This window comes from uncultured Tenacibaculum sp., from assembly GCF_947498805.1.
Lineage (GTDB): Bacteria > Bacteroidota > Bacteroidia > Flavobacteriales > Flavobacteriaceae > Polaribacter.
In genome coordinates, this window is sequence record NZ_CANMLT010000003.1 from 57672 (window position 1) to 115342 (window position 57671).

Annotated in this window: 53 protein-coding genes and 2 tRNA genes (2 of these 55 cut by a window edge); 31 read left to right on the forward strand and 24 right to left on the reverse strand. The window is 32.8% G+C overall.

What is annotated here, in order from left to right:
* Both Q0873_RS05960 and Q0873_RS05965 read right to left on the reverse strand, forming a co-directional pair.
* Positions 1-735, reverse strand: the 5' portion of a protein-coding gene (locus tag Q0873_RS05960; RefSeq protein WP_299105067.1) for a zinc ABC transporter substrate-binding protein. It extends 177 nt beyond the left edge of the window; the window shows 735 of its 912 coding nt (coding positions 1-735); the start codon lies at positions 733-735; its stop codon lies off the left edge, out of view.
* A gap of 1 nt (position 736) precedes the next feature.
* On the reverse strand, positions 737-1393 hold the full coding sequence (locus Q0873_RS05965; RefSeq protein WP_299105936.1) for a metal-dependent transcriptional regulator: 657 nt from the start codon (positions 1391-1393) through the stop codon (positions 737-739).
* Positions 1394-1554: 161 nt separating this feature from the next.
* On the opposite strand from Q0873_RS05965, the gene Q0873_RS05970 reads away from it, so the two are divergent.
* The 4 genes from Q0873_RS05970 to Q0873_RS05985 all read left to right on the forward strand — a co-directional run bounded on the left by Q0873_RS05970 (position 1555) and on the right by Q0873_RS05985 (position 8746).
* Positions 1555-3909, forward strand: a complete 2355-nt coding sequence (locus Q0873_RS05970; protein WP_299105069.1) for a TonB-dependent receptor — start codon at positions 1555-1557, stop codon at positions 3907-3909.
* Positions 3910-4395, forward strand: a complete 486-nt coding sequence (locus Q0873_RS05975; RefSeq protein ID WP_299105070.1) for a thioredoxin family protein — start codon at positions 3910-3912, stop codon at positions 4393-4395. It begins immediately after the preceding gene.
* 329 nt (positions 4396-4724) lie between these two features.
* Positions 4725-7532 carry a TonB-dependent receptor gene (locus Q0873_RS05980; RefSeq protein ID WP_299105072.1) on the forward strand — a complete coding sequence of 936 codons (2808 nt, stop codon included), beginning with the start codon at positions 4725-4727 and terminating at the stop codon, positions 7530-7532.
* A gap of 35 nt (positions 7533-7567) precedes the next feature.
* Positions 7568-8746: a multidrug transporter gene (locus tag Q0873_RS05985; protein ID WP_299105073.1), complete on the forward strand. Its 1179-nt coding sequence runs from the start codon at positions 7568-7570 to the stop codon at positions 8744-8746.
* Positions 8747-8898: 152 nt separating this feature from the next.
* Here the strand turns inward: Q0873_RS05985 and Q0873_RS05990 are convergent, their stop codons facing one another.
* Positions 8899-10110: a cysteine desulfurase gene (locus tag Q0873_RS05990; RefSeq protein WP_299105074.1), complete on the reverse strand. Its 1212-nt coding sequence runs from the start codon at positions 10108-10110 to the stop codon at positions 8899-8901.
* A 135-nt stretch (positions 10111-10245) separates the two neighbouring features.
* On the opposite strand from Q0873_RS05990, the gene Q0873_RS05995 reads away from it, so the two are divergent.
* Both Q0873_RS05995 and Q0873_RS06000 read left to right on the forward strand, forming a co-directional pair.
* Positions 10246-11583, forward strand: a complete 1338-nt coding sequence (locus Q0873_RS05995) for a serine hydrolase (RefSeq protein ID WP_299105075.1) — start codon at positions 10246-10248, stop codon at positions 11581-11583.
* Between the two features lie 2 nt (positions 11584-11585).
* The gene (locus tag Q0873_RS06000) at positions 11586-11930 is read left to right on the forward strand and encodes an SdpI family protein (protein ID WP_299105077.1); all 345 of its coding nucleotides are present in this window, start codon (positions 11586-11588) and stop codon (positions 11928-11930) included.
* Here the strand turns inward: Q0873_RS06000 and Q0873_RS06005 are convergent, their stop codons facing one another.
* On the reverse strand, positions 11931-12608 hold the full coding sequence (locus Q0873_RS06005; protein WP_299105078.1) for an SCO family protein: 678 nt from the start codon (positions 12606-12608) through the stop codon (positions 11931-11933).
* 163 nt (positions 12609-12771) lie between these two features.
* On the opposite strand from Q0873_RS06005, the gene rseP reads away from it, so the two are divergent.
* A complete protein-coding gene (rseP, locus tag Q0873_RS06010; RefSeq protein WP_299105080.1) occupies positions 12772-14118 on the forward strand; it encodes an RIP metalloprotease RseP in 1347 nt (448 codons plus the stop codon).
* Positions 14119-14180: 62 nt separating this feature from the next.
* Positions 14181-14744 carry a uracil-DNA glycosylase family protein gene (locus Q0873_RS06015; protein ID WP_299105081.1) on the forward strand — a complete coding sequence of 188 codons (564 nt, stop codon included), beginning with the start codon at positions 14181-14183 and terminating at the stop codon, positions 14742-14744.
* Positions 14745-14746: 2 nt separating this feature from the next.
* On the opposite strand, the gene polA is transcribed toward Q0873_RS06015, so the two are convergent.
* On the reverse strand, positions 14747-17569 hold the full coding sequence (polA, locus tag Q0873_RS06020) for a DNA polymerase I (RefSeq protein WP_299105082.1): 2823 nt from the start codon (positions 17567-17569) through the stop codon (positions 14747-14749).
* 106 nt (positions 17570-17675) lie between these two features.
* On the opposite strand from polA, the gene Q0873_RS06025 reads away from it, so the two are divergent.
* Complete coding sequence (locus Q0873_RS06025) at positions 17676-18899, forward strand: metallophosphoesterase (protein ID WP_299105083.1); 1224 nt, start codon at positions 17676-17678, stop codon at positions 18897-18899.
* A gap of 88 nt (positions 18900-18987) precedes the next feature.
* Positions 18988-19281, forward strand: coding sequence for a thioredoxin family protein (locus Q0873_RS06030; RefSeq protein WP_299105084.1), 294 nt, complete (start codon positions 18988-18990; stop codon positions 19279-19281).
* Here the strand turns inward: Q0873_RS06030 and Q0873_RS06035 are convergent.
* Positions 19278-19922, reverse strand: coding sequence for a polysaccharide deacetylase family protein (locus tag Q0873_RS06035; protein WP_299105085.1), 645 nt, complete (start codon positions 19920-19922; stop codon positions 19278-19280). The genes Q0873_RS06030 and Q0873_RS06035 overlap by 4 nt on opposite strands.
* A gap of 4 nt (positions 19923-19926) precedes the next feature.
* On the reverse strand, positions 19927-23046 hold the full coding sequence (locus Q0873_RS06040; RefSeq protein WP_299105086.1) for a DUF2723 domain-containing protein: 3120 nt from the start codon (positions 23044-23046) through the stop codon (positions 19927-19929).
* 184 nt (positions 23047-23230) lie between these two features.
* On the opposite strand from Q0873_RS06040, the gene Q0873_RS06045 reads away from it, so the two are divergent.
* The 3 genes from Q0873_RS06045 to Q0873_RS06055 all read left to right on the forward strand — a co-directional run bounded on the left by Q0873_RS06045 (position 23231) and on the right by Q0873_RS06055 (position 24019).
* Positions 23231-23301 (forward strand) — tRNA-Gln (locus tag Q0873_RS06045).
* 95 nt (positions 23302-23396) lie between these two features.
* Positions 23397-23467: transfer RNA gene (locus tag Q0873_RS06050), tRNA-Gln, on the forward strand.
* An 87-nt stretch (positions 23468-23554) separates the two neighbouring features.
* Positions 23555-24019 carry a DUF4252 domain-containing protein gene (locus Q0873_RS06055; RefSeq protein WP_299105087.1) on the forward strand — a complete coding sequence of 155 codons (465 nt, stop codon included), beginning with the start codon at positions 23555-23557 and terminating at the stop codon, positions 24017-24019.
* A gap of 51 nt (positions 24020-24070) precedes the next feature.
* On the opposite strand, the gene Q0873_RS06060 is transcribed toward Q0873_RS06055, so the two are convergent.
* A complete protein-coding gene (locus Q0873_RS06060; RefSeq protein WP_299105089.1) occupies positions 24071-24418 on the reverse strand; it encodes an ArsC/Spx/MgsR family protein in 348 nt (115 codons plus the stop codon).
* Positions 24419-24458: 40 nt separating this feature from the next.
* Here Q0873_RS06060 and Q0873_RS06065 point away from each other — a divergent pair, with 40 nt between their 5' ends.
* The 5 genes from Q0873_RS06065 to Q0873_RS06085 all read left to right on the forward strand — a co-directional run bounded on the left by Q0873_RS06065 (position 24459) and on the right by Q0873_RS06085 (position 27849).
* Positions 24459-24914, forward strand: a complete 456-nt coding sequence (locus Q0873_RS06065; protein WP_299105090.1) for a DinB family protein — start codon at positions 24459-24461, stop codon at positions 24912-24914.
* Positions 24915-24933: 19 nt separating this feature from the next.
* A complete protein-coding gene (locus tag Q0873_RS06070) occupies positions 24934-26082 on the forward strand; it encodes a cystathionine gamma-synthase (RefSeq protein ID WP_299105091.1) in 1149 nt (382 codons plus the stop codon).
* 100 nt (positions 26083-26182) lie between these two features.
* Positions 26183-26695, forward strand: a complete 513-nt coding sequence (locus Q0873_RS06075; protein WP_299105092.1) for a hypothetical protein — start codon at positions 26183-26185, stop codon at positions 26693-26695.
* Positions 26696-26721: 26 nt separating this feature from the next.
* Positions 26722-27315, forward strand: coding sequence for a TetR/AcrR family transcriptional regulator (locus Q0873_RS06080; protein ID WP_299105093.1), 594 nt, complete (start codon positions 26722-26724; stop codon positions 27313-27315).
* 51 nt (positions 27316-27366) lie between these two features.
* Positions 27367-27849: an acyl-CoA thioesterase gene (locus Q0873_RS06085; RefSeq protein WP_299105094.1), complete on the forward strand. Its 483-nt coding sequence runs from the start codon at positions 27367-27369 to the stop codon at positions 27847-27849.
* 51 nt (positions 27850-27900) lie between these two features.
* On the opposite strand, the gene Q0873_RS06090 is transcribed toward Q0873_RS06085, so the two are convergent.
* Both Q0873_RS06090 and fbp read right to left on the reverse strand, forming a co-directional pair.
* Entirely contained in the window at positions 27901-28509 is a 609-nt protein-coding gene (locus Q0873_RS06090; RefSeq protein ID WP_299105095.1) for a superoxide dismutase, read from the reverse strand.
* A 123-nt stretch (positions 28510-28632) separates the two neighbouring features.
* Complete coding sequence (gene fbp, locus Q0873_RS06095) at positions 28633-29667, reverse strand: class 1 fructose-bisphosphatase (RefSeq protein ID WP_299105096.1); 1035 nt, start codon at positions 29665-29667, stop codon at positions 28633-28635.
* 167 nt (positions 29668-29834) lie between these two features.
* Between fbp and Q0873_RS06100 the strand changes: the two genes are divergently transcribed.
* The 3 genes from Q0873_RS06100 to Q0873_RS06110 all read left to right on the forward strand — a co-directional run bounded on the left by Q0873_RS06100 (position 29835) and on the right by Q0873_RS06110 (position 33430).
* Entirely contained in the window at positions 29835-30320 is a 486-nt protein-coding gene (locus tag Q0873_RS06100; protein WP_299105097.1) for a GNAT family N-acetyltransferase, read from the forward strand.
* A complete protein-coding gene (locus Q0873_RS06105; protein ID WP_299105098.1) occupies positions 30307-31551 on the forward strand; it encodes an aspartate kinase in 1245 nt (414 codons plus the stop codon). The genes Q0873_RS06100 and Q0873_RS06105 overlap by 14 nt, the downstream gene beginning before the upstream one ends.
* A gap of 61 nt (positions 31552-31612) precedes the next feature.
* Positions 31613-33430 carry a GNAT family N-acyltransferase gene (locus Q0873_RS06110; protein WP_299105099.1) on the forward strand — a complete coding sequence of 606 codons (1818 nt, stop codon included), beginning with the start codon at positions 31613-31615 and terminating at the stop codon, positions 33428-33430.
* A 349-nt stretch (positions 33431-33779) separates the two neighbouring features.
* Here the strand turns inward: Q0873_RS06110 and Q0873_RS06115 are convergent, their stop codons facing one another.
* From Q0873_RS06115 to Q0873_RS06155, 9 genes are all read right to left on the reverse strand, one after another.
* Complete coding sequence (locus Q0873_RS06115; protein WP_299105100.1) at positions 33780-34142, reverse strand: Na(+)-translocating NADH-quinone reductase subunit F; 363 nt, start codon at positions 34140-34142, stop codon at positions 33780-33782.
* Positions 34142-35497 (reverse strand): DEAD/DEAH box helicase, encoded by a 1356-nt coding sequence (locus Q0873_RS06120; protein WP_299105938.1) that lies wholly within the window; start codon positions 35495-35497, stop codon positions 34142-34144. The genes Q0873_RS06115 and Q0873_RS06120 overlap by 1 nt, the downstream gene beginning before the upstream one ends.
* 57 nt (positions 35498-35554) lie before the next feature.
* The gene (locus Q0873_RS06125; RefSeq protein WP_299105101.1) at positions 35555-37123 is read right to left on the reverse strand and encodes a DUF11 domain-containing protein; all 1569 of its coding nucleotides are present in this window, start codon (positions 37121-37123) and stop codon (positions 35555-35557) included.
* Between the two features lie 627 nt (positions 37124-37750).
* Positions 37751-39058, reverse strand: a complete 1308-nt coding sequence (nqrF, locus tag Q0873_RS06130) for an NADH:ubiquinone reductase (Na(+)-transporting) subunit F (protein WP_299105940.1) — start codon at positions 39056-39058, stop codon at positions 37751-37753.
* 2 nt (positions 39059-39060) lie between these two features.
* Entirely contained in the window at positions 39061-39819 is a 759-nt protein-coding gene (gene nqrE, locus Q0873_RS06135) for an NADH:ubiquinone reductase (Na(+)-transporting) subunit E (protein ID WP_299105102.1), read from the reverse strand.
* A gap of 53 nt (positions 39820-39872) precedes the next feature.
* Positions 39873-40517, reverse strand: a complete 645-nt coding sequence (locus Q0873_RS06140) for an NADH:ubiquinone reductase (Na(+)-transporting) subunit D (RefSeq protein ID WP_299105104.1) — start codon at positions 40515-40517, stop codon at positions 39873-39875.
* Positions 40518-40519: 2 nt separating this feature from the next.
* Positions 40520-41260, reverse strand: coding sequence for a Na(+)-translocating NADH-quinone reductase subunit C (locus Q0873_RS06145; protein ID WP_299105105.1), 741 nt, complete (start codon positions 41258-41260; stop codon positions 40520-40522).
* A 2-nt stretch (positions 41261-41262) separates the two neighbouring features.
* Positions 41263-42468 (reverse strand): NADH:ubiquinone reductase (Na(+)-transporting) subunit B, encoded by a 1206-nt coding sequence (locus tag Q0873_RS06150; protein ID WP_299105106.1) that lies wholly within the window; start codon positions 42466-42468, stop codon positions 41263-41265.
* Positions 42469-42471: 3 nt separating this feature from the next.
* Complete coding sequence (locus Q0873_RS06155) at positions 42472-43824, reverse strand: Na(+)-translocating NADH-quinone reductase subunit A (protein ID WP_299105107.1); 1353 nt, start codon at positions 43822-43824, stop codon at positions 42472-42474.
* Between the two features lie 160 nt (positions 43825-43984).
* On the opposite strand from Q0873_RS06155, the gene Q0873_RS06160 reads away from it, so the two are divergent.
* Genes Q0873_RS06160 through Q0873_RS06170 form a run of 3 tightly spaced genes read left to right on the forward strand, consistent with a single transcriptional unit; the run spans position 43985 to position 46747 of the window.
* Positions 43985-45202 (forward strand): DUF5103 domain-containing protein, encoded by a 1218-nt coding sequence (locus Q0873_RS06160; RefSeq protein ID WP_299105108.1) that lies wholly within the window; start codon positions 43985-43987, stop codon positions 45200-45202.
* Between the two features lie 43 nt (positions 45203-45245).
* Positions 45246-45632, forward strand: coding sequence for a Co2+/Mg2+ efflux protein ApaG (gene apaG, locus Q0873_RS06165; RefSeq protein ID WP_299105109.1), 387 nt, complete (start codon positions 45246-45248; stop codon positions 45630-45632).
* A 5-nt stretch (positions 45633-45637) separates the two neighbouring features.
* On the forward strand, positions 45638-46747 hold the full coding sequence (locus Q0873_RS06170; RefSeq protein WP_299105110.1) for a DUF3667 domain-containing protein: 1110 nt from the start codon (positions 45638-45640) through the stop codon (positions 46745-46747).
* Positions 46748-46749: 2 nt separating this feature from the next.
* Here Q0873_RS06170 and Q0873_RS06175 read toward each other — a convergent pair whose 3' ends face one another.
* Positions 46750-47433, reverse strand: coding sequence for an NRDE family protein (locus Q0873_RS06175; protein ID WP_299105111.1), 684 nt, complete (start codon positions 47431-47433; stop codon positions 46750-46752).
* 111 nt (positions 47434-47544) lie between these two features.
* Between Q0873_RS06175 and pruA the strand changes: the two genes are divergently transcribed.
* On the forward strand, positions 47545-49170 hold the full coding sequence (pruA, locus tag Q0873_RS06180; protein ID WP_299105112.1) for an L-glutamate gamma-semialdehyde dehydrogenase: 1626 nt from the start codon (positions 47545-47547) through the stop codon (positions 49168-49170).
* Positions 49171-49228: 58 nt separating this feature from the next.
* Here pruA and Q0873_RS06185 read toward each other — a convergent pair whose 3' ends face one another.
* Positions 49229-49855, reverse strand: coding sequence for a YceI family protein (locus tag Q0873_RS06185; RefSeq protein ID WP_299105113.1), 627 nt, complete (start codon positions 49853-49855; stop codon positions 49229-49231).
* Between the two features lie 139 nt (positions 49856-49994).
* Between Q0873_RS06185 and Q0873_RS06190 the strand changes: the two genes are divergently transcribed.
* A complete protein-coding gene (locus Q0873_RS06190) occupies positions 49995-51227 on the forward strand; it encodes a DEAD/DEAH box helicase (protein WP_299105114.1) in 1233 nt (410 codons plus the stop codon).
* Positions 51228-51275: 48 nt separating this feature from the next.
* Positions 51276-52463 carry a glycosyl hydrolase family 18 protein gene (locus Q0873_RS06195; RefSeq protein WP_299105115.1) on the forward strand — a complete coding sequence of 396 codons (1188 nt, stop codon included), beginning with the start codon at positions 51276-51278 and terminating at the stop codon, positions 52461-52463.
* Positions 52464-52472: 9 nt separating this feature from the next.
* Here the strand turns inward: Q0873_RS06195 and rsmG are convergent, their stop codons facing one another.
* Positions 52473-53102, reverse strand: coding sequence for a 16S rRNA (guanine(527)-N(7))-methyltransferase RsmG (rsmG, locus tag Q0873_RS06200; RefSeq protein WP_299105116.1), 630 nt, complete (start codon positions 53100-53102; stop codon positions 52473-52475).
* A gap of 146 nt (positions 53103-53248) precedes the next feature.
* Here rsmG and Q0873_RS06205 point away from each other — a divergent pair, with 146 nt between their 5' ends.
* Positions 53249-54340: an acyl-CoA desaturase gene (locus Q0873_RS06205; RefSeq protein ID WP_299105117.1), complete on the forward strand. Its 1092-nt coding sequence runs from the start codon at positions 53249-53251 to the stop codon at positions 54338-54340.
* A gap of 24 nt (positions 54341-54364) precedes the next feature.
* Positions 54365-55552 carry a pyridoxal phosphate-dependent aminotransferase gene (locus tag Q0873_RS06210; RefSeq protein WP_299105119.1) on the forward strand — a complete coding sequence of 396 codons (1188 nt, stop codon included), beginning with the start codon at positions 54365-54367 and terminating at the stop codon, positions 55550-55552.
* Between the two features lie 63 nt (positions 55553-55615).
* Here the strand turns inward: Q0873_RS06210 and Q0873_RS06215 are convergent, their stop codons facing one another.
* Together Q0873_RS06215 and Q0873_RS06220 are read right to left on the reverse strand one after the other, a co-directional pair.
* The gene (locus tag Q0873_RS06215; protein WP_299105121.1) at positions 55616-55831 is read right to left on the reverse strand and encodes a hypothetical protein; all 216 of its coding nucleotides are present in this window, start codon (positions 55829-55831) and stop codon (positions 55616-55618) included.
* Between the two features lie 214 nt (positions 55832-56045).
* Entirely contained in the window at positions 56046-56528 is a 483-nt protein-coding gene (locus Q0873_RS06220; RefSeq protein ID WP_299105122.1) for a retropepsin-like aspartic protease, read from the reverse strand.
* A 37-nt stretch (positions 56529-56565) separates the two neighbouring features.
* Between Q0873_RS06220 and Q0873_RS06225 the strand changes: the two genes are divergently transcribed.
* Together Q0873_RS06225 and Q0873_RS06230 are read left to right on the forward strand one after the other, a co-directional pair.
* A complete protein-coding gene (locus Q0873_RS06225; protein WP_299105123.1) occupies positions 56566-57330 on the forward strand; it encodes a TatD family hydrolase in 765 nt (254 codons plus the stop codon).
* Positions 57323-57671, forward strand: partial view of a methylated-DNA--[protein]-cysteine S-methyltransferase gene (locus Q0873_RS06230; protein ID WP_299105125.1) — the 5' portion only. The gene runs 143 nt beyond the window's last position; only the first 349 of its 492 coding nucleotides appear in the window; the start codon lies at positions 57323-57325; the stop codon falls past the right edge of the window. Before Q0873_RS06225 ends, Q0873_RS06230 begins: the two co-directional genes overlap by 8 nt.

The window sequence follows — 57671 nt, forward strand, 5'->3', positions numbered from 1 at the left end:
ACTCTCTACAAATATTGCCTTCACATTATTATCTATAATGAACTTTGCTAATTTCTGAACATCTTGAACTCCTGCTTCCGTTGCTGTTGACAGTCCTTGTAAACCAACTACATTAAAATGATGTTGTTCTCCAAAATAGTTAAACGCATCATGTGCAGTAACCAAAATTCTTTTATCCTTAGGAAGTTCGTTTATCTTAGAAGATATTTCTGTACTTAACTTTAACAATTCTTCGATATACTTTTTTGCATTTGCTTTATAAACTCCCGCATTTTCTGCATCTAACTCTCCTAACTTATTGGCAACATAGGTTGCTATTTTCACCCATTTATTTATATCAAACCAAATATGAGGGTCATAATTTGAAGCGAAATTTTCAGAATTGATCAATGTATTTTTATCAAGAACATCAGAAACTACGATTGTTTTTTTATTTTGATGCTTCATTTTTTCAAACACTTCTTCTAACTTTCCTTCTAAATGCAATCCGTTATAAATAACTGCATCTGCTTCAAATAACTTTGATACATCTCCTTCACTAGCTTTATACAAATGAGGATCTACACCAGACCCCATTAATCCTTTAACCTCTAATTTATCTCCTCCTATATTCTTTACTAAATCAGTGATCATCGTGGTGGTGGTAACAACATTTAATTTACCACTTCTTTTCTTTTCCTTTTTATCACATCCAATTACTAATAAAATTGTAATCAGTATTATTACATTCTTCATTCTATTTCTTTTGTATATATATATTGTTTGCTACTTTATTTGAAATAGTTATTTCTTTCCCATTAATTTTTACTAGAAAAGAATCATCAAAAGGTTCCTTATCAAGTACTTCTATATCTTGCCCTAACCCTATTTCTTGTTTATCTAAAAACCGTAAAAACTCAGAAGAGGTATCGTTTACTCCAACACATACTCCTTTTTCATTTTTCTGTAATGTAGCTAATAAGCTTTTCTGTATTTGAGGAAGGTTTCCATCTTTATCTGGAATAGGATCTCCATGTGGATCTCTTTTCGGATACCCTAAAAAAGCGTCTAATTCATCAATTAACTTAGGTGATTTTATATGCTCTAACTGCTCAGCGACTTCATGTACTTCATCCCAAGAAAAATTCAATTCCTCTACCAAAAACACCTCCCATAACCGATGTTTTCTAATAATATTTGCAGCTGTTTTCTTTCCAAAATCTGTCAAGGTAACTCCTTGATACTTCTTATAAACCACTACTTCCTTTTCAGAAAGTTTCTTGATCATATCAGTAACAGAAGAAGCTTTTGTTTCTAATCTTTTTGCAATAGCATTGGTACTAATCCCTTTAGTAACCTCAACCCCTAAATGATAGATTGCTTTTATGTAATTTTCTTCTGACTGACTAAACATCATTTTATTTTTAGACAAGCAAATTTACAAAATTTGTTTTATATAAATAAATTTTTAGGCAAGACTAAAAATTTATTTACCTTTGTAAAAAATTAAAATACTTTATATTTTATTGCAACCCGGTTGCGATAGTGTATATTTGCCAGAAAACATTTAATACAATGAGAAAGCAACTAGCTATTTTCACACTTTTATTTTTACAAATAACATATGCTGCTTTTAGCCAGACTATCTCTGGAAAAATTACTGCAGATCACAAACCTGTTCCTTTTGCTTCTGTATATGTAAAAGGAGGCACTGATGGAGTTACCGCTAATAAAGAGGGATACTATGAACTTACTATTCCAACAGGTAAAGCTATTATCGAAGTAAGTTCTCAAGGCTACAGAAAAACATCTAAAGAAGTTATCTTGAAATCCAATGAAAAAATTGAGATAAACTTTACGTTATATGAAGACGTTTTAGGTTTAGACGAAGTTGTTATTAGCGCAACAAGAAACAGAGTAGAACGTAAGGAAACTCCTGTTATTGTTTCAACTATTAAACCAAGACTATTAACCGCAACACAATCTGCTTCTATGGCAGACGGGTTGAACTACGCTCCTGGTGTACGTGTAGAAACCAATTGTCAAAATTGTGGATTTACACAAGTTCGTTTAAATGGATTAGACGGTGGTTATACTCAAGTTTTATTAAATAGTAGACCTGTTTTCACATCCTTAATTGGCGTATATGGTTTAGAGCAAATTCCAACAAACATTATAGAACGAATTGAAGTTGTTCGTAGTGGAGGTTCTGCTTTATACGGTTCAAGTGCTATAGCAGGTACCGTTAATGTTATTACAAAAGATCCTGTTTTAAACACTTGGGAAATTGGCTCTAACTTCGCATTAATTGATGGTAAAACATTAGATAGAACCTTAACTTTTAACACCTCTCTTGTTGCGGATGATTTAAAGAGTGGAATCTCATTATTTGGAATGAATAGAGATCGTGAAAGTTTTGATGCAAATGGTGATGGTTTTACGGAGTTAGTAAAATTAAAAAACACAACTGTGGGTGCTAAAGCCTTTGTAAAACCAACTGATAAAAGTAGAATTTCGGTAAACTTAAATTCTATTAAAGAATACAGACGTGGTGGAGACAAATTAAATCTTGCTCCTCAATTTACCGATATTACTGAAGAACTAGATCATGATACATTTATTGGTGGTGCAGACTATGAAGTGTATAGCAAAGATGATTCTAGTAAATTTCAGATTTATACTTCTGCTTCGTATACAGATCGAGGTAGCTATTACGGAGGGCTTGGAGGCGGAAGAACTGCGCAAGATAGCATCTTAGCTAACAATGCTTTTGGTACCACTAAAGATTTAGCTTGGGTAAACGGTTTACAATTCACAAAGTCACTAAAAAACAAAGACGTTTTTACCGTTGGTGCAGAATATAACTTTACTTCTACTAAAGATGAAATAGCTGGTTATAATCGTTTGGTAGACCAATCTGTAAAATCATTAGGAGTTTATGGACAATACGAATGGAAACCTTCTGATAAATTTACTGCTTTAGTCGGAGCTCGTTTAGATAATGTTAATGTAGATGGAAGTTACACCATTGCTACAATTGCTAGAAACGCCGATGTAAGTCAAACTACTTTATCCCCAAGATTAACGATTTCTTATCAATTTACAGATGCCTTAAAATTTAGAGGAGGATATGCAAGAGGCTTTAGAGCACCACAAGCATTTAACGAAGATGTTCATATTTCTAGCGTAGGTGGTGAGCCTCAATTTGTAATTCTTTCAGAAAATTTAAAAACAGAGTTTTCTAATGCCTATACAGGTTCTTTAAATTATTCTAAAAACATTAATTTATTACAGTTAGATTTCTTACTTGAAGGTTTCTATACTACATTAGAAAATCCTTTTACATTAGTAAGTACTGGTTCAACATTATCGAATGGTTCTATTGTTGAAGAAGTTAGAAATGGATCTGGCGCTAAAGTATATGGAACTAACTTTGAGTTTGGAGTATCTCCAAATCCGAAATGGCAATTCCAATTAGGAGGAACTTTGCAAACATCTAAATACGACGAACCTCAGGTTTTATTTGAAACTGATGGAACTCCTGGAGAATCTGACGTTATAGTAGATGAATTTGTAAGAAACCCTAATTTTTACGGATACCTAAATACTGCATGGATTCCAAGTGAAAAATTCAATGTTGATCTTACAGGAACCTATACTGGCGGAATGACCGTTCCTAAAGTAATTAGCGATACTGGGTTTCTACAATTAAACGAAGTAGAGAGCTTTTTTGATCTAAATCTAAAATTAGAATCTCATATTGACTTCAATGATAATTTTATGACCACCATTTCTTTGGGTGTAAAAAACATGTTTAATGCTTATCAGGATGATTTCGACACTGGAGCAACAAGAGATTCTGATTATATTTACGGTCCAAATGCACCAAGAACATTTTTTATTGGTATAAAGTTTGGTAAATTTCATTAGATGAAACTTTTTAAAAAGAACATATTATTATTTTTTCTCTTCGGATACTTCACTTTTACTGTAATTGCACAGCAAAAGCAACAAGTTAATTGGATCTCTTTTGAACAATTAGACGATTCTTTAGCAGTAAAACCAAAAAAAGTATTCATTTCATTTTATGCAGATTGGTGTGTTTATTGTAAAAAAATGAATAAAGTAGCCTTTAAAAATCCAGATGTAATCAATGTTTTAAATTCAGAATATTACGCCGTTAAGATGGACTCTGAGACTAAAAACACCATCGAGTTTGAAGGAAGAGTATACACCAATAAAGAAATAGGAAAGAACAGAAACCCAATACACCAAATACCGTTGTTATTGGCTTCTAGAAAAAACAGACCCTTTTCTTTACCTGCAACCATTATTTTAGATAAAACCTTTAAAGTCACACAACGACATTTTGAATATTTATCTACCAAAAAGATTTTGAAAATTTTAAAAAACTAAATATATCCCCCTGCACCTTGGTGTGGGGATTTTTTTAAATTTATTTTCTTTAATTATCAAAATATACGAACTATTTGTAGCGACCTCAACAATAACTTAACACCTTATCTTAACCTCAGCACTCCCCCCCTACAAACCAAGCTTTTAAATCAAACTAAAGCTTATTATTGCTCTATTAGAATTCTTTAAATTAACATTAAAGAAACACTAAACTACTTGCTTAACATTAAAGAAACATTCTAATAATACAAGTATAATTTATCTCTAACATTAGCTTTACACAGTAATTTGAATTTTGCCTCGAATTAAACAGAACTCAAATTATTCTAATGAAAAAAATAATATTTATAACTCTTTTTTGCTTTACAAGCTTAGTGTTTTCGCAAAGTAAAGGAACCGTAGCGGGGACGGTTACTGATAAGGAGTTAAATAACGAACCTTTACCTTTTGCCAATGTTTTTATAAAAGGAACAACAATTGGCGGTACTACTGATATCGATGGTAAATTCACCATGTCAGTGCCTGAAGGAACCCAAACTATTGTTTTTAGTTTTGTTGGTTACCAAACTATAGAAAAACAAATTGTAGTTAAAGCTAACGAAACTTTAACTGTTAACCAATTATTAGGAGCTAGTGAAGGAGTTGCTTTAGACGAAGTAGAAATTAAAGCATCCACTAGTAAAGACAAAGCAAGTGCTTTATTATTAGAACAAAAGAAAGCTACCGTTATTAAAGAAAGTATCGGTGCTGAAGAATTAGCTACCAAAGGTATTTCTGATGCAGCAGGAGCTGTTGCTAAAATCTCTGGAGTTTCTAAACAAGAAGGATCTAGTAATGTATATGTTCGTGGTTTAGGTGATAGATACCTTAATACTACTATGAATGGTTTATCATTACCTTCTAATAATGTTGCTAAGAAAAACATTGATTTAAATCTTTTCCCTTCAGATATCATTCAAAATGTATCAATAAGCAAAGCATATTCTTCAACTTTTTATGGAGACTTTGCTGCTGGTAACATTGATGTTTCATCTAAAGAATACAAAGGAAACGGATTTGTTGAAATTAACTTAGGATCTGGAGTAAATACCAGAGCTATAGGTGAAGACTTCAAGAAAAGTGAAGGAACGGGTAACTTCGGATACTACAACCGTTTTAAGCACAACCCTTTTGCTGTAGTTTTATCTCATGGTGTTGACCCTGTAAATGCAGGAAGTCCAATTAACAACTCTATTGGAATTAATGCTGGAAAATCTTTCGATTTCGAAGACGGATCAAGATTAAGCTTATTCGGTACTGCCTCTTTCAGTAGAGACTTTGAGTATAGAGAAGGACCATTAGTGGACTATACAAATGTATTTAAAAAGCAATTCCCAAATGCTCAAGAGTTCGAATACTCGACTTCAACAACAGCAATGTTGAGTGCTTTATACCGTATTAATAGTGACCACAAACTTAAATACACCTCTTTATTCTTAAATAGCTCAAGCGACCAAGTAGGATACTACGGAAATAAAGGTTTAGGAAAAAACAGAGATGCTTTAATTGATACTGACCAAGGTTTTTATCAAATGAATGTTCAGTACAATCAAGACTTAGTATTTGTGAATCAAATTACAGGTGAACACAAATTTGAAGACAACAAGTACAAACTTACTTGGGGTATCGGATATAATAATGTATTTGCTCATGAGCCAGATAGAAAGAGAATTAGTATTGAAAACTATCATTTAGCGTTAGACAACGATCCTAATACGAACCCTGTTTTCTTTACAAACAACCCTTTTGACAATCAACGTTATTTCCAAAAAATTATCGACGAAGAATTAAACAGTAGGATAAACTTGGCTTACCAAGCCTCTGATAATTTAACATTAAACTTTGGTTACAACGGAAGAACTAAAGAAAGAAGTTTTGAAAACATTCGTTATGGATATGATTTTAAAGCTCCAGGTTTAACTAATCCTATCAGCGGAATTTCTGATGTAAACAATCTTAATCAAATTATAAACTTCCAAAACTTAGGTGCAACCTATAACACAGAAGTTTTCAGAATTTTAAATCCAAATTTAACGAGTACTAATTTACCTGGTTTAAATGAGAACACATACAATGGTGATTTAAATGTGTACGCTGGATATACTTCAGCAGTAATTAAGGTAGGAGAACAATGGACTTTTGCTCCTGGTATTAGAGTAGAATCTTTTAATCAAAAAGTAGCCTACAACGTTATTAACATTAATCCTAGTGATCCTGGATCAAGAAGCGTTTCTGAAACATTCTTCTTACCAAGTCTAAATGTTAAGTATGCTGTTAATGACGACCAGAACTTACGTTTTACGTTTAGTAATACAGTTTCTGTTCCTGAATTTAAAGAAGTTGCTCCCTTTGTTTACGAAGGAGTTGGACAAAGAATTGCAGGTAACCCTAATTTATTAGATAACCCATCTTTTTCAAGAATCTTCAACTTAGACTTAAAATATGAATGGTTCATTACTAGAGACGAATTATTATCAGTTGGTGTATTTGGAAAACAAATCAATGACCCAATCAACTTAGTTGCAGAAAGTAGTGCCGCTGGTAACCAACGTTACTTTAGAACTAGTGATAAAGCAACTGTTATTGGAGTAGAATTAGAAGCTCGTAAGAACTTAATAAAAAATGAAGATGATGAAACGCAACTTTCTGCTGGATTCAACTTTACCTACATGCACACAAAACAAGATTTAATCAGAAACATTTCAGGAGGACAATCTCAATTTACCACTTCTTTTAATAGAGATAGTGATGAATTACAAGGAGCTTCTCCGTTCTTAATCAATGCTAACATTAACTATAGCCCAACTCATTTTAAAAACTATAAGCCAATTGCGTCATTAGTATTCTCTTATTTCTCAGATAGAATTGATGCTTTAGGAGCTGGTCAATTAGGAAACGTAATTGAGAAAGGTGTACCTACCTTAGATTTTATTTGGAAGAATAAAATCGGTGAAAAGTGGGAAATCAACTTAAACGCTAAAAATTTATTAGACCCATCTATTGAAAGAGTTAGAGAAAACACTTCAATAGGAGATGTAACATTATCTAAATACAAAAGAGGTAGAAATCTTGGATTAGGATTAAAATACAAATTTTAAACAACACATTAACAAAATAACTAAATCTTAAAAAAATGAAAATTAAAAATTTATTAGCATTAGCCCTGGCTACTACTTTACTTTCATCATGTGGAGATGATGGAACTCAAGACATTGTAATCAATTATAATGGTGGTAGTGGAAGCAATAACAATGGAAATGCTATAGAATTAAAAGGAAACTATACTTCTAACTTAACATTAGAGAGCAACAAGTCATATTTAATTACTGGTCCTGTTATTATGGAGAGTGGAACTACATTAACAATTCCTGCAGGAATGACTGTTAAAGCTGCTGCAACTGGTGCTGATGTATATTTAGCAATTGCTCAAGGAGCTAAAATAATGGCAGAAGGAACTTCTTCTCAACCAATTGTTTTTACTTCTAACGCTACAACTCCAAATGCTGGAGACTGGGGTGGATTAATCTTATTAGGTAAAGCTCCTATTAACTCTGTAGCTGGTGGTACTGCTACTTCTACTTCAGAAATTGCTAGTTTACCATATGGAGGTAATGTTGCTGATGATAACTCTGGTACATTACGTTATGTAAGAGTAGAATATTCTGGAGGTAAAGCAGATGGACAATCAGAAAACAACGGATTCTCTTTCTACGGTGTAGGAAATAAAACTACCGTTGCATACATTCAAATGTTTGAAGGAAAAGATGACGGAGTTGAATTCTTCGGAGGAACTGTAAACGTAAACAACGTATCTGTTGTAAACGCACAAGATGATTCAATTGACTGGACTGAAGGATATACAGGAACTATTACTGATGCTTATGTAAAGCACGGAACTGACCATGATAAAGGTATTGAAGCTGATGGATACAACACTGACATAGGAAACTTATCAAGTCCAAAATACTTCTCTAAACCAACTGTTACAAACTTAACAATTGTAGGTTTAGGTTCTGGAACTGGAAACGAAGCTATTAGATTAAGAGCAGGTACTCAGGGAATCTTTACCAATGTTTTCATCAAAGGATTTGCAGAAGGTTTTGATTTAGATGGAGATGCTACAGATAACCCAACAGGTGCAGGAGTTACTTCAGGTGACTTAAAAGCTACAAATGTAAAGTTCGACGATGTAACTACAAATCTTAAAAATGATACAGGAGTTACATTTACTACTACAGACTTCTTAACTGAAAACGCTAGTGCTACAGGTACTGAGTATTCTACTTGGGGAGCTGGATGGACTAGACAATAAACAACACACAACACAACTAAATAAAACGACTGAGTATTTGCTCGGTCGTTTTTTTGTATATGATTTTTTTTAAGCGCTTCTTAATTCATGCATACAAAAAACCCCTAAAGAAATTCTTTAGAGGTTTTTTAATATATAATATTCTTTGTGCCTTACGACAACATCATTTTAGCCTTTTTTACAGCAGCAACAAGTGCATCTACCTCCTCTAAGGTATTATAAAATGTAAACGATGCTCTTACCGTTCCAGGAATACAGAAAAAATCCATTATAGGCTGTGCACAATGGTGTCCAGTTCTTACTGCAATTCCTAACTTATCTAAAATAGCACCTATATCATAAGGGTGGATTCCTTCCAAATTAAAAGAGATAACAGACGTTTTACGAGAAGTTCCGTATATTTTTAATCCTTCTATTTTTTCTAACTCATTTGTTGCATACGCTAGTAACTTATCTTCTTGTGTTGCAATAGCATCAAACCCAACTTCATTCATATAATCAACCGCAACTCCAAAAGCAATTCCTCCACAAATATTAGGCGTTCCTGCTTCAAATTTATGAGGCAATCCAGCATACGTTGTCTTTTCAAAAGTAACCGTCTCTATCATTTCACCTCCTCCTTGATACGGTGGTAACATATTTAACAATTCTTCCTTACCATATAGCATACCCACTCCCGTTGGTCCACACATTTTATGAGCAGATGCAACATAAAAATCTACATCCAACTCTTGAACATCTGGCTTAATATGAGGACATGCTTGCGCTCCATCTATCAATACATAAGCTCCAAACTTATGTGCAGCATGAATTATCTCTTCAACAGGATTAATAACACCCAAGGCGTTTGAAACATGATTACAAAAAACAAGTTTTGTTTTATTGTTCAATAACTCATGATACATTCCCATTTGCAATGAACCATCTTCATTCATAGGAATTACTTTTAAAACTGCACCTGTTTTCTCGCAAAGCATTTGCCAAGGAACGATATTAGAATGATGTTCTAATGCAGACACGATGATTTCATCTCCTTCTTTTAGAATAGCTCCAAACCCTGAAGCCACTATATTAATACTATGGGTAGTACCAGAGGTTAAAATGATTTCATACGATTGCTTTGCATTAAAGTGCTTTTGAATCTTAATTCGAGCTTCTTCATATTTATCTGTCGCCTCTTGACTCAACGTATGTACTCCTCTGTGAATATTTGCATTGTAACCTGTATAATAATCTACAATAGCATCAATAACCACTTGTGGTGTTTGAGAAGTGGCACCATTATCAAGATATACCAACGGTTTTCCATGAACTTTTCTGTTCAAAATTGGAAAATCTGTACGAATCTTATTTATATCAAACATACATTCATAATATTTACAGCAAAGGTAGGACTTGTATCTTAAACCAACAATCCCAGAAATACTTAATCCTATTAATTTAATACACTTTTCACATAGTAGTATTCTGATTTTCTTACATTTGTTTAAAAATCCTCCATGAAGCTTTTAAAAAGAATCTTAATTTTACTTTTAGTTGTCGTTATTATTGCTTTTGCTTACAACTATCCCAAACTAAATATTCTAGCTGGTTACTCAGCAAAAAACACAGCCTCTTCTGTATTTTTAGCCGGAAGAAGTTTAAGTTATACAGATGCAAACGACAATAATTTTTCTCCGATTAACTTAACCTCGGATGAAATAAACGCCTCAGAAAAATACGCAACAGGATCTGTATACGGACTTCTTAGCAGAAAGGCTATATATAGAAAAGGTTTAGGAGCTGTATTGGTTACTGCAGACTATGATGTTAATCAAAAATTATTGGTTCCTAAAAGAACTGCTCCTAACAACAACACACCTTTTCCTTATGGGAATGCTCTGCAAAAAGACACAACTTTTACCAATGTAGACTATAACAAACTAAACTCGGTTATAGACACGCTTTTTAATGAAAAAAATAAAACAAGAGCCGCCGTTGTAGTTTATAAAGATCAAATCATTGCTGAAAAATATGCCGACAATCTAAACAAAGACTCAAAACTTTTAGGATGGTCTATGACCAAAAGTATTACAAGTACTTTATTCGGAATCTTACAGTGCCAAGGAAAAATTAACGTTTATGATAAGGCTCCTATAAGTGAATGGAAAAACGACGAACGTAAAAACATCAGTATTCACAACTTATTACAAATGAATTCTGGTTTAGAATGGGTTGAAGATTATAATTCTATTTCTGATGTAACTAAAATGTTGTTTTTAGAAAAAGACATGACTAAGAGTCAAATAGGCAAACCCTTAATTGGAAACCCAAATGAAACTTGGAACTACTCTTCTGGGACAACAAATTTACTTTCAGGAATTCTTCGAGACCAATTTAGCACCCATCAAGAATATCTTGATTTTTGGTATAACGCCTTAATTGATAAAATTGGCATGAACTCTATGCTTATAGAAACCGATATGAGTGGAAATTATGTAGGTTCTTCATATGCTTGGGCTACACCAAGAGATTGGGCTAAATTCGGACTTTTATATTTACATAATGGAGTATGGAATGACGAGAATTTATTTGATAAAGATTGGGTAACTTATGCAACTACTCCTACACCAGGATCGAGTAATTCAGTAGATGGTGGATATGGAGCTCAAATTTGGTTAAACACGGGTGGTAAATATCCCGATGTACCAAAAAACATGTACTCTTTTAATGGTTATAAAGGTCAGAATGTATTTATCTTTCCTGAACACGATTTAGTCGTAGTACGCATGAGTTTAAGTAAGAATGCAGATGTAAATAAATTTTTAAGCGGTATCTTAGCGGCCATTAAAAACTAATTATGGATTCTATCTACTACGTACTTTCTGTTAACGGTGTTCTCTTTTTGTTTAGCCTTATATTTCATTTTTTTCCGCCTAAGAAAATAAATGCTATTTACGGATACCGTACGAATAGAACGATGCAAAATGAAAACATTTGGAAGTTTGCGAATACCTTTTTTATCAAACAGTTTTTAATTTATTCAGCTATTTCATTTGTAGCGGGATTAGCCTTAGCTTACTTCGGAAAAGAAATTACATGGCAACCAATGGCTATTACTATTTTATCTCTTGCTGTTTCAGTTATAAAAACTGAGCAAGAGTTAAATAAAAACTTCGACAGCGAAGGAAATAAATTGAAATAATTATTGAGCGTACTCTTCTTTTAACAAGGTAATATCCTCAATTATTTTTTGCATGTTTTCTTTCTTTGTTCCATCATAAATACCTCTAATACGACGGTCTTTATCGATAAGAACAAAGTTCTCAGTATGCACCCAATCTGCTTCTCCACCATCTCCTTCATCTAAGGTAGCAAAGTAATGCTTACGTGCTAAATTGTAGATGTGTTTTTTGGCTCCAGTAGTCACATTCCATTTACCATCAATCACACCTTTTTCATTGGCATATTTACGCAACTGAGGTACACTATCCATTACAGGAGTTACTGAATGTGATAAAAACATCACCTCATCATCATTTTTATAATGCTCTTGTAATTCAGACATGTTAATAGCCATGATAATACAAATGGTTTGACAACGCGTAAAAAAGAAATCTGCCACGTAAATCTTACCATCATAATTTGCATTTGTAATAGTTTCTCCATTTTGGTTTAGTAAGGAGAAATCTCCAATAGTATGGTTCTTCGTTTTATTTCTTACAGATGCATCCACCAATTTCGGATTGATATCTGCAGGATTATATATAGGTAATTTTGTGTCTACCTTTACCAAATGGTAAAATACAGGAATACCTACTGCAGTAAACACCAATAAAAAGATAATAGTACTTTTAGATTTTTTAAAGAATTTTAAATCCATTCTATTGAAATTTTATGCAAAAATACGACTAAAAAATAGGGCGATATATGTCATTTCTTAAAAAGTTTGTTAAATCCTCTATCTAACCAAACAGGATACTTTTAGAACTCTTTTTAAAAACGTACATTTGTCAGATTTTAAAACATAGACACAAAGAACCTATATGGAGATTTTAATAAAAGCATCACAATTCATCTTAAGTTTATCGTTGTTAATTGTGCTACATGAGTTAGGACACTTTATTCCTGCGAAACTTTTTAAAACCAAAGTAGAAAAGTTCTACTTATTCTTCGACTATAAATTCTCTTTATTTAAAAAGAAAATAGGAGAAACAGTATATGGTATTGGTTGGATTCCTTTAGGAGGATATGTAAAGATTGCAGGTATGATTGACGAAAGCATGGATACCGAACAAATGAAAGAGGAGCCAAAACCATGGGAATTTAGATCGAAGCCAGCATGGCAACGTTTAATTATCATGTTAGGTGGAGTATTTGTAAATTTTGTTTTAGGAATCTTAATTTACATCTGCTTAATGTGGGCATATGGTGAGAAGTTTTTACCTAATGAAAGTTTAAAAGACGGTGTTTGGGTACAGGATCAACTAGGTAAAGATTTAGGTTTACAAACTGGAGATAAAGTTTTAACGATTGACGGAAGTAAAATTGAAAAATTTAGAGAGTTACCTTTAGAATTTATCAATGGTAACACTTATACTATTGAAAGAAATGGTGAAACTCTTACACAAGAAATTCCAAACAATTTTATTTCTAAATTAGTTGATCGTGGTAAAGAAGCAGGAGCTTTTATTACACCAAGATACCCTTTCATTATAGCAAATGTTGAAAAGGATTCTGTAAACGGAAAATCAGATATCCAACCGAAAGATATCATTACAGCTATTAATGGTCAGAAAATCTCTTATTACGATGAAGCTAAACCTGTTTTACAAGCATTAAAAGGACAAGACATTAACCTTACGGTAAAAAGACAAAACCAAGAATTAACGATTCCTGCAAAGGTTTCAAACCATGGAAATCTTGGAGTACGTTGGGGAGCTGTATCTTTAAAAGATTTAGAAAAGCTAGGATATTATCAATTAGCAGAAAAATCATATTCGTTTACTGAAGCAGTTCCAGCTGGAACAAACAAAGCTTGGACTACCTTAACAAGTTATGTTAAGCAAATGAAAAAAATCTTTAACCCAAGCACAGGAGCTTACAAAGGTTTAGGCGGATTTATTTCTATAGGAAGTATCTTCCCTTCAGAGTTTAGCTGGGAAACTTTCTGGAATATCACTGCATTTTTATCAATCATGTTAGGTTTTATGAACCTATTACCAATTCCTGCTTTAGATGGTGGACACGTAATGTTTACTTTATGGGAAATGATTACCGGTAAAAAACCAAGTGATAAATTCTTAGAATATGCACAAGTAACAGGATTTGTATTATTATTAGCGCTATTACTGTTTGCCAATGGTAACGATATATTTAGACTCTTTAAATAAGAAATAGTATATATAATATAAAAGCATCGTTTAAAACGATGCTTTTTTTGTACTTTAACTTTATGGAAAAGTTACTTTCTGAAATTCGTTCGTGTACCATTTGTAAAGACCATATTGAACCTCGTCCAGTAGTGTATGCCAATCCGAATTCAAAAATAATAGTCATTGGTCAGGCTCCAGGAACTAAAGTACATGCCTCTGGGATACCTTGGGACGATGCTAGTGGTAAACAATTAAGAAAATGGCTTAAGGTTACAGATGAGCAATTTTATAACACCAACTTATTCGGAATTATCCCTATGGGGTTTTGTTATCCTGGAAAAGGAAAAAGTGGTGATTTACCTCCTAGAAAAGAATGTGCTCCAGAATGGCACACCAAGTTGTTTAACAAATTAAAAAATGTTGAACTGGTATTACTCATTGGTATGTATGCGCAAAACTATTATTTAAAAGACCAAGCTAAAAGAACATTAACCGAAACGGTTAATAATTACCCTTCATACTTACCTAAATATTTTGTACTACCACACCCTTCTCCAAGAAATAGATTTTGGTTAACAAAAAATCCTTGGTTTGAAAAAGAAGTAATTCCAGAATTACAAAAACGAGTACAACAACTGATTTAAGACTAATGTGCTTCTAACCAGTTTTGCCCAATTCCCATTTCAACATCTAATGGAACACTCATTTTAAATGCATTTTCCATTTCTTGTTTGATAATAGGCTTAATGGTTTCTAATTCGTCTTTATGCGCATCAAACACCAATTCATCATGTACTTGCAATAACATTTTAGATTTAAAGTTTTCTTGCTCAAATCTATTATGAATATTGATCATTGCTAGCTTGATAATATCCGCTGCCGAACCTTGAATAGGTGCATTTACTGCATTTCGTTCTGCTGCTCCACGCACAATAGCATTTCTAGAATTGATATCTTTCAAATATCTACGACGATTTAAAACCGTTTCTACATACCCATTATCGCGAGCAAAATCTACTTGTTTAGACATATAAGCCTTTAACTTTGGATAAGTTTCATAATATGCATCAATCAAAGCTTTCGCTTCTTTTCTTGTTAAGTTTGTTTGATTACTTAAACCAAAAGCAGAAACTCCATAGATAATCCCAAAGTTGACCGTTTTAGCATTACTACGTTGCTCACGAGTTACCTCATCAATAGCTACATCAAATACCTTTGCTGCTGTAGAAGCATGAATATCTTCGCCATCTTGGAAAGCTTTAATCATGTTCTCTTCTTCACTTAAAGCTGCAATAATACGAAGTTCAATTTGAGAGTAATCGGCCGCTAACAACACATGATTCTCATCTCTAGGAATAAATGCTTTACGTACCTCCTGTCCTCTTTTTGTACGAATTGGAATATTTTGTAAGTTCGGGTTGTTCGAACTCAAACGTCCTGTAGCAGCAACTGCTTGTGCATATACTGTATGAACTCTTCCAGTTTTAGGATTGATTTCATTCGGCAAGGCATCTACATAGGTGCTTTGTAATTTTTTATACTGACGATATTCTAAAATATCAGAAACAATTTGATGCTCTTTTAAACTAGACAACACATCTTCTGCTGTAGAATATTGTCCGGTTTTTGTTTTTTTAGGTTTGTCTACCAATTTTAATTTCTCAAATAAAATAGGTCCCAATTGTTTTGGAGAAGCAATATTAAATTCCTCTCCCGCTTGCTCATAAATATTTTTCTCAAGCTTCGCTATATCTTCGGTCAATTCTTTCGATAATGACTTTAAAAACGCTGTATCTAAGTTAACTCCTTCTATTTCCATCGCTGTCAATACTGAAACCAATGGTGTTTCCACATCATTGAATAATTCAGTAACATTCCCACTTGATAATTCCTTTGTGAAATGCTCTTTTAACTGCAAGGTAACATCAGCATCTTCAACCGCATATTCTGTTTGCTTTGGCAATTCAACTTGTCTCATCGACAATTGATTTTTTCCTTTTTTACCAATCAATTCAGTAATCGAAACAGGCTGATAATTCAAATATGTCTCTGAAAGCACATCCATGTTATGACGCATATCTGGATTGATCAAATAGTGCGCTATCATAGTATCAAACAACTTCCCTTTTACAGGCATATGATAATTTGACAACACCTTGATGTCATATTTTAAGTTGTGGCCAATTTTCTCAATAGATTCATTTTCAAAAAATGGTCTAAACTCTTCAACAATCTCTTGTGTTTCTTCTTGATTTTCTGGAAATGCCACATAGTATCCTTTTCCTTCTTCCCAAGAAAAAGCAATTCCTATCAACTCAACTTCCAAAGCTTTTAATCCCGTTGTTTCTGTATCGAAACAAACCGAAGTTTGTTGCATTAACTTTTGTAATAATAACTTTCTAGAAATAGGTGTATTTATCAATTGATAGAAATGATTGGTATTTCCAATCGTTTTAAATCCACTTATTTGTGTCTCTTCGGTAACATTCCCTCCACCTGGAGCTGCAAACAAATCAAACTGACCTTCTTTATTTACTCCACTTGCAGTTGTTTTAGCCTTTGGCTCAGCTGCTCCTTCTGGTGCAATTGCAAAGGTTTTTAAGAGATTATCTGTTAACCTACGAAACTCTAAGTCGGTAAAAATAGTCTTGGTAGCCTCAATATTTGGTTGCTCCATTACTAGTTTATCTAATTCTAACTCTACAGGAACATCTAGCATAATTGTTGCCAGTTTTTTTGAAAGTAATCCAAGCTCTTGATTTGCTTCTACTTTCTCCTTCATTTTTCCTTTAAGCTCATGAATATTCTCAAACAAACCTTCCATAGAACCATAGGCCGCTAAAAATTTCTTGGCTGTTTTTTCTCCTACACCAGGTAATCCAGGAATATTGTCAACCGAATCTCCCATCATTCCAAGAAAATCTATGACTTGTTCAGGTCGCTCTACTCCAAATTTTTCTTTTACCTCTTCCACTCCCCATTTTTCATATCCATTCCCCATACGTGGTGGACGGTACATAAAGGTAGAATCAGAAACCAATTGTGCATAATCTTTATCAGGAGTAACCATATAGGTTTCTAAATCTTCCTTTTCTGCTTTTTTGGCTAAGGTTCCAATAATATCATCGGCTTCATACCCTTCCTTTACAATTGCAGGAATATTCATTGCTTCTAATATCTGCTCTATATACGGAACCGCCACACGGATAGCTTCTGGAGTTTCTTGTCTGTTAGCCTTATACTCTTCAAACATTTCAACTCTATCTACACTACCTCCTTTATCAAAACAAACCGCTAAATAATCAGGCCTTTCACGTTTAATTACATCCAACAAAGAGTTCGTAAACCCTAATATTGCTGAAGTATCGACTCCTTTCGAGTTGATTCTTGGGTTTTTAATAAACGCATAATATCCTCTAAAAATTAATGCATATGCATCTAATAAGAATAGCCTTTTTTTACCTGACATCTGATCTGTTTTTAAGTGACGACAAGGTACAAAACTTTAACATGATGTTAAAAATTGATTTTCCCGAATCAACGTATCTTTGCTTCGTTTTAAAAATCAGCACACTATGCCTCGTTGGGTAATCCCTTTACTTATCATTTCGACACTAATCATTGTATTTGAAGCCTACGCTTTTCAAGCAATTAAAACCGTAACCAAGAATAAATTCATTCGATATGGATGGTTACTGATAGGTGTTTTAGCATACATAAACTTCTTTTATGTTATTTTTTCTTCAGACAGAAGTTCTGGACAAACTAGACAGTTTCAATATGCCTTTGGCACATTGTTGATTGTGTTATTACCTAAGTTGGTAATTCTTCTTTTTATGTTAGGAGAAGATATTGTACGATGGTTTCAAAAAGGAGTTTCTTATTTCTCTCAGGAAGAAACGAAGAGCTTAGCAGGAAGACGAAAGTTTGTTGCTCAATTAGCGTTAGGAATTGCAGCAATTCCGTTTGCCAGTATTCTTTATGGAATTTTTAGAGGGAAGTTCAATTATAAGGTGATCCAGTATGAATTACCTTTTGCAGATTTACCCGATTCTTTTGACGGGTTTACCATTACACATATTACAGATATTCACTCTGGAAGTTTTGACAACAAAGAACAAATTCAATATGGAGTTGATTTAATTAACAAACAAAATTCTGATGTAATTTTATTTACGGGAGATATCGTAAACAATTTTGCTAAAGAAATGGATGAATGGATTCCTATGTTTTCTCAATTGAAAGCTCCAATGGGAAAATATTCTATTCTTGGTAATCATGATTATGGTGATTATTCTCAATGGAAATCCAAGGAAGAAAAACAAGCTAATTTCCAAGCCATTAAAGATATTCATCCAAAAATTGGTTTTGAATTATTATTAAATGAAAACAGACCCCTTGAAAGAAATGGTGAAAGAATAGCTTTAGTGGGTGTGGAAAACTGGGGAAAAGGATTTAACCAAGCAGGTGACCTAAAAAAGGCTTCTGAGGGGATTCAAAAAGAAGATTTCAAAGTTCTAATGAGCCATGATCCTAGCCATTGGGAATATAAAATAAAACAAGATGATTTTAACTACCAACTTACATTAAGTGGACATACACATGGTTTACAATTTGGCATTGAAATACCTGGTTTCATCAAATGGAGTCCTGCTAAATATGTATACAAACAATGGGCAGGTTTATACAATGAATTCGGACGATTTATTAACGTAAATAGAGGTTTTGGATACCATGCTTTTCCTGGAAGAGTAGGGATTTGGCCAGAAATTACTGTCATAAAGCTAAAAAAAGCCTGATTTTCAGCATTTTTAACCTTAATTTCATATAGTCTTAATAAAAAAATTAGTAATTTTAGGCATTTTACTTAAAATCCGTATGCAAAAAATGACAAAGTTTGGTGAAATCATAAGTATCAACAAACCTGTGCTAATCGATTTTTACACAGATTGGGAAGAATTTGAACCTAGTTTAGATACTCTTCGCGATGTTGCTGCTGCTTTAGGTGACAAAGCCAAGGTTATCAAGATTGACATAAAAAAGAATGAAATTCTTGCAGAGGCACTTCGTGTAAAAGGAAATCCAACTTTTATGATTTATAAAAATGGAGAGATGATGTGGCGTCAAACAGGTGAGCAAGATGCAAATACTTTAATAGGTTTAGTGCAGCAATACGTTTAAATTGCCTTAAAACTAAATCCTTTTTCCGATAGCTTTTCTAATACTTTTGGTAAAGCATAGCACAACCTTTCGCTTGCTTTTACACTATCGTGAAATACTACTACACTTCCATTTTCCACATTTTCAAATACGTTTTTTAAGCATTGCTCTTTAGATATTCTTGTATCAAAATCTGCGGAAAGTACATCCCACATAATTATTTCATATCCCTTACGCTTCAATTCACGAGCTTGAGAAGCTTTTATTTTTCCATAAGGCGGTCTAAATAATCTTTTTTGTTCAGAAGTTGTATCCCGAAACTTCTGCATTGCTCTTTCACAGGTTTCAACATTCATTAAATAATTCTCAACCGAGTGTTTCCACCCATTAAAATGGTTTTGGGTATGATTTCCTATTGTATGCCCTTCATCCATAATTCTTTTAAATAACTCTGGATGATTGTCAATATTCTTTCCAATACAAAAGAAGGTAGCATTGGCATTATACTTTTTTAGAACATCTAACACAAATGAAGTTACTTCTGGTGTAGGACCATCATCAAAAGTTAAGTAAACTTCTTTCTGCTTAGACGAAAAACACCACGTATAATTAAAGAATATCTTCTTTATAATACGTGGTGTTTTGATCAAATAAAACCTCAATGTACTAAGGCTTTACTGAATCTAATAATTGTGGATCATTTAACATCTCTAATTCTTCTTCTGATATTAAATGAGGAAATGCTTTTTTAATCGCTAAATATTCACCTACAATTTTTCTTCCATAATCTTCATTATCTTCATACTTCACAATCTGTTGAATGATGTTTTCATACATATACAAGGTTGTAGCTGTATTTTCATTAACTATATATTTCTGATCATTTGGAAATGTACTGTGATACATCAATCTCTGTTGGAAAATATCTATCAATGTTTCCGCTGTTTCATGAGCTTTATCAATATCACCTATACGATAATATAGTTCTGGATACCCAAGTGATATGCTGTAATGATCGAAGTCTTTAATTGGCATTTTATATAATGATAAATCCAATACATCTTTCGCTTGTACAGAATCTCCTTTCTTTAAAAACTCTTCAGACAAACGCATTAAGTTATTACGTAATGAAATGGCATTTCTTTTTGTTTGCTCATCTAAATAGATCTTTCCATTATTGATTGTTTTCCAATCCCATTTCTTCACATTAGCATACATTTTCTCCGGATCGATACGTCCCATATCAAACATAGATTTTCCTTTGTTAGAAGTCTTAATTGGTACCAATTTATAAGCCATTCCATCTAACTGTAAATAATCTTTCATCCAAATATATTCATCATCTGAATTAGAACCTCCTGTAAAGTAAATTGGACGTTTCCAGTCAAAATTATTTAAGATATCTAACATTAAAATTCTATTCTTAGGTAGTACCTCTCCTACTTCAATGTCAATATAATCTAAAATCTTATCTGCATCTTTTAGGGCTACTATTCCAGATTCAATTGCATTTTTCTTATTTACTGGAATTCGTATTCTATTCGTAGGATAAAACTTCTCTTTAGAATCTTCTCCAGCACTTAAATAAGTTGCATCATTATCACTTTCTATCCAACGCATAAAATCGCTAATTGGTAAAATTGAATCCTTTAATTGAGGAATAGGATAATAGTATGCTACATCCAATGTACCGTATTTATATTGATCATGTGTTAAACGAGACGGTATAGGATCAGCTTCATAAGTTTTCTTTTTCATTTGATCTATATACCAATCTGTAGCAAATAAACTTGTGTTTACAATTTTAATATCTGTACGCACTCCTTCCATTTGTTGCATATACCAAAGTGGGAAGGTATCATTATCACCAATAGTAAATATAATTGCATTCGGATCACAACTTTCTAAATATGTCTGCGCATTTAATTGAGCCGTATATCGATCACCTCTATTATGATCATCCCAATTCTGGAATCCCATTAGTACCGGAACTGCCAATAATGAAACCACTGAAACTGCCATAGCAATGGTTTTCTTTGAGGCATACGATTTTAAATAATCGTATAATGCTAACACTCCAAAACCAATCCACATTGCAAATACATAGAACGACCCTACTACCGCATAATCACGTTCTCTAGGTTCAAAAGGTTTCGGGTTGGTATAAAAGATAATTGCAAAACCAGTGAATACAAAGAACAATCCTAATACATATAAATTCCTTTGGTCTTTCTTAGCATGATACAATAATCCAATAACTCCTAAAATTAAAGGTAAAAAGTAGTATTTGTTTCTTCCTTTATTGTTTTTAATTTCATCTGGCAAATTAGATTGCGGTCCTAAACGAGCTTCATCAATTAAATTAACTCCACTTAACCAATTTCCATTTTCATAATCTAAATGTCCTTGAATATCATTTTGCCTTCCTACAAAATTCCACATAAAATAACGACCATACATGTATCCAAACTGATAGTCAATCATGAATTTCATGTTCTCTAAAAATGTAGGTCTACGTTTACTACGAGCAGGAATACCCGCTATTTGCTTATAGTATTCTTGCGCTCCTGGATCTACCATTCTTGGTATAAATCCTTTGTGCTTGCTCGACCAATTTGGTAATACGTTCTTATAATTATTTACAATTTCGTACTTCCCATTTCTCTTTTCATATTTTGGCTTATCATCCTTGTATGGATTCGAAGCATCCTGTTCTCTATCATAAGCAAATGAATAATACTTATCATAAAACACATTGGCATCTCCATATTGCTCACGGTTATAATAGGCTAATAACTCACGCGCACTCGACGGATTATTTTCATTAATTACAGTATCGGCATTTGCACGAATTGGCAACATTAACCAAGATGAAAAACCAATCATTATAAACAACACTGACAGCACTAAAGTATTAGCCGCTATGTACTTCTTTTTTCTAGTATAATTTAAACCATAGTAGAACAATCCAATTAAAATGATTCCTGCGATAATGGTTCCTGAATTATAAGGTAGCCCTATTGAATTGATAAAAAATAATTCGGCAACACTAAAAAACTTTAATGTAAAAGGGAATAAAAATTTAAAGACTCCTGCCAATACTAAAATAGATACTACAGTAGCAATTGCTGTTGTTTTTAAAGTGATTTCTTTGTAGGTTTTGAAGAAATACAACATTACAATTGAAGGAATTACCAATAATGATAAAATATGTACTCCAAATGATAATCCTACTACGAAACTGATCAACACTAACCATTTGTTTCCGCGTGGTGTATGAATTTCACTCTCCCATTTTAATCCTAACCAGAATAATAAAGCCATTAAAAACGAAGACATCGCATATACTTCACCTTCTACAGCACTAAACCAAAAACTATCTGAAAAGGTATACGCTAAAGCACCAACTAACCCACTTCCTAATACAGCTATTTGTTCTCCAGTACTAAACTTACCGTTTTTAACTGCCATTTTCTTAGCCAAGTTGGTAATACTCCAAAACATAAATAAAATGGTAAAAGCACTAGCTAAAGCCGACATAAAGTTGACCATTTTAGCAAACTGAGAAGGATCATTTGTGAACATTGCAAAAAAGGCTCCTAACATCTGAAATAATGGTGCTCCTGGTGGATGCCCTACCTCTAACTTCACTGCCGTAGAAATATATTCTCCACAGTCCCAAGAACTCACCGTTGGTTCTAGTGTTAAAGTATAAGTGATTAATGCAATTGCAAATGAAACCCATCCTAAAATGGTATTCCACTTCTTATAGCTAAAATTGTTCATAGTCTTTGATCTAAAATAATTTACGAAAGTATTAAATACACTCGATTTTTAATTGATAACAAAAATATAATTTTGAATCTCTTAAACTGGGTTGAAACCGTATAAAGTTGTGTTAAATGAAAAAAAATAAAAAAAGTTTGTTGAAACAAAAAATAGCTCTATATTTGCACCCGCAATAAGCAATTGGCCTATGGTGTAATGGTAACACACCGGTTTTTGGTACCGATATTCAAGGTTCGAGTCCTTGTAGGCCAACTAATCCTTACGAGTTTCGTAGGGATTTTTTCATAAAAACTGTTTATTGTTTTTTTAAATATAAAACTTTGTTTTTATATTTGCATTATAAACATTGGCCTATGGTGTAATGGTAACACACCGGTTTTTGGTACCGATATTCTAGGTTCGAGTCCTAGTAGGCCAACTTAAAAGTCTTAACAATATTTGTTGAGACTTTTTTTGTTTGTAACAAAATCTATAGCGAGTCGTCTTCCTTTCAAAACCAAATATTATGAAACGATTTATAACAGCTATTTTTTGCTTATTCCTTTTAAACGTTAGCGCACAAGAAACCAAATTCAAAAGCTTTTACAAAGCCAACAAAGACAAAACTACTTTCTCAATAAATTTATCTAGCTCTTTTGCTGGTAAATTCTTTGATGATGAAGACGATGCAGAGATTAAAAATTTAATTAAAAAGTCAAGTGATTTTAAATTAATGATCTTTGATAATGAAGATGATGATATTGCGAGAGATTTCAAAAAATTCTCAAGAAAAAACAACCTTAAAACTTTAGTTAGAGCCAAAGAAAAAGGAAGTAAAGCCGAAATCTTATTTATTGAAAAAGATGACTTTGTTAGAGAAATTATAGTCAGAGCAAGTGGTGATGGAGACAAATTTGTTTTATTAGGTATTAAAACAAAACTAACCAAAGATGAGCTTGCAGATATTATTTCATCTAAAACTAGTGATTAAATCTTTAGTTAAAAGTATAAAAAAAAGCAGAAGTTGAACTTCTGCTTTTTTTTATTGTATCCTTTCCTTTAGACTCTCTACTACCTTTTTACTATTTCCTATAAATATTTCATCTTCTACAATAAAAACAGGTCTTTTTAAGAAGGTATATTCATCGAGTATATATTGTTTAAAATCTGCTTCTGTCAAATTCTGATTTTTTAAATCCATTTCTCGATAAAGTTTCGCTCTTTTATTGAACAAACTTTCATAACTATCGGTCATCTCTCTCATCTCTTCTAATTGAGCAACCGTTATTGGATTCATCTTTATTTCTTGTTTTTCAAAACCTTCTACATTCACTTCTTTTAAGATTCTTCTGCAGGTATCACAGGTTTGTAAAAAATAAACTTTCTTCATGTTAAATAAGTATATTTGATATCGCTAAAATAGTCAGAAAATGAATACAGAATTTGAGGTTTTAAAAAAATCTAGAGAAATTGTTCTTAAAAAAATAGAAGGTTTAACCTTAGAACAACTTCATATAACTCCAGAAGGTTTTAAAAATAACATTGCTTGGAATGTAGCTCACTTAGTTGTTACACAACAATTACTACATTATAAATTATCAGGAAATCAATGTTTAGTTCCTGAAGATTTAATTGAAAAATACAGAAAAGGAACTGCTCCTTCTGAAGATTTTACAGAAGAGGAATGGGAAGAAGTTAAAGAGTTATTAATGGGATTACCTGATACTTTAAAAGAAGATTTTGAAGCAGGAATTTTTAATGAGTACACACCATATATGACAAGTATGGGGTTCGAATTAACTTCTATTGAAAGAGCCATTGCTTTTAACAATTTACATGAAGGAATTCACCTTGGAATTGTTATGGCTTTAGTAAAGTTAGTATAAGATCATTATAAAACGGCAGATGAAATTCAACACCAAAACCATTCACGGAGGACAAAAACACGAGGAGGCTACGGGCTCTGTAATGCCTCCTATTTTCCAAACATCTACCTATGCACAAGCTAGTCCTGGAGCTCATAAAGGATATGCTTACTCTAGAGGAAGTAACCCAACAAGAACTGCTTTAGAAAATGCTTTGGCATCTATAGAAAATGGAACACATGGTTTTGCATTTGCTTCTGGTTTGGCAGCTATTGATGCCATACTACGATTGTTACAACCAGGAGATGAAGTAATTACCGGAGATGATATTTACGGAGGCACCTACCGTATGTTTACGCAATTGTTTCAAAAATATGGTTTACAATTCACCTATGTTGATACTGATGTTGTTGCTAATATTACAGATGCCATTTCAGAAAACACTAAGTTAATTTGGTTGGAAACACCAACGAATCCATTAATGAAAATTGCTGATATCGAAGAAATTTCTTCGTCTGTTAAAGCAATAAATCCTGACATATTGGTTGCTGTTGACAATACGTTTGCCACTCCATATTTACAGCGCCCTTTAGACTTAGGTGCTGACATTATTATGCATTCGGCTACTAAATATTTAGGAGGTCATTCTGATTTAATAATGGGTGCTTTAATCGTAAAAGATGCTCAGCTTGCTAAAGAATTGCATTTTATTCAATTTGCAGTAGGTGCTATTGCCGGACCAATGGATTCTTTTTTAGCATTAAGAGGAATTAAAACCTTGCATGTTCGTATGCAACGTCATTGTGAAAACGGAAAAGCAGTCGCTAATTTCTTGGTCGATCATCCAAAAGTAGCCCATGTTTATTTTCCGGGATTTGAAAGTCATCCAAACCATGAAGTTGCTAAAAAGCAAATGGATGATTTTGGTGGTATGGTTTCTTTTAAGTTAAAAGATGAAAGTAAAATCGCTGCATTTAAGTTTCTAGAAAACACAAAAGTTTTCACCTTAGCCGAATCATTAGGAGGTGTAGAGAGCTTAACCAATCATCCCGTTTCTATGTCACATGCCTCTATTCCAGAAGAAGAACGTTTAAAAATTGGTATTACAGATTCATTAATTCGTTTAAGTATCGGAATTGAAGACATAGATGATTTAATCAAAGATTTAGAACAAGCATTAAACCTATAAAACAAGAGCTCCTTTTTTAGTAAGGAGCTTTTTTTAACTACTAAAAATATACCAATTGGTATATTTTCATTATATTTACAAAAGATTGAACAATTGTAGCATGAAAAAACTATTGTTACTTATCCTGATGACTCTATTTGGTCTCAACAACTTATATGCATGTTCTTGTAAAAAAGAGAAAAGCACAAAAGAGTCCTATGAATCGAAATTACTCGAATCTATTGTTCATGGAAAAGTTTTATCCAAAACTTCCGTTTCTCTAACTGAAATAGTAGACAAAGAAACTCTTGACTCTATAAAAATTAAACATAACAAAAAGGAAAACTTTTATACTCAGAAAGACTTTCTTAAAATCGAACTAAAGGTTATTGAAAAGTTTAAAGGAAAAACCAAATCAGATATCATTACAATCTATACACATTCCCAGAGTTCAGCATGTGGATATCCTTGGTTTAAAAAAGGAAGAGAGTATTTAGTTTATGCTACTTCTAAAATTGCCAGTTCATATTCCTTAAACAACAAAAACGAAAAAATATACTGGACATATCATTGCTTACGCACAAAAGAATATAATTCATTTGAAGCACAACAATTAACTAAACTAACAAACTGATAAACTCAATTACTTTACAACTTAAAATGTCTAAATCAGAAAAAACAAAGGCACATATTATTGAAACCGTTGCTCCTATTTTTAATAAAAATGGGTACTCTGCTATGAGCTTATCTAAGATTACTCAGGCAACTGGTTTGACTAAAGGTGCTATCTACGGACATTTTGAAAACAAAGAAGAATTGGCTATTGAAGCCTTTCGTTTTTCTGTTAGGAAAGTTTTAAAGGATTTAAACCAACATATAAATCAAGGAGCAACTCCTTTAGCTATGCTCTACAACGTAGCAACCTTTTATAAGTCTTATTATAAGTACAGTCAGCAATTTGGAGGATGTCCTATTTTAAATATTGGTGTAGATTCAAACAATCAAAATACTGCTATAGCCAATTTAGTTCGTTCTTATAATTCAAGAATATTAGAGCAGTTTACCTTTTTAATAGAAATGGGAAAAAAATCAAAAGAAATAAGAACAACCACAGATAGCGAGCAGTACGCCAAACGTTTCTTTTATATGATAGAGGGTGCTGTTTATATGTCTTATATAATGAAAGACGATAGCTATCTTATCGATCTAGCACAAACCATGAAACACATTATAAAACAAGAATTAGAACAATAATATTTTTTTAATACAAAATATACCGATTGGTATATAAATAAATTTTATACTATGGAACTACCAAAAATCTTAGAAAGTAAAACAAAAATCAGATTTCAAGACTGTGATCCTTTTAACCATTTAAATAATGGGTCTTATTTTAATTATTTAATCAATGCAAGAGAAGACCAGCTTATTGCAAACTACGATTTAGATATTTACGCACATGGAAAAAACAATGGAAAAAGCTGGGTTGTAGGTTCTCATCAAATTGCTTATTTAAAACCAGCAACATTAATGGAAACCGTTACTATCGATTCTCAATTAATCAAATATGGAAGTAAAAATCTATTGGTTGAAATTCGAATGTGGAATGAAGCCAAAACAGAATTAAAAGCTGTTTTATGGAGTTCTTTTGTGTATTTCAACTTACGCCAACTAACTTCTGAAAAACATTCTGACGAATTATTAGAATTGTTTGACAGTGTAATACTGCCTGTAGATGAAGATAGTTTCGAACAAAGAGTTCAGGGATTACGATTACAAAAAGTTTAAAAACATAAAAACCCGCAAAATGCGGGTTTTGTATTTTTATGTAAATGCTAATTACTTAGCCTCTGCATATCTTCTTTCAACTTCGTTCCAGTTAATTACTTTGAAGAATGCTTCAATATAATCAGGACGACGGTTTTGGTAGTTTAAGTAATATGCATGCTCCCATACATCTAATCCTAAAATTGGAGTACCTCCACAAGTAACACCTGGCATTAATGGGTTATCTTGGTTTGGAGTAGAACATACTTCAACTTTTCCTCCTTTGTGAACACATAACCATGCCCATCCAGATCCAAACTGAGTAGCAGCTGCTTTAGAGAATGCATCAATAAATGCTTCTTTAGATCCAAATTCAGCTTCAATAGCATCTTTTAACTCTCCAGACAAGTATCCTCTATCTTCTGGGTTCATTACTGTCCAAAATAAAGAGTGGTTATAAAACCCACCTCCATTGTTACGAACAGCTCCGTTGCTCATATCTAAGTTTGTTAAAATATCTTCGATAGACTTTCCTTCTAAATCAGTTCCAGCGATAGCTGCATTTAATTTAGTTGTATATCCATTATGGTGTTTGCTATGGTGAATCTCCATAGTTCTTGCGTCTATATTTGGTTCTAATGCGTCGTAAGCGTATCCTAATTCTGGTAACTCAAAAGCCATAATTATTTGATTTTTATTTTATTAATTTTTCGTTTTTACAAGTGTAAATTTACTCCAAAAAAATAAGGCAAACAACTGTTTACCTTATTCATATTTTATTTCGTTATAGAGAATAACTATTCTTTAATATTTTGGCTTTTGATCTGCAGAAAACTCATTCATAAAGGCTTCTGCTTTTTCCACCAATTGTATACTTCCACAATAAAAAGGTACACGTTGGTGTAACTCTGTTGGTTTAATATCCATGATTCTTGTAAAACCGTCTGATGCCTTTCCTCCTGCTTGCTCACAAATAAAAGCCATTGGATTACATTCATATAATAAACGTAATTTTCCATTTGGAGTAATCTCAGTTGCTGGATAAATATACACCCCACCTTTAATCATGTTTCTATGGAAATCAGAAACTAATGAACCAATATAACGCGCTGTATAAGGTCTGTTATCTGCTTTATTTAACTCTTTACAGTGAATTAAAAATCGTTTCATTCCTTCTTGAAAATGTGTAAAGTACCCTTCACTTACAGAGTATATCTTACCAATTTCTGGATACTGCATATTTGGATGAGATAAATAGAACGTTCCAATTGCTGGATTTAAGGTAAATCCATTTACTCCATTTCCTGTTGTAAACACTAACATTGTTGAAGTACCATAGGCTACATACCCTGCAGCAACTTGCTCACTTCCTTTTTGTAAAAAGTCTTCCTTAGTAACTGGAGTTCCTACAGGAGATACTCTTCTATAAATAGAGAAAATTGTTCCAACAGATACGTTTACATCTATATTAGAAGAACCATCTAAAGGGTCCATCAATAAAACGTACTTATTATCGTTGGTTTTATTTTTTCCTTCAACCACTACAAAATCATCCTCTTCCTCACTTGCTATTCCACAAACAATTTCACGGTTAATTAAGGTTTGCTTAAACAAATCATTTGCTAAAACATCTAATTTCTGTTGTGCCTCACCTTGAACATTTATATCACCTGCCGCTCCAGTAATATCAACTAAACCTGCTTTTCTAATTTCGTGGTTTACTACTTTAGCTGCTAAACGAATGGAATTAATTAAACGAGATAGTTCTCCTGAAGAATATTTAAAGTCTTTTTGATTACCAATAATAAACTCTCCAAGGGTAGTATGTTTGTTGTTCATGTCAAATTTTTGTGTTGTGTACAAAGATGCCAACTTTTTTGCGGAACTACAACGATTTCGATTGTTTAAAACTTAAAATTTTCAACAAAAAAAATTGATATGTTTTAATTTTTCATTTGTTTTATTGAGGCATTTTATAAAGTATCTTTACACAAAATTTAGAAATTATGAGTTTTATCATTCGAAAAGGTGAGCCAAAAGATGCTAAAGCCATTCATAGTTTAATTGTGGAACTAGCTGTTTTTGAAAAAGAGCCAGACGCCGTTAAAGTTACTGTTGATGATTTGGTGCAAGATGGTTTTTCTGAAAACCCAAAGTTTAAAACTTTTGTTGCCGAAGAAACCAATGGAACTATTGTTGGAATGGCTTTATTTTATGAAAGATATTCTACATGGAAAGGTAAAACTATTCATTTAGAAGACTTAATGGTTACAAAATCTAAAAGAGGTATCGGAGCTGGAAAAGCTTTGTATGCTTCCGTTTTACAACACGCTTACGATAATAACTTTAAAAGAGTGGCTTGGGAAGTGTTAGATTGGAATGTAAACGCAGTTAATTTTTATAGAAGCACTGGCGCAACTGTTTATGATGAATGGAGAGTTTGCCATATGAATGAAGAAAACTTATCAAGATTTTGCAATGAGAATATTTAAGTTCGGAGGAGCCTCTGTCAAAGATCCTAATGGAGTAAAAAATGTAGCTCGTGTATTGCAGCATGAGGGTACTGAAAATGTATTAGTTGTTATTTCTGCCATGGGCAAAATGACCAACGCATTTGAACATATTGTAAACAGTTATTTCTATAAGAAAGATGACTTAAAAGATGCTTTAGGTTTTGTTGAAAACTTTCATCAAGATATGATGAATGGTTTATTTAACTCAGAGCATGAAATTTATCATAAAGTAAATTTGTTATTGGGTGAATTGAGTGGGTTTATGGCTCAAAACACTTCGAACGACTACAACTATGTATACGATCAAATGGTCGGTTTCGGTGAATTATTATCTACAACTATTGTAAGTGCTTATCTTTCTGAAATTGGAATTCATAACCAATGGTTAGATGTAAGGGAATTTATAAAAACAGATACTAATTATAGAGGAGCAAAAATAAACTGGAAACTTACCCAAAACTTAATTCAAGAAAATGTAAATACCTCTCAACTTAATATTACACAGGGCTTCTTAGGAAGTTCAGACTCTGAAACCACTACTCTAGGAAGAGAAGGATCTGATTTTACCGCTGGTATTTTTGCTTACTGTTTAGATGCAGCGAGTGTAACTATTTGGAAAGATGTTGATGGTGTTTTAAATGCCGATCCTAGAGTGTTTACTGAAACAGAATTATTAGAGGAAATATCGTATACAGAAGCTATTGAAATGGCTTTCTATGGTGCATCTGTAATACACCCTAAGACAATACAACCTTTAGAACAAAAAAACATACCTCTTTTTGTTCGTTCTTTTGACGATGTTCATAAAAAGGGTACTTGTGTCGGACGAGGAAAGAAAATTACTCCAGAAATACCTTGTTTTATTGTAAAGAAAAATCAGATTTTAGTTTCAATTTCTGCAAAGGATTTTTCTTTTATGGTAGAACATAATATTAGTGATGTTTTTAAGAAATTACATGAATATAAATTAAAGGTTAATCTTATTCAAAATTCGGCTATTAGTTTCTCCGTTTGTATTGAAGATAAATACGATAGGTTTGATGCTTTCTTAAATGAGTTACAAACCGATTTCAATATTAAGTCATATAAAAATGTCACGCTTTACACAATTCGTCATTTTAATGATTCAGCTATAAAGGCAATACAGAAAAGGGGAAAATCGATTATTCGTCAAATTAATACAGAAACCGCACAGTTGGTCATAGAATAAAAGCTATTAAAGCTCACAAATTTCCGTTATATTTGCAGTTACGTCTAATTGATATCTTTAAATGGGATTAGTAACACCTAAGGAAATAGCAAAAGCTATTGGAGTCGATAAATTTGGAGCGTTTGGAACGTTTTCTGGATGGCTTCTAATGAAGATTTTGCGAATTTCCACTGCCAATAAAATATATAATAAACACAAGCATAAGAAGGATTTACCTTTCTTAAATGGATTGCTGGAGGAGTTTCAAATTGAGTTTGAAATTCCTGAAGAAGACCTTAAGCGTATTCCAAAAGAAGGACCTTTTATTACCATTTCAAATCACCCCTTAGGTGGAATTGATGGTATTTTATTGTTAAAACTATTGGTGGAACATAGGGCAGACTATAAGATTATTGCTAACTTTTTGTTGCATAGAATAGAGCCACTAAAGCCATATGTAATGCCAGTGAATCCTTTTGAAAACCATAAGGATGCTAAATCAAGTGTTACAGGAATTAAAAATGCTTTATTGCATTTACGCGAGGGAAAACCTTTAGGTATTTTTCCTGCTGGTGAAGTTTCTACCTATCGTGATGGAAAGTTAATGGTAGATAAAGAATGGGAAGAAGGTGCTGTTCGTTTGATTAAAAAAGCAAAAGTTCCGGTTATTCCAATCTATTTCCATGCTAAAAACAGTAAATTATTTTATTTCTTATCAAAAATTAGTGATACACTTCGTACAGCTAAATTACCTTCTGAATTACTTTCTCAAAAAAGTAGGGTTATCAAGGTTAGGATAGGAAAACCTATTTCAGTTAAAGATCAAGACAATTATGCTGAAATACCGGATTTTTATCATTTCTTAAGAAAGAAAACATACATGTTGGCGAACCCATTTGAAAAAACGCCACAAAAAATATTATCTACCCAGAATTTAAAAATTCCTAAAAAAGCAAAGAAGATAACTTCTCAAAGAAATCCAGAATTGTTTTCTAAAGAAGTTGATAAACTACGTGATTCTGGTGCAAGGTTGTTACAAAGTAAAAATTACGAGGTCTTTTTTGCTCATGCAAAAGATATTCCTAACATTCTACACGAAATAGGTCGTTTACGTGAAATTACCTTTAGAGAAGTGGGAGAAGGAACCAATAAACCTATTGACTTAGACAAGTACGACAAATATTATTATCATAAATTTTTATGGGATAATCAGAAGAAATGTGTCGCTGGTGCTTATAGAATGGGATTAGGTAAAGAGATTTACAAGAAATATGGCATTAATGGTTTTTATGTTCAAACTTTATTTAGAGTAGAACCTGAACTTCATAGTATGATGGAAAAAACCATCGAAATGGGGCGTGCTTTTATTATCAAACAATATCAACAAAAACCGATGCCTTTATTCCTTTTATGGAAAGGTATTGTTCATGTTACTTTACGTTATCCAGAACATAAATACTTAATGGGAGGAGTAAGTATTAGTAATCAATTTTCTGAGTTTTCTAAATCTTTAATGATTGAGTTTATGAAATCTCACTATTACGATCCTTATTTAGCGCAATACATACATCCTAAGAAAGAATTTAAAGTTCGTTTAAATGATGCAGATAAAGATTTCATTTTTGATTCTACGCAATCTGACATGAATAAATTTGATAAGGTAATCGACGAACTTGAACCGGGGGCATTACGAATTCCTGTTTTAATCAAAAAGTATATTAAACAAAACGCTCGTATTATTTCTTTTAATGTAGATCCTAAGTTTAATAATGCGATAGATGGTTTAATGTATATTAAAATTGTAGATTTACCTGAAAGTACTGTTAAACCAGTTATGGAAGAATTTCAAGCTGAGTTGGAGCGCAAAGCTACGGAACAGCAACAAGTAAATAATTCATAAATTAGATAGAAATTACATATAACATTTTACTATAAAAAAAACACCAGCATTTTCTTAAATGCTGGTGTTTTTTTTCAAAACTTATTTTCTTGTAGATCTTAGTGATTGATAGCGTAACTGGCCCCTTTTCCAAATTCCGATAATTTCGCTAAGATGTTCTTAAAAAAGTCTTGAATCCCCTTAAGTAACTTTTTTTTCATGTGTATATATTTAAAATTTCCCCTACGCAAATATACATCTTAGTCAGGGTTTTTCCTTGTTTTTCAAAGGCTTATGTATAAATGGCAGAAAAACATGTATAATTGGTAGACTCTGCTACGTGAAATACAACACATTGATAAACAGTTATTTACAAAATAGTGGTAAAATCGCTAAAAGCTACATAATAAGGTTGATCTTTAAAAACAGGTAACTCAACACTCTCAGCATTGGCAATACCTACACCAGCAAACCAAACTTTGGCATTTTGCTTTTTTGCATGCTCTTTAAATGTTTCCATCCATAAAACATCATAGGTATCTGGATTTTGAATATTATTAGAAACCTTGACAAGCACAAAAATCGTAGGCTCTCCTTTTTTAAATAGTACAAATTGAGGATGACTTTTTAACTTGCTATTTATAGCTACAAATTCGTATCCTTTTTCTTCGAGCTTCTTACCTATGATATTCATACCTAGGTTATGTAATTCTTGTTCGGTAAGTGCTCTCATTATTTACGTTTTCTATTCTTTTTACTAGTGTTTTTTTGTCCTCTAGTCTTTGGTTTTTTGTATTTCTTAGCTATTTCTCTTCTATAAGAACCTCCAAGATTTACTTTCTTATTCTTTTCTTTTTTCTCGTGAAAAGCAGGTCCAGGGACATATTCTTGTGAAGTACGATTGGCAGACTGTGATTTATCTTCTCTAGGACGTTCTTCTTCTGTTAACTGATTTGAAATTTCAACTTGCTCAGGAATTGAAACTAACGGAATTTCATAATTCATTAATTCCTCAATCTCTTTTTTTGCCTCCTGTTCTTTCTCGGTTGCAAATAAAATTGATTTTCCTTTATGAGAAGCCCTTCCCGTACGCCCTATTCTATGCATGTAGTTTTCTGGATACTGAGTAGGGTTAAAATTAATTACGTGCGAAATTTCAACTAAATCAAGACCACGTGCAATTACATCTGTTGCTATTAAAATTCGATGATTTCCTTTATTAAATTCTTCAATAGATCGTAAACGATAGTTCTGCGTCTTATTTGAGTGAATTACACAGTTTTGACCTGGAAACTCCTCTTCTAACAAATTAAAAATTCGATCAGCATTCCTTTTATTAGGAGCAAAAACAAGTACTTTATGAAACTCCTGTTTGTCAAACAGTAGCTCATTTAACAAGTTAATTTTTGTGTAAAAATTAGGCACATTGTAAGTGCTTTGTTCGATATTATCTAAAGGTGTACCACTAACAGCTATGGCTATTTTCTTTGGCGCAATAAAATAATCATCGATTAATGCTTCTACATCTTCAGTCATTGTAGCAGAAAACATTACGTTTTGCCTTCTTTCAGGAAGTAAATCGAAGATATTTAAAATCTGGAAACGAAAACCTAAATCGAGCATTACATCTACTTCATCAATTACCAATTTTTGAATTGATTTTAATTTCAACACTCTACTTACAGCTAAATCATACAAACGCCCAGGTGTAGCTACAATAACATCACATCCTTGTGCTACCGCTTCTTTATGACGATTTAAATTCACTCCTCCATACACTCCTAAAACACGAAGCGTCATGTATTTTGCTAATTTTTCAATCTCTTCAACCACTTGAACTACTAATTCCCTTGTAGGAACTAGTATTAGTACTCTTGGGTTTTCTTGCTTTGAAAATTTGAGATCTCTTAAAATAGGTAACACATAGGCAAAAGTCTTTCCTGTACCTGTTTGCGCTATTCCCACAACATCATTTCCAGAACGCACTTTAGGAAAAGCTTCTTCTTGAATTGGTGTTGGAGCAGTGAAGCCTAAATCTTCAATGGCATTTCTTAATGGATTGGATAAATCTAAATCTTGAAACGTAATCATTCAGAATAATTTGTTGCAAAGGTACAACCATTATCTGTGTATAAAAAGTCTCTTTTATTCTACGGAATCAGAATCTACATCTTCTTGATCAACATTGATAACTTCACTGGTATTAGTAACAGTTCCAGCTGAATCAACCGTTGCAGCAATTTGTACTGTAATTGTTTGTCCGCTTGTAATCGTAACTCCGCTTAAATCCCACAAACCAGAAACAGCATTATATGTTCCTGATCCTATCGTAGAGCTTCCTGCATCATAGGTTAATCCAGAAGGTAATAAATCTCTCACCTGAACACCCGTAGCACTTTGCGGTCCACTATTGGTTAATGACAACGAAAACGTAACCACATCTCCTACTTTAGGAATTGCAGTATCTACAGTTTTAGTTAATTTTAAATCTACTGAAGGGACTACCATTAAAGTAAAATAGTCATTATCATTAAAAGCCACGGTCCCTGAATATGTTCCTCCAGCAAGCGTTAAATCATACTCTTCAGCTATTGTACTGAAATCTGACACTGTACTCCTCACTAGTTTAAATACACCTGTTGGTACCCCAGTTAAATCTATATCAGATTGACTTAAAGAGAAACTTACATCACCAACATCTCCTCTTTCACTTGCTCTCCAAACTGTACTAATTCTATATCGTTTACCTACTTGTGTAAAATCATAATCGGAGTTTTCTACATTTTCTCCCCAAATCAAATATTCATTATTTGCAACATCGGTAGGAGAACTTATACTAATAACACCCGTTCCTTGAGAGTTTAAGTGATTTGAACCATCAGATGCTTGACCAATTCCCGCTACTTTGAAATCAAAATCTCCATTTTCGTCTTCATTATACACATTATCAGAAACAGCAATACTTCCAAGTTTTGCACTTAAATAGTTTTCTACAATAACTCGTTCTGCTGTATTCAATCTACTGTTATATAAAATTATTTCATAGAAATCTCCACTAGCTTCATCTGAACCACTTACATTTCGTCCAATCCTCGTATACGGAATTCCTGCTGCAGAACTCCCAATATTTAATACTGCAGAATTATTATCAGAATAAATAGTGATGTTATTAGAAGCTCCTGTTTTATGATACGAAACAATGGTATTATTATTAAATTGAGGTATTAAAGACGACGAATAATCTGCTACTCCATATCTTGTTAACCCTATTCGATTTGTATTAGACCATTGTTCTATTCTTAACGAATATGAAGGATTATCAAATAAAGAATTACTATTTCCACTGTTTACAGGATTGATTGCAAAAAAAACACTACCATCTGTATAGGTTCCACCAGATGTAGCGAATAACAACTGCGCCGTACCTAAAGATGCATTAAAATTAACAGAAGCAAAAGGTGTACTTGCATACGTGGGCGATCCCGCCGCTGAACCGTTGGTAAAATTATTTCCGTTACCACTGTAATCATTCCATGCGCTAATAGCACTACCTATTCCTGGGTTATTCGATTCATCTCCATCAGCATTGATATCATTAGCACGTAACCATACTCTAAGTGAACTACTTCCATCTCTTGCTCCAACCCCTCCAGGTCCTGTTTGAGAGAAAACTTTAAAATTGATTAACAGTAATAATACTAATATCTTCTTCATTATAAAAAATACGCATTCTAAGGCAGAATAAATTTATGCATTTTTTCAATATAAATGACTAATTACCTACTAATATCCTTACTGATTCAAATTATTTCTTTAATTATTTTGTTTTTCAAGTATCAAAATAAACTTTTAATCGTCAAAGCATTCCAGCGATTATCTACTGATAGCAAATCTACATACATTAAACATTACTAACTTCATTTTTTTGTTATTCCCCTTAAAAACAACATCACATTTAGATGACCTAACAACACACTGTATTAATAAAAAAACACTTCTTTACAAGTATAACATTTGAATCTCTTTTTATAAAAAAGAACTATTTTTTGAAATAAACTTCTCTTAATTCTTTTAATAAACATTGATTGACATTTTGGACAACTACAACTCATAACTTTTTGTTTTAAAAACCTACTATTATGTACCCCTCTTAACTTTAATTCCCTTTTGATAGGAGTAGCTTCAAAACAAAAAAAATACTTTTACTGCTTACTACGTCAAAATACTTTCCGAACGGTTAAAATTGACTTACGAACGACTAAATAATTGTCTTTAAAGATTTCTATAAACAAAAAAAACCGAGCAAAATGCTCGGTTCTCAATATAATAGTTACTTTGTTTTTATCCTCCAAAGTCGTCAAAACGAATGTTTTCATCTGGAATACCAAAATCTTCACCCATTTTTTGTACTGCTTTGTTCATTAACGGTGGCCCACAGAAATACAATTCAATATCTTCTGGTGAATCATGTTTGCTTAAGAATTGTTCAATAACACAATTATGAACAAATCCAACAAATCCGTCTCCTTCTCCTTCTAAATTCTCTTTCACTTTCCAGTTATCTTCTTCCAATGGTTCAGATAATGCAATGTGGAATTTAAAGTTCGGGAATTCTTTTTCTAATGCCCAGAAGTGATCTAAATAGAATAATTCACGCTTAGAACGACCTCCATACCAATAAGAAACCTTTCTTCCTGTTCTTAAGGTTTTGAATAAATGATATAAGTGAGAACGCATTGGTGCCATACCTGCTCCTCCACCTACATACAACATTTCAGCTTCAGATTCATTAATAAAGAACTCTCCATAAGGTCCTGAAATGGTTACTTTATCTCCTGGCTTTCTAGAGAAAACATAAGAAGATGCGATACCTGGATTTACATCCATCCAACCGTTCTTAGCTCTATCCCATGGTGGAGTAGCAATACGAACGTTTAACATAATCTCACGTCCTTCTGCAGGGTAAGAAGCCATAGAGTAAGCTCTTTCTACCAACTCATCATTCTTCATTACTAAAGGCCATAATCCAAATTTATCCCATTCTACTTGGAATTTATCTGGTGTTTCGTGCTCTTCTGGGTGTGCAGTAATGTCCATATCAGAGAACTTTACTTCACACTTAGGAATTTCAATCTGGATATATCCACCAGCTTTGTAATCCATATCTTCAGGAATCTCAACAACGAATTCCTTGATAAAAGATGCTACGTTATAGTTACGTACTACCGTTGCTTCCCATTTCTTAATTCCAAAAATTTCTTCTGGAATAGAAATATCCATGTCTTGCTTTACTTTAACCTGACATGCTAAACGAATACCATGAGCTAATTCTTTACGTGTAAAGTGTGGTGTTTCTGTTGGTAAAGCTTCACCTCCACCAGCATTTACATGACACTCACATTGTACACAAGATCCACCACCCCCACATGCAGATGGTAAGAAAATCTTTTCGTTACCTAAAGTAGATAATAATGTACCCCCTGAAGCAACTTCTATTGTTTTATCACCGTTAATCGTAATCTTTACAGGACCAGACGGTGCTAATTTCTCTTTTACAAATAATAACAACCCTACTAAAACTAATAAAATTGCTAAGAATGCTACTACAGTTACAGCTACTGTACCTCCAGTACTTACTTCTAAAAACATCATTATTCTGTAATTTTTTTAGTGTTATCTGCTAATTTTTCAGCATCCTCTTTCAACTCTTCCTCCTTTACCTCTGCCTTCTCTTCTACTTCCTTCTTAACTTCAACTACAGCTTCTTTTGGAGTTTCCTTCTTTTCTTCATCACCTCCTGTTAACATTCCTCCGAAACTCATAAATCCAATTGCCATTAAACCTGTAATGATAAAAGTAATTCCAAGTCCTCTTAATGCTGGTGGCACAGATGAATATCTAATCTTTTCACGGATCGCAGCAATTGTTAAAATTGCTAAAAACCATCCGATACCAGAACCTACACCGTAAACAACTGATTGACTTAACGTAGGAATCTCACGAGATTGCATAAATAAAGAACCTCCTAAAATTGCACAGTTTACAGCAATTAATGGTAAGAAAATACCTAAAGAGTTATATAATGCTGGCGCAAATTTCTCTACAATAATTTCTACTAATTGTACCATTGTTGCAATAGTTGCAATAAACATGATAAATGATAAGAAACTTAAATCATAGTCTGCATATTCCTCTCCTAACCAAGATAAAGCTCCTGGTTGTAATATATATTGATCTAACAACCAGTTGATAGGTACTGTTACTGCAAGTACAAAAATTACAGCAGCTCCCATACCAACAGATGTTGATACTTTTTTAGAGATTGCAAGGTAAGAACACATTCCTAAGAACGTAGCAAATACCATGTTATCTATAAAAATCGATTTGAAAAATAATTCTAATAATTCCATATTCTATATTTTTTCTCTTTTAAACCTTAAATAACTAAGGTTTAACAAAGAGTTTAATCCTCGATTAATGCTTTATTTCTTGAACGTTGAACCCAAATAATAATACCTACAACGATTAATGCCATTGGAGGCATAATCATAAATCCATTATTTTCATATCCAAATGCGTACAACCCTGTTTTTTCAACAGAATCTCCTAAAACTGGATATCCAAATAAAGTTCCTGATCCTAATAATTCTCTGAAAAATGCAACAATTATTAAAATCACTCCATATCCTAAAGCATTACCAATTCCATCTAAGAACGATCTCCATGGCCCGTTTCCTAAAGCAAATGCTTCAAAACGTCCCATAATGATACAGTTTGTAATAATAAGTCCAATAAAAGCTCCTAATGTTTTACTCAATTCATAAGCAAAAGCTTTTAGCACTTGATCAACTATAATTACTAAAGTTGCTACTACAATTAACTGAACAATAATTCTAATTTTTGAAGGAATAATATTTCTCATTAAAGAAATAACAACATTTCCTGCTCCTAAAACAAATAATACAGATATTGCCATTACAACTGCAGCTTTAAGCTCTGCTGTAATTGCTAATGCCGAACAAATACCTAATACCTGAATGGTAATTGGGTTATTATCTGCTAATGGATCTTGAATTAATCCTGCGTCTTTTTTTGATAAAAGTCCCATATTTATTTTAATGTTTTAAAGTAAGGTACATATTGTCTTAATTCAGACTTAATCATTGCAGAAACTCCATCTCCTGTAATCGTTGCTCCTGCGATTGCATCTACCTCATTATCATTCTTATCTTGATTCTTTGGATCATTATTTCCTTTTGCTACTTTGATTCCAACGAATGATCCATCATTCATTAAATCTTCTCCAGCAAAATCATCCATAAAATAACGTTGTTTGATGTTAGATCCTAAACCTGCTGTTTCTCCAGCATGATCAAAATAAACACCTTGAACAATCATCTTTTCATCCATGGCTACATAACCCCAAATTGCATCCCAAAGACCTTTACCTCTAATTGGAGCAATGTAAAATGTTTTACCATCTTTTTCTCCAACAAATAAAGGTAACTTACGAGTTTTACCATCTTTAGCTGCTGTTTGTTGCTTCTTTACATCAATTAAATATGCTTTTGCATCTTCAGTTACGTTCTCTCCTTCGATAACTAACTGTTTTTTGATGTACTTTGAAAACTCCTCTGCTACTTTGTCTTTTGATACAAAAATTGCGCTGCTCTCATCATTGTCATTCACTCCCATTGCATACAAAATATTTTGTTGCTTCTCGATACGCTTATTAGCATCGATTGTAGGACGAAGTGATGATGCTGTAAAAGCTAATAAAGCTCCTACTACTAATACCATTCCTATTGCGAAAAGTACCGTATATACATTACCTTCTGTTTTCTTACTCATAATTAGGCAGTTTTAACTTTAGCTCGTTTTAATCTTCTCTTTACATTCCCTTGAACCACATAGTGATCAATGGTTGGAGCAAAAACGTTCATTAATAAAATAGCTAACATTACTCCTTCTGGATATGCTGGATTGAATACACGAATCATAATTGAAATAAACCCAATAAAGAAACCATAAATCCATTTCCCTCTATTTGTTTGTGCTGCAGATACAGGGTCAGTTGCCATATATACTGCTCCAAACGCGAAACCTCCAATTAGCAAATGCTTCCAAAAATCTAAACTCATTAATCCGTAGAACTTACTAGTTTCACCAATTAATCCAGAATCAGCTACTAGATTAAAGATGAATCCCATTGCTAAAGCTCCTATTACTGAAGAAATCATAATTCTAGCACTTCCAATTTTTGTAAGGATTAAGAATAATCCTCCCAATAAGATTAGTAATGTAGATGTTTCTCCAACTGAACCTGGTACAAAACCAAAGAACATATCTGAAACAGAGAAATTAGGTGCTGCGTTTTGTGCTAAGCTTCCTAAAATAGTCTCTCCAGAAATAGCATCTGCAGTTCCTGCTTTTTCAACAGCTCCATGTACCCATACTTTATCTCCAGACATCCATGTTGGATATGCGAAGAATAAGAATGCACGAATTGTTAATGCTGGGTTTAAAATATTCATTCCTGTACCACCAAATACTTCTTTACCAATAACAACTCCAAAAGCAACTGCTACTGCTAACATCCATAATGGTAAATCTATTGGTACGATTAACGGAACTAACATTCCTGTTACTAAGTATCCTTCTTCTACTTCATGTCCTTTAATTACTGCGAAAATAAATTCGATAACTAAACCAACTAAGTATGATACAATTACTAATGGTAAAATCTTCTTTAAACCGATGAAGAAATTATCCATATTCCAGAAGTCTCCACTAAAGAAAGACATTCCTTCTGTAAATCCATTGATTGCCGCGTTGTGCTGGTAACCTGCATTAAACATTCCGAAAATTAAACACGGAACTAATGCCATGATTACGATGTTCATCGTACGCTTTAAATCATCTGCTGCCTTGATGTGAGTTCCTCCATGAGTAATCTCATTAGGCAAATATAAAAAGGTGTGGATTGCGTTAAACGCAGGTGCCATCTTAGTACCTTTATATTTTTCCTTTAAATTATGTAAGTTTTGTTTTAAGCCCATATCTTATCCTAATTCTTCTCTCATTAAATCTAACCCTTCACGAATTATCTTTTGGTGAGGTTGTTTAGATACACAAATAAATTCTGTTAATGCAAAATCTTCAGGTGCAACTTCATAAGCTCCTAACCCTTCCATTTCGTCAAGGTCTTTATACATACAAGCTTTTAATAATTGCATCGGATAGATATCTAACGGAAATACTTCTTCATAAGAACCAGTAACCACAAATGCTCTATGTTCTCCGTTTGTATTTGTATTTAAATCGTATTTTTTCTTCGGATTTAACCAAGAAAATGTAAAAGCTCTAGAAGTAGAAACTTTATCGAAAATAGGCTTATTCCATCCAAAGAATTCATAATCGTTTCCTTCAGGAATTGCCGTTACAATATTTTCATAGTATCCTAAGAAGTCATCTTCACTAACTTGCTCTCCGCTTAATACATTACCACTAATTACACGAGCGTTATCTGCATCTAAATTTCCTTTTACAAGATCTCCAATTTGTGCTCCTGCTACTGCAGTTACATATTGTGGCTTGTTAAATTTAGAACCTGCTAATGCAATTGTTCTTGTAGCATTGAACTTTCCAGTTAAGAATAATTCTCCCATTACCACTAAGTCTTGAGGAGCAACTACCCACACAACTTCTCCTTTGTTAATTGGATCTATTTGTGCTATTTGAGTACTTACATTTCCTACTGGGTGAGGCCCAGAAACTTTGTGCAACTCAACACCTTTTAAATCCTTGAAAGGAGATAGTGTTGAATTCTTTGCAATAGAAACATGAACTTTACCTTCAGTTAACTTTGTTAATGCTGTTAATGCTGCTTGTAATTCAGCTTCTTTACCCTTTAAAGCATAATCGTAATCAGCTGCTAAAGGTGCACTAGCATATGCAGAAACAAAGATTGCTTTTGGAGCCTGATTAGGATTTGCAACAACATCATACGGACGCTGTTTTACAAATGGCCAACAACCTGAAGCAAACAAGTGATTCTTCACTTCTTCTCCAGACATTGAACCTACCTCAACCTTTCCAAAGTCTTTGTATTCCTGCTTACCATCAGCAGCAATCTTAATTGCTAAAACTTTTCTACGTGCTCCACGTACGATTTCCGAAACTTTACCACTTACCGGACTAGCAAATAAAACACGCTCATCACCTTTATCATGAAAAAGTGCTTGACCTGCTTTTACTTCAGTACCTTCTTTTGCTAAAATTTTTGGAATTACGCCGTGAAAATCACTAGGCTTTACAGCAAAAACACTACCAAGGGAAAGTTCGGTAGTTACCTGCTCTGCTTCGCCAACGAGCTTGATATCAAGCCCCTTCTTTATACGGATGTCTTTTGACATAGTAACTATATATTTGATTTTCTAAAAAAACACGCAAATTTACAGATTTTGAATTTTTAAATTAAGCATTTAGATTTTTATCTTTTCTTGCTTCATTTATTTATAATTATTCTAAATAAATAATTTGTCTTTGGCGTGTATTTTGATACTTTTGTTTATTATGATTAAAAATTTTGTTTACATTTTATTTTGGTTTACCGGTTTTGCTTTTTCTCAAAACATCAAAACCATTCAATTTAGACCCAAGCACACCCAAAATCAATATACTCCTATTGTTCGTTTAGGTCAGGTATTAGAACTTTCTTTTGATGACCTCGATGCAGACAGTAAAGAATACCAGTATAAAATTGAACATATGACACATGATTGGAAACCAAGCAGTTTGGCCACCAATCAATACATCAATGGGTTTGAACAAATTGAAATCATCAATGTTAACAACTCTTTTAACACACTTCAAAACTACACACATTATGCTGTAGAAATTCCTAATCAAAATACAATCATTACCAAAAGTGGTAATTATCTTGTTTCTATAATAGACGAAGATTACAATGTAGTTTTTACACGTCGTTGTGTTTTTTACGAAGACATAACTAGTGTTGGTGTTGCTGTATTCCCAAGTAGAAATGCCAGTGCCAATAACACACAGCAAACTGTTCAATTCACCGTTAATCATCAAGGATTAAACATCAACAATCCTTCACAAGAGATTAACGCAGTTCTTTTTCAAAATCATAATTGGAATACAGTAATCGACAATATAGAACCCGTATTCATTAAGCCAAATCAATTAGTATATAATCATACCGTAAAAACCAATTTTTGGGGAGGAAACGAATTTTTAAGCTTCGACAGTAAGCAAATTCGCAACACCAACTTTAACATTGCAAAAACAGAATTAAAAGACATTTATAACTCTTACCTATTTGTTGACGCAACAAGAGCGAATAAAATATATACCTACAACCCAGATATCAACGGACAGTTTGTAGTTAGAACTGTAGAAGGTAACGACAACAATACTGAAGCTGACTATTCTTTAGTTCATTTTTCTTTAGACATTTTTGAACCACTTGAAAACAAAGACATTTACGTTTATGGCGGCTTCAATAATTTTGAACTTTCTGAAGAAAACAAAATGTGGTATAACCCAAAAACCAAGCTTTATGAAGCCAACATTCTGTTTAAACAAGGTTTTTACAACTACAATTATGTAACTCTTGATTCGAACAATACCCTCGATACAAACGAACTCAACGGGTCTTTTTACAAGACTGAAAATGAATACACTGCCATCATTTATTACAGACCTTTTGGAGGCATTTATGACAGGGTTATTGGCGTAGGAAACGGATATTTTAACCAAAATCGATAGCTACGGTGTTGGAATAAACCTAAAAAAACTTTATTTTTATAGTATGTTTCAACAAATCACTAAAGGCATAAAAATTTCTGTAAAGACCGTTTTCAACGGAGCTATCATTCGTGGTCATCAAAAATACTTTGCTTTTAGTTATTATATTATGATTGAAAATAAATCAAAAGAAACCGTAAAACTTTTAGAGCGTTTTTGGACTATATTTGATGCATTAAATACTACCGAGTATGTAGAAGGAGAAGGTGTTGTTGGAGAAACCCCGGTTTTATTACCTAAAGATACATATAACTATAGATCTAACTGTTTTCTAATCTCTACAACTGGTGCTATGAAAGGAAATTACAAAATGATAAACATCAATACCAAAGAAGAATTCTTAGTAATCATCCCAACATTTCAACTAACATCAACTCCCACTCTTAACTAACACTAATGATTAAAAAGAAAAGCGTAGTCCTTTACAAGGACCCAAACTGCTTAAACTGTGGATATCCTTTTACAAAAGAAGAAAAATTTTGTCCTGAATGTGGACAAAAAAATAAAGGTTCTAAAATCACTTTTGTAAGCTTTATTAAAGAAGTTTTTAATGGCTTTTTCTCTTGGGATGCGAAATTTTGGAAAACCATTATCCCTTTATTAATTTCTCCTGGTAAAGTTTCTAAAAACTATATCGAAGGTAAACGTGTAAGATACACCAACCCATTTCGATTTTACTTAACCGTTTCCATCTTATTTTTCTTGGTATTAGGATTGATAAACACCTATCAGAATTTTACTGATTTAAATAACGATACAGCTCCTGAACAAATCAGCTTTACTGATTCTACTAAAGAACTCACACAACAAGAACTTGACTCTATTAACAATGCTATTAAAGTCGGACTCGACAAAACACTAAAAGACGTTGACTCAACCACAAAAAAGCAAATCACAAAATTTATACCTCAACTCGATTCTACAGCTTTAAAACAAGGAAACCAAAAAAACGTTAACTTCAATTTTGGATCTAAAATCTCAAGAATGAAGAGTTATCAATATAAAAATCCACATACACCTACTCAAACTGCATTGGATAGTCTAAATATTGATAAAAGTTTTTTCAATAAGTTTCTATATACTAGAGTAAACGTAATTAACTCGTGGGAAAACTCCAATGGAAAGGTCTTTTTAAAACAACTTATCTCCTATGCTTCGGTTTCGTTGTTTATATTACTTCCAATTTTCACTTTGTTTATTAAATTTGTTTATATCAGAAGAAAATTCACCTATGTTGAACATCTTGTTTTTGTATTCCATACTCAAACCGTCTTCTTCATTTTATTAACCATTTTCTTACTCATTTATAACATCAATCATAATGAAAATGCTTGGTGGGTATTTAGTATTGCCTTTCTTGTATATCTCTTTTTAGCTATGAAAAGATTCTACAACCAAGGTTATATTAAAACGTTTATAAAATATTGGTTTGTAAACACCGTCTTTATAATGCTAGCTTCTATAGGTGTTGTAGTGATTTCTTTTGTTGCGTTTTTAATTTCATAAAACTAAGCAGGAACTAAATCGTAGTATTTTAAAGACACCTCTTGTTTGGTTTTAGACACAGAAGTTACACTTACTGTTTCTACCCGGCTACGTTTCATTTTTAGAGAAATCTCTGAGTTCCCTTTTGTTTCATCCTGATGAAATTTAACAATCTCATCTTGCTTGAAAGTTGGATTTTTCTGAATCCATTCAGCAAACCACTCCCTGCGCAATTGCTTTACATCATCGGTGTACAAAGTAGATGACGACCAAATTTTCGGTTCCTCTCCTAGTTCCTGAAAATGTTTTTGTTCTCCGTCCCAAACCAATTCATAAGCTTTTAATCCTTCTTTCCAATCAACCAAAACAATTGTAAAAGGTTCTATTCCATTAAAATCGAAATGATTAATAATTTCAACAGGATTATCTACTTTTAAAAGTTCTTTTACTATAACTCCCCTACTCATTCGATACGGTGCCTTTCTTTTGTGTTTTGTAAAACCACCATTTAACAGACAAATTAACCGGTCTTTTTCACTTAAACCAATCCATGTACCTCCAGCCAATTCATCTTTTGGATAGGTAAGTTTTACCTCATCCTCTAGATATGCTTTGGGAGGGATTGTTTTTCTATTTGGGTCTTCATCTCTATTAGATGTCAATATAAAATCGTTATTTCCTAAAGGCAAATAAGTTACCGTGCACATAAAGTATTTCAATTTGCTAAATATAGACGAACAAATCGTCTGGTCATTACTAAAAATAAACTTAACTTTGTCTTTCAAAAGTAAATTTAATTTAACAAACAACATACAAAAATGACAAGAGGATTTTTCAATGTTCCTAAAGCGGTAAACGAACCGGTAAAAGGATACGCTCCTGGTTCTCCAGAAAGAGAAGAATTGCTAGCTACTTATAAGTCTATGTTCAACAGTAACATTGATGTGCCAATGCATATTAATGGAGAAGAAGTAAGAACTGGTAACACGAGAAATATTACGCCTCCTCACGATCATAAGCATGTCGTTGGACAATATCACACAGCTGATAAATCTCATGTAGACAGTGCTATTGAAACGGCTTTAGCTGCTAGAGAAGCATGGTCTTCTGTTTCTTGGATGGAACGTGCATCAATCTTTTTAAAAGCTGCTGAATTGTTAGCAGGTCCTTACCGTGCTAAAATGAACGCTTCAACAATGATTGCTCAATCTAAAAATGTACACCAAGCAGAAATTGATGCTGCTTGTGAAATGATTGACTTTTTCCGTTTCAACGTTGAGTTTATGACTCAAATTTTCAAAGACCAGCCAGAATCTGCTCCAGGAATATGGAATAGAGTTGAATACAGGCCATTAGAAGGTTTTGTATACGCTATTACTCCATTTAACTTTACATCTATTGCTGCAAATTTACCAGCAGCAGCAGCTTTAATGGGGAATGTAGTAGTATGGAAACCATCTGATCACCAAGCTTATTCTGCTCAAGTAATTGTAGATTTATTTAAAGAAGCTGGTTTACCTGATGGTGTAATTAATGTTGTATATGGTGATCCAGTAATGATTACTGACACTGTATTAGCATCTCCAGATTTCTCTGGATTACACTTTACTGGATCTACTCATGTTTTCAAACACTTATGGAAACAAATTGGTAACAATATTGAGACCTACAAAACATACCCAAGAATTGTTGGTGAAACAGGAGGAAAAGACTTTATTTGGGCACATAATTCAGCAAACCCTTTACAAGTTGCTACGGCAATTACTAGAGGAGCTTTTGAATATCAAGGTCAAAAATGTTCAGCTGCGTCTCGTGCATACATCCCTGCTTCTCAATGGGAAGATGTAAAGAAGCATTTAGTTGCTCAAACTAGTGAATTAAAAATGGGATCTCCAGAAGACACCAACAACTTTATCAATGCAGTAATCCACGAAGGTTCTTTTGATAAAATTGCAAGTTATATTGATGCTGCAAAAGCAGATGCAGATGCAGATGTTATTATTGGAGGAGGTCATGATAAGTCGAAAGGATACTTTATTGAACCAACTGTAATTGTAGCTAAATCTCCAAAGTACGCTACTATGTGTACAGAGTTATTTGGTCCTGTAATTACTATTTATATTTATGAAGATACAGAATGGGAAGCTTCATTAAAGTTAGTAGATGAATCTACAGAATATGCTTTAACTGGTGCTATTTTCTCTACAGATAGATATATCGTAGAAAAAGCTTCAAAAACTTTAGAAAACGCTGCTGGAAACTTCTATATTAACGACAAACCAACTGGTGCAGTTGTAGGACAACAACCGTTTGGAGGAGCTAGAGCTTCAGGAACAAACGACAAAGCAGGTTCTGCTCAAAACTTATTACGTTGGACTTCTGTTCGTTTAATTAAAGAAACATTTGTTTCTCCAGAAGATTACAAATACCCTTTCTTAGGATAGAAGAATATACATACAAACTAAAAAGCGACCTTAATTAAGGTCGCTTTTTTTATTTAAATCAACATAATTCAATCTTCATATGTAAATACAACCATTTGGTTGCTATATCTTCTGATTTTCCATTCACAAGTTTGTCATAATCAATTCCCCAATCAAACAAGTTTACCTGTCCTTGCAATACCATTGAACTTACTCCACTTTCATAAGGCCCACGAATTCCAGTTGCAAATAACTTCACTTCTCTTTCCTCTCCTTTAATGGTCATTTTACCATTTACCTGATACCAATCTACTCCCATCATATACACATTGGTAGATTTAAATGTAATCTTTTCATTATTCATCCCAACAAATACTCCTGGTGTTTTAATTCGAGGGGTTAACTCTTCTGCTCTGTTCACATAGAAACTATCCGGATCTACTTCAAAAGAAACACTCATATTACCCAATGAATTTTCTTTAAACGTTAACATGGGAGTATATATATCTATATTTTCAACCACTCCTTCAAAAGGCGTACTACAGTGTCCATGCGTAACAAATAGATTGATTTTTTTCTTAGCCTCCACCTTCTCCTTCTTTGATACTTTCTTAGGTGCTTTTGTTTTATTAGTTACATAACCACTCATCAATGCAATAGTTGATACAACTCCTACTATAAACATTACTCTTTTTACTGACTTCATATTCTTGATTTTAATACTTCCTCTAAAGTACTTTTGCTTGTCGTTAAAAATGTCAATCAAGTGTAAAAAAAGTGTAAAATCAATAGTATTGAACTTATATCTCCTCTTTTCACCTACCTTTGTCAAAAAATAACATCTAATGCAGTTTTCTGATTTACAATTACACGAAACTATTCTAAAAGCGCTTACCGAAAACAAACATCATACAGCTACACCTGTACAGCAAAAAGTAATTCCGGTAGCACTGAATAGAAAAGATGTTATTGTTACCGCACAAACAGGAACTGGAAAAACTGCTGCTTTCGCTTTACCTATTATTCAAAGCTTATTAAAGGAACAGGACTCTGAGAAAGGGGGTAAAAAAATCAAAGCTTTAATTGTAAGTCCAACCAGAGAATTAGCTATTCAAATCCAGGAAAGCTTTAAAGCTTATAGCAAATACACTAATCTAAGAAGTACCGCAATATTTGGAGGAATGTCTACCGCTCCTCAAATAGATGTTTTAACTAAAGGAGTAGATATTCTTATTGCTACACCTGGTAGATTAATAGACTTGCATAGACAAGGTGTTGTAGAACTTCGTTTATTAAAAACATTGGTCTTAGATGAAGCGGATTTAATGTTAGATATGGGATTCATTGAAGATGTAAAACGAATCGAAGAATTATGTCCTCGAAAAAAGCAAACTTTGCTGTTTTCTGCAACCATGCCAACAAAAATTGCAGAACTAGCAAAATCAATGTTATACAATCCAGAAAAAATAACCATTGCTCCTTCTGGAAGTACTTCTGAAAACATTGGTCAATTATTATACTACGTTCCTAAGCGAAATAAAACAGATTTATGCTTACATCTTCTTCGAAACGAAATTAATGGTAAGATTATCATTTTTAGACGTACTAAGTTTGGTGTAGATAAGCTAGAACAAACACTGCTTAAAAACGGATACAAAGTCACAAGCATACATGGTGATAAAACACAAGCCATTCGAAATAAAGCTATTGAAGATTTTAAAAATAAAAAAGCCACTATTTTGATTGCTACTGATGTTGCTGCTCGTGGTATCGATATTAGTAAAGTAGATGCTGTATTTAATTTTGACTTACCAAACATTCCTGAGACTTATATACACCGTATAGGGAGGACTGGTAGAGCAGGAAAATCTGGAATAGCTTTTTCTTTGTGTAGTAAGGATGAGTTGAGCTACATCAAAACTATACAAGAGACTTTAAAAAGAGATATTAAAGTTGTAGAAGATCATCCTTTTCCTCTAGTAAAACCTAAACCTAAAAAACAGCCAAATACGGTTAGCAAACATAAAAAGAGTAGAAAATCTGCCAACTCAAAAAAAAAGAAAAAGCGTTGGTACTAATTTTCATTTTTTTGGTGTAGTTTTAATACATTAAACTACTAACCATTCATGAAACAACTAGTCCCCTTACTGTTCTTAATTACAGTCATTTCTTGTACTACTAAAACATCAACAAAAGAGGTTGTAAGTCAGCAAAACTTACATGAACAAACTTTTGCCAATAGATCGTTCATAAAAGAACAAGAATGGGATAGTTTAAACAAGATTTCAAACCAAATAGTCACGCATAAAAAAAGAAAACTCAATAAAAATTATAGAACTTTTGGGTGGCATCTATACTCCAACGGCTCTGCTTACAAAAACTATAATTTTTCTTTGCTTTGGGGCATTTCCTATTTCACCTACAATATTATACCTGAAACAGGAAAACCTAAAAGCATTCACCAATGGAAAACTACAGCATTAATAGATAGTGCACAGGCGAACAACTGTAAAGTATTTCTTTCGGTTTCTAACTTTGGAAATGCAAACAACTCAACTTTTTTATCGAATTCAAAAGCACAAGAGACATTGGCTAGCAATCTAACTGAATTATTAGCTTATAGAAATGCAAATGGAATTAATATTGATTTTGAAGGTGTTGCCAAAAAAGACAAAACAAAATTCACACAATTTGTTGTCCGACTTTCAAAAAAACTAAAAAAAGCCAATCCAAACTATATGGTTTCTCTTTGTTTATATGGAGTAGATTGGAATAATATTCTTGATATAAAAGCTCTTAATGCTCATATAAATTTTTACACACTTATGGGATATGATTACTATGGTGGTTTTAGTAAAGTAGCTGGACCAGTATCTCCTTTAAAAGAAAGTAAAACTTTTGGAAAAGGACTTGAAGCTTCCACCAAACATTATCTCAACAAAGGAGTAAAAGCAAAAGACTTAATTATCGGGCTTCCTTACTATGGTGCAGAGTGGGACACTTATTCTAACAAAATTCCTTCAAAAGTAAAAAGATTTAGATCTCATCCTCCGTACAAAAACATAAAACGTATTTACATAGATTCCTTAAAAAGTAAAGTATTGTTTAACCCTGAAAGTTCTTCAAGCTATCTTGCCATTAAAAATTCAGACAACAGTTACAGAGAAATTTGGTTCGAAAACAAAAAATCTCTTGCCATTAAATACGATTGGATAAAAACTAACAATCTTGGCGGTGTTGGCATCTGGACATTAGGATATGATGATGGATACCCTGAATTATGGAATTTACTTTCTGAGAAATTTTCAGAATAAACAAACCTATTACCCCTTGAATTTTACAGGTAAATGAACCACCTTTTTAGTTTCAAAAAAATCTTCTTCGAAATACGAAGGCAAATCATAAATCGTTGCATTTGGAAACTTGGCCAACTCCTCAGTTAAATCACCTCCTTTTAGATATAAAATTCCATTTTTTAAATCATGATTTTGTTTCTTTTGCACCTTGTTTTTAATCCAACGGTGAAAAGTTTCCATTTGAGCAACAGCTCTACTTACAATAAAATCATAGGTTTCTTTTACCTCTTCTACACGTCCGTGCGTAGTTTTTACATTCTCCAAACCTAAACCTTCTACCACTTCATTTACCACTTTTATCTTTTTCCCGATAGAATCTACTAAATGAAAATTAGTTTCAGGAAACAAAATAGCTAATGGAATCCCTGGGAAACCACCACCTGTACCTACATCCATTACACTGGCTCCTGGTTGAAACTCCATTACTTTTGCAATCCCCAACGAATGCAACACATGACGCATATATAACTCATCAATATCTTTACGAGAAACCACATTGATCTTTAAGTTCCAGTCTTCATACAACTCTTGTAATTTCGAAAAATGTGCTATTTGTTGTTCCGTAAGATTCGGAAAGTATTTTTTAATGATTTCCATGTTGATATAAATTTCGATGCAAAAGTAAAAAACTAATTAGTAACATTTACTTTTCAACAAAAGATATTCAAATTGTTAAAAAGTAGCTTAAAAGCAATAACCGTGTGGTAAAAACGTTTATTTTTGCGACTTATAACAAACAACAAATGAAGACAATAAACTTTTCTCGAATTGACCAAGCAAAGTTTTTTAGAACCCTTAACAAGCGTGTAAACTCTTATTTTAAAGAGAATAACATTAAAAGAACAGGGAACTGGAAACTTTATATTAAGGCTGCAGTAATGTTATCTCTATTCCTTGTGCCTTTTATTTTGATTTTAACTGTTGACATGTCTCAATGGATAAAATTAGCTCTTGCTTTAGTAATGGGAGTTGGAATGGCAGGTGTAGGTATGAACGTTATGCATGACGCCAATCACGAATCATTTTCTAGCAAGAAATGGGTAAATAAGCTTTTTGGAAGTAGTATTTATATTTTAGCAGGAAACGTATATAACTGGAAAGTACAACACAATGTTTTACATCACACGTATACAAACATTCCTGAACATGATGAAGACATTGATGCTGGTAGAGTTATTCGTTTTTCTAAACACGCACAATGGTTATGGATTCATAAATTCCAAAAATATTACTCAATTTTCTTATATGGGCTATTAACCATTAACTGGGCAATTACTACCGATTTTAAACAAATGCACAGTTATTTAAAAAGAAAATTATCTTATGGTGAATTTCCAAATCCAGCTACTGAATGGACTAAATTAGTCGTATCTAAGGTATTGTATTATATACTATGGATTGTGTTACCTATTGCAGTTTTAGACATTGCTTGGTGGAAAGTATTAATAGGATTTTTTGCAATGCATTATACTGCAGGAATCATTTTAAGTGTTATTTTTCAATTAGCTCATATTGTACCTAAAACTGAAATGCCTCTACCAGATGAAGATGGTAACATGAAGAATACTTGGGCAATTCACCAGTTATATACAACAGCAAATTTTGCTCCAAAAAACTGGTTGATTAACTTTTACACTGGTGGTTTAAATCATCAAGTAGAACACCATATTTTTCCACATATTTCACACATTCACTATAACAAATTAGCGAAAATTGTTAAAGAAACAGCTAAAGAGTTCAACTTACCGTATCATGAATACAGAACAACAAGAAGAGCTATTATTGAGCATTTTAAACACTTAGCTGAACTAGGAAAAAAACCACAACTAGCGTAAACACACACAACAATAATAAACACAATGTCACAAGCATTATCAAACAGAATTCAAAATTTACCTGTTTCGCAAACTTTAGCAATGGCCGCTAAAGCAAGAGAATTAAAAGGACAAGGTAAAGACATTATTAGCTTAAGTTTAGGAGAACCAGATTTTAATACTCCAGACTTTATTAAAGACGCAGCAATTGAAGCTATTAATCAAGATTATAATTCCTACACACCAGTAGATGGGTATGTTGAATTAAAAGAAGCTATTTGCGAAAAATTTAAGCGTGATAATGACTTAACCTATGCTCCAAATCAAGTCGTAGTATCTACTGGAGCAAAACAGTCAATTGCTAATGTAGCACAGGTATTATTAAATCCTGGTGACGAAGTTTTATTACCTGCTCCATATTGGGTAAGTTACTCTGCTATCGCAATGCTTTGCGAGGCTAAATTTATTGAAATCCCTTCTTCTATTGAGAATGATTTTAAAATTACTCCAGCGCAATTAGAAGCAGCAATTACGCCTAAAACAAAGATGATTTTCTTTAACTCTCCAAACAACCCTAGTGGGTCTATTTATTCAGAAGAAGAATATAGAGCATTGGCTAAAGTTTTAGAAAAGCATCCTCAGATATACATTTTATCTGATGAAATTTACGAGCATATTAACTATGGTAACAAGCCGTTTAGTTTTGCCGCTATAGAAAATATGTACGATCGTACTATTACAGTTAATGGTTTAGCAAAAGCTTTCGCCATGACTGGTTGGAGAATTGGTTTTATCGGGGCTCCAGATTGGATTGCAAAAGCATGTACTAAAATGCAAGGACAAATTACTTCAGGAACAAATTGTATTGCTCAACGTGCAGCAATTACTGCCGTAAAAGCATCTCCTGAAAAAGTTCAATACATGGTAGATGAATTTAAAAACCGTAGAGACTTAATGTTAAATCTATTAGGTGAAATCGACGGTTTCAAATTAAATGTACCAGAAGGTGCTTTTTATATTTTTCCAGATATCTCAGCTTTCTTCGGAAAAACAATCCAAGGAAAAGAAATTAAAAATGCTAACGACTTTTCTATGTTATTGTTAGAAGAAGCTAATGTAGCTACGGTAACAGGAGAAGCATTTGGTGCACCAAATTGCATTCGTTTATCATATGCTGCTTCAGAATTACAATTACGCGAAGCGGTAAAAAGAATAAAAGCTATTTTAGTGTAAGCTATAATAAAGACTTATAAAATTTCTAAAATCTCATAACATTTGTTGTGAGATTTTTTTTATTTACACAACTAGAAGTACTAAAGCAATAGCAAACATTGAAACTTTTAAGATAGTAGCTGTTTCACTGTATAATTTTGAGCTATCGTTTTTTATTTTGTTTTTAACTCGTGACAATGATTCATCTTTCATTGAACGAATATTTCTTTTAATTTCTTGTTTATAAACGGAGGATAAAATTCCTCTTTCTAATACTAAGTTATTTACTGACGTTTTCATGGTTATTGATTTTAATTGATTACATCTATACGACGCAGATCAAAAAAAAATGTTACAAGATTTTCATCCTATAACATTTAATTAATATAATAAACGTTTAATCTAAAATTTCTAAAAAACCAATAAAATCAGTTTACATAAATATGTTTCCGAAGGTAGAAAAACTAAAATTTAGCCTTGTAATTTTAACGTTTTTTAACAAATTTTCTTACTTCTAAAACGGAACTCTATATAGTTTTTTACGATTTTTTTTCTTTAATTTTTTCAAATACAATACTTTTTTATCATAATCAATAAATGCTTTTCCACTTTCTAAAACATCTGCTCCGATGATTCCATGAACCTCATTTGCATCATGTTGGGTAAGTGCTGTATTTACATGAGACATATCAAACAACACCAAATTAGACTGGTTTGTCTTCCATTTTCCTATTTGTAAAGCATTGTTATCTGATTTTTGCGTTTCCATATCAGTAGCTCCAGCACCTGCTGCTTTTACTTCGCTTTCTTCTGAAATTAAGTTGAAATGTTCTTTCAAATCTAACCCTACACATGAATTCGATGCTCCAGTATCTAAAATAAAACGTCCTTTCACTCCATTAATCTCTGCTTCCAACTCTAGATGGTTTGTGATTATTTTCTTTAGTTTTATTTTTATGTATTTCTTTTTTCTTAATACTTTTTTCAAACTTGCCATTTCTCGTACTTTTGCTAGCTGTAAAGATACGCTATAAATGATTACAGATACACACACGCACTTATATTCTGAACAATTCGACGAAGACAGAAATGAAATGATGCAACGCGCTAAAGAAGCTGGTATTTCTCGCTTTTTTATTCCCGCTATTGATAGTTCGTATACCTATAGAATGTTAGACTTAGAAAAAAACTATCCTAATGATGTTTTTTTAATGATGGGACTGCATCCTACTTCTGTAAAAGAAAACTACCTGGAAGAATTAGCTCATGTAAAAGAGTGGTTGGATAAGCGTAATTTTTATGCTATTGGTGAAATTGGCATTGATTTATATTGGGATAAAAGCTTTCTACCTCAACAACAAGAAGCTTTTAGAACACAAATTCAATGGGCTAAAGAAAAAAAACTACCTATTGTAATTCATTGTAGAGAAGCTTTTGATGAAATCTTTGAAGTACTGGAGACAGAAAAAAGCGACGATTTATTTGGAATTTTTCACTGTTTTACTGGAACACTCGAACAAGCACAACGAGCAATTTCTTATAATATGAAATTAGGAATTGGAGGAGTAGCAACTTTTAAAAATGGAAAAATCGATAAGTTCTTACATCAAATAGATATTAAGCATATTGTTCTAGAAACTGATGCTCCTTACTTAGCTCCCACTCCTTATCGAGGAAAACGCAATGAGAGTTCTTACATTACCAATGTAATAGACAAATTAGTTGATATTTATGGTTTAACTTTTGAAGAAATTTCGGAAATTACTACTCGAAATTCTAAAGAAGTATTCAGTGTCTGATGTACAAACCACATATTATAAAACACCTATCGGAATTGCAGAAATTATTGGAAACAAAAATGGTATTCAGTCTATTTCTGTTCTAGATGATGATACTGAAATCTCAAACAAATCAAAGAGTATTCCTAACGAATTACAAGATTGTGTACAACAATTAGAAGAGTATTTTACAGGAAACAGAAAAGAATTTAATCTAAAGTTAAACCCAAAAGGAACAGACTTTCAACAAAACGTTTGGAACGAACTTTTAAATATTCCTTTTGGAAAAACCAGAAGTTATTTAGAACAAACTAAAAAAATTGGAGATGTAAAAGCTATAAGAGCCGTAGCTTCTGCCAATG

Coding starts and splice junctions, on each gene's coding strand:
- Q0873_RS05965 (WP_299105936.1), bottom strand. CDS start 1,393: ATGTTTAGTCAGTCAGAAGAAAATTACATAAAAGCAATCTATCATTTA.
- Q0873_RS05970 (WP_299105069.1), top strand. CDS start 1,555: ATGAGAAAGCAACTAGCTATTTTCACACTTTTATTTTTACAAATAACA.
- Q0873_RS05975 (WP_299105070.1), top strand. CDS start 3,910: ATGAAACTTTTTAAAAAGAACATATTATTATTTTTTCTCTTCGGATAC.
- Q0873_RS05980 (WP_299105072.1), top strand. CDS start 4,725: ATGAAAAAAATAATATTTATAACTCTTTTTTGCTTTACAAGCTTAGTG.
- Q0873_RS05985 (WP_299105073.1), top strand. CDS start 7,568: ATGAAAATTAAAAATTTATTAGCATTAGCCCTGGCTACTACTTTACTT.
- Q0873_RS05990 (WP_299105074.1), bottom strand. CDS start 10,110: ATGTTTGATATAAATAAGATTCGTACAGATTTTCCAATTTTGAACAGA.
- Q0873_RS05995 (WP_299105075.1), top strand. CDS start 10,246: ATGAAGCTTTTAAAAAGAATCTTAATTTTACTTTTAGTTGTCGTTATT.
- Q0873_RS06000 (WP_299105077.1), top strand. CDS start 11,586: ATGGATTCTATCTACTACGTACTTTCTGTTAACGGTGTTCTCTTTTTG.
- Q0873_RS06005 (WP_299105078.1), bottom strand. CDS start 12,608: ATGGATTTAAAATTCTTTAAAAAATCTAAAAGTACTATTATCTTTTTA.
- rseP (WP_299105080.1), top strand. CDS start 12,772: ATGGAGATTTTAATAAAAGCATCACAATTCATCTTAAGTTTATCGTTG.
- Q0873_RS06015 (WP_299105081.1), top strand. CDS start 14,181: ATGGAAAAGTTACTTTCTGAAATTCGTTCGTGTACCATTTGTAAAGAC.
- polA (WP_299105082.1), bottom strand. CDS start 17,569: ATGTCAGGTAAAAAAAGGCTATTCTTATTAGATGCATATGCATTAATT.
- Q0873_RS06025 (WP_299105083.1), top strand. CDS start 17,676: ATGCCTCGTTGGGTAATCCCTTTACTTATCATTTCGACACTAATCATT.
- Q0873_RS06030 (WP_299105084.1), top strand. CDS start 18,988: ATGACAAAGTTTGGTGAAATCATAAGTATCAACAAACCTGTGCTAATC.
- Q0873_RS06040 (WP_299105086.1), bottom strand. CDS start 23,046: ATGAACAATTTTAGCTATAAGAAGTGGAATACCATTTTAGGATGGGTT.
- Q0873_RS06055 (WP_299105087.1), top strand. CDS start 23,555: ATGAAACGATTTATAACAGCTATTTTTTGCTTATTCCTTTTAAACGTT.
- Q0873_RS06060 (WP_299105089.1), bottom strand. CDS start 24,418: ATGAAGAAAGTTTATTTTTTACAAACCTGTGATACCTGCAGAAGAATC.
- Q0873_RS06065 (WP_299105090.1), top strand. CDS start 24,459: ATGAATACAGAATTTGAGGTTTTAAAAAAATCTAGAGAAATTGTTCTT.
- Q0873_RS06070 (WP_299105091.1), top strand. CDS start 24,934: ATGAAATTCAACACCAAAACCATTCACGGAGGACAAAAACACGAGGAG.
- Q0873_RS06075 (WP_299105092.1), top strand. CDS start 26,183: ATGAAAAAACTATTGTTACTTATCCTGATGACTCTATTTGGTCTCAAC.
- Q0873_RS06080 (WP_299105093.1), top strand. CDS start 26,722: ATGTCTAAATCAGAAAAAACAAAGGCACATATTATTGAAACCGTTGCT.
- Q0873_RS06085 (WP_299105094.1), top strand. CDS start 27,367: ATGGAACTACCAAAAATCTTAGAAAGTAAAACAAAAATCAGATTTCAA.
- Q0873_RS06090 (WP_299105095.1), bottom strand. CDS start 28,509: ATGGCTTTTGAGTTACCAGAATTAGGATACGCTTACGACGCATTAGAA.
- fbp (WP_299105096.1), bottom strand. CDS start 29,667: ATGAACAACAAACATACTACCCTTGGAGAGTTTATTATTGGTAATCAA.
- Q0873_RS06100 (WP_299105097.1), top strand. CDS start 29,835: ATGAGTTTTATCATTCGAAAAGGTGAGCCAAAAGATGCTAAAGCCATT.
- Q0873_RS06105 (WP_299105098.1), top strand. CDS start 30,307: ATGAGAATATTTAAGTTCGGAGGAGCCTCTGTCAAAGATCCTAATGGA.
- Q0873_RS06110 (WP_299105099.1), top strand. CDS start 31,613: ATGGGATTAGTAACACCTAAGGAAATAGCAAAAGCTATTGGAGTCGAT.
- Q0873_RS06115 (WP_299105100.1), bottom strand. CDS start 34,142: ATGAGAGCACTTACCGAACAAGAATTACATAACCTAGGTATGAATATC.
- Q0873_RS06125 (WP_299105101.1), bottom strand. CDS start 37,123: ATGAAGAAGATATTAGTATTATTACTGTTAATCAATTTTAAAGTTTTC.
- nqrF (WP_299105940.1), bottom strand. CDS start 39,058: ATGTTTTTAGAAGTAAGTACTGGAGGTACAGTAGCTGTAACTGTAGTA.
- nqrE (WP_299105102.1), bottom strand. CDS start 39,819: ATGGAATTATTAGAATTATTTTTCAAATCGATTTTTATAGATAACATG.
- Q0873_RS06140 (WP_299105104.1), bottom strand. CDS start 40,517: ATGGGACTTTTATCAAAAAAAGACGCAGGATTAATTCAAGATCCATTA.
- Q0873_RS06145 (WP_299105105.1), bottom strand. CDS start 41,260: ATGAGTAAGAAAACAGAAGGTAATGTATATACGGTACTTTTCGCAATA.
- Q0873_RS06150 (WP_299105106.1), bottom strand. CDS start 42,468: ATGGGCTTAAAACAAAACTTACATAATTTAAAGGAAAAATATAAAGGT.
- Q0873_RS06155 (WP_299105107.1), bottom strand. CDS start 43,824: ATGTCAAAAGACATCCGTATAAAGAAGGGGCTTGATATCAAGCTCGTT.
- Q0873_RS06160 (WP_299105108.1), top strand. CDS start 43,985: ATGATTAAAAATTTTGTTTACATTTTATTTTGGTTTACCGGTTTTGCT.
- apaG (WP_299105109.1), top strand. CDS start 45,246: ATGTTTCAACAAATCACTAAAGGCATAAAAATTTCTGTAAAGACCGTT.
- Q0873_RS06170 (WP_299105110.1), top strand. CDS start 45,638: ATGATTAAAAAGAAAAGCGTAGTCCTTTACAAGGACCCAAACTGCTTA.
- Q0873_RS06175 (WP_299105111.1), bottom strand. CDS start 47,433: ATGTGCACGGTAACTTATTTGCCTTTAGGAAATAACGATTTTATATTG.
- pruA (WP_299105112.1), top strand. CDS start 47,545: ATGACAAGAGGATTTTTCAATGTTCCTAAAGCGGTAAACGAACCGGTA.
- Q0873_RS06185 (WP_299105113.1), bottom strand. CDS start 49,855: ATGAAGTCAGTAAAAAGAGTAATGTTTATAGTAGGAGTTGTATCAACT.
- Q0873_RS06190 (WP_299105114.1), top strand. CDS start 49,995: ATGCAGTTTTCTGATTTACAATTACACGAAACTATTCTAAAAGCGCTT.
- Q0873_RS06195 (WP_299105115.1), top strand. CDS start 51,276: ATGAAACAACTAGTCCCCTTACTGTTCTTAATTACAGTCATTTCTTGT.
- rsmG (WP_299105116.1), bottom strand. CDS start 53,102: ATGGAAATCATTAAAAAATACTTTCCGAATCTTACGGAACAACAAATA.
- Q0873_RS06205 (WP_299105117.1), top strand. CDS start 53,249: ATGAAGACAATAAACTTTTCTCGAATTGACCAAGCAAAGTTTTTTAGA.
- Q0873_RS06210 (WP_299105119.1), top strand. CDS start 54,365: ATGTCACAAGCATTATCAAACAGAATTCAAAATTTACCTGTTTCGCAA.
- Q0873_RS06215 (WP_299105121.1), bottom strand. CDS start 55,831: ATGAAAACGTCAGTAAATAACTTAGTATTAGAAAGAGGAATTTTATCC.
- Q0873_RS06220 (WP_299105122.1), bottom strand. CDS start 56,528: ATGGCAAGTTTGAAAAAAGTATTAAGAAAAAAGAAATACATAAAAATA.
- Q0873_RS06225 (WP_299105123.1), top strand. CDS start 56,566: ATGATTACAGATACACACACGCACTTATATTCTGAACAATTCGACGAA.